Here is a 57,671-nt window from a genome sequence, read left to right on the forward strand (position 1 = left end):
ATGAACACATCGGAACAGGATCGCTGGTCGCGCGTGAAGAACCGGCTGCGCACGAACGTTGGCGAAGACGTCTATACGAGCTGGTTTGCGCGCATGGATCTGGAAGGCGTGCAGGAGGAGAGCGTGCGGCTGTCGGTTCCGACCCGCTTCCTGAAGAGCTGGATCCAGGCTCATTACGCCGAGCGCGTGCTGTCATGCTGGCAGGCCGAGATGCCCGAAGTGCATCGCATTGATCTCACCGTCCGCTCCGCGGTGCGCCCGGTGGTGGCGCCGAAGGAAGCGCCTGCGCCGGTCGAAACGCGCCGCGCGCCTGCGCCGGAGTTGCGCTCGACCGCGACCGCGCCGGTCTCGGCCAATCATGATGCGCTCGGCGGCTCGCCGCTCGATCCGCGCCTGACCTTTGCAAGCTTCGTCGTCGGCCGCTCCAACACGCTGGCGCATGCCGCCGCGCGTCAGGTCGCCGAAGGTCGCCGCGGCGACCCCGTGATGTTCAACCCGCTCTACATCCATGCCGGCGTTGGGCTGGGCAAGACGCATCTGTTGCAGGCCGTGACCTGGGCCGGCAATTCCGGCAACGAGCGCAAGGTGCTGTATCTCACCGCGGAAAAATTCATGTACGGCTTCGTCGCTGCGCTGAAGACGCAGACGGCGCTGGCCTTCAAGGAAGCGCTGCGCGGCATCGACGTGCTCGTCATCGACGACCTCCAGTTCCTGCAGGGCAAGTCGACGCAGGCCGAGTTCTGTCACACGCTGAATGCGCTGATCGATGCCGGCCGCCAGGTCGTGATCGCGGCCGATCGTCCGCCGTCCGATCTCGAAAGCCTCGACGACCGCGTCCGTTCGCGGCTCGCCGGTGGTCTCGTGGTCGAGATGGGCTCGCTCGGCGAGGACCTGCGCCACGGCATTCTCAAGTCGCGCGTCGCGGCGGCCCGCGCCCATCATGCGACCTTCGACGTGCCGGAGGAGGTGCTGCACTATCTGGCGCGCACCATCACTCATAACGGCCGCGACCTCGAAGGCGCGATCAACCGCCTCCTGGCGCACTCCAAGCTCAACAACCAGCCGGTGACGCTGGAGATGGCCGAGCGAGAGGTGCGCGACCTGGTCCGGCCGCAGGAGCCGAAGCGGATCAAGATCGAGGACATCCAGCGCGTGGTGGCGCGGCAGTATAATGTCAGCCGCTCCGACCTCCTGTCCTCGCGCCGCACCGCCAATGTGGTGCGCCCGCGCCAGGTGGCGATGTACCTCGCCAAGACGCTGACCCTGCGTTCGCTCCCCGAGATCGGCCGCCGCTTCGGCGGACGCGACCACACCACGGTGCTGCACGCCGTGCGCAAGATCGAGGCCCTGGTCTCCAAGGACACCGCGCTGTCGGAGGAAGTGGAGTCGCTGAAGCGCCAGCTTCAGGAATAAACGCCTATTTCGTGCACCCTCTGCAGAGATCGTCATGCCCGGGCTTGTCCCGGGCATCCACGTTCTTTGCGCTGCGTGGCAAGCCGTGGATGGCCGGGACAAGCCCGGCCATGACGTTGTGGAGACTGTCGGTCCCCTTCCAGCCCACGGCACGCGGGGCGAGGAGCGGACCTGCGCCTCGGCGGCCGCCTTTATTTCTGCCCGTAAATCGTGGGGGAACTGCCCCCGATCCCTTGAATCCGGGGGCCATCCGCGCCACCTTGCGCGACCCCGACGGCTTTGGTCATATCGGCTGGATGATCCGGCTTTCGGGGTCTTCGGTGCCGAGGCGCGCGTCCCGCTGCCCGGCTTTTTCCAACGCTGGTGTTTCCTTGGGGATCGGGCGAGTAGTGCAATGAAGGTTACGGTCGAACGCGCGCAACTCCTGAAATCGCTGGGCCATGTCCACCGCGTGGTCGAACGCCGCAACACGATCCCGATCCTCGGCAACGTGCTGGTCCGGGCCGAGAACGCGAAATTGTCGCTGAAGGCGACCGACCTCGACCTCGAGGTGACGGAAACGCTGGCTGCGGAAACCGCGACCGCCGGTTCCACCACGGTGCCGGCGCACATGTTCTACGACATCGTGCGCAAGCTGCCGGACGGCTCGCAGATCGTGCTGGAGGCCGACGGCGACCGCGCCGTGCTGGCGATCCGCGCCGGCCGCTCGCGCTTCACGCTGCAGACCCTGCCGGAGAACGATTTCCCGGATCTCGCCGCAGGCGACATGTCGCATTCGTTCAACCTCGCCGCCAAGGACGTCAAGCGGCTGATCGACCGCACCCAGTTCGCGATCTCGACCGAGGAGACGCGCTACTACCTCAACGGCATCTACCTGCATGCCGCAGGCACGGCGAAGGCCGCGACCTTGCGCGGCGTTGCCACCGACGGCCACCGCCTCGCCCAGCTCGACCTGGTGCAGCCCAAGGGCGCCGAGGGCATGCCCGGCGTGATCGTACCGCGCAAGACGGTCGGCGAGGTGCAGCGCCTGATCGAAGACACTGAAGCCGAGATGACGATAGAGCTGTCGCAGGCCAAGATCCGGTTCACGATCGGCAACGTCGTGCTGACCTCGAAGCTGATCGACGGCACCTTCCCCGACTACGGCCGCGTCATCCCGCAAGGCAACGACAAGGAGCTCGTCGTCGACAAGAAGGATTTTGAGAACGCGGTCGATCGCGTCTCCACCATTTCCAGCGAGCGCGGCCGCGCGGTCAAGCTGTCGCTGTCTGCGGGCAAGCTGGTGCTGTCGGTGACCAATCCGGATTCCGGCAGCGCGACCGAAGAGCTCGAGGTCGAATACGCCTCCGATGCCCTCGATATCGGCTTCAACTCCCGCTATCTGCTCGACATCGCCGCCCAGATCGAAGGCGACGTCGCAACGCTGAGGCTCGCCGACCCCGGCTCGCCGACCCTGGTGCAAGACCGCGACGACAAGAGCGCGCTGTACGTGCTGATGCCGATGCGGGTGTGAGACTTTCTCTCACCTCTCGTCATGGCCGGGCTTGACCCGGCCATCCATCCTCGCCAGCAAGCCCGGTGGAACGCTCTACATCGGCGTCACCAATAATCTGGTCAGACGCGTCTACGAACACCGCGAAGGCCTGGCAGACGGCTTCACCAAGCGTTACGGGGTGAAGACGCTGGTCTATTTTGAAGCACACGACACGATCGCCGCTGCCCTGCAGCGCGAAAAGAACATGAAGCACTGGTCGCGCGAGTGGAAGATTGATCTGATCGTCAAGAGCAATCCAGACTGGCAAGACCTATATGATGAAATTGTCCGCTAGCGCGGACGATGGATTGCCGGGTCAAGCCCGGCAATGACAACGGAAAAATGACCCCCTCCCGCATTCATCGCCTGACGCTGACGCATTTTCGCAATTATCGGGCGGCGGGGCTCGAGACGGCGGCTGACATGGTGGCGCTGGTCGGGCCGAACGGGGCGGGCAAGACCAATTGCATCGAGGCGATCTCGTTCCTGTCGCCGGGGCGGGGCCTGCGGCGCGCGACGCTGGAAGATGTCGCCGACAACCAGGGCGACGGCTCCTGGGCGGTCTCCGCGCAGGTCGAGGGCGCCCTGGGCCTGGCGACGCTCGGCACCGGCATCGAGCCGCCGCGCACTGATGCCGCGGTGAGCCGGCGCTGCCGCATCGACCGCGAGCCGGTGGGTTCAGCCGCCGCCTTCGGCGACCATATCCGCATGGTGTGGCTGACGCCGGCGATGGACGGGCTGTTCATGGGCGCGGCCTCCGAGCGGCGGCGCTTCTTCGACCGCCTGGTGCTCGCCATCGACAACGAGCATTCCAGCCGCATCAACGCGCTCGAACGCTCGCTGCGTTCGCGCAACCGCCTGCTCGAGACGCGCAATTACGACGACCATTGGTGTGACGCGATCGAGCGCGAGACCGCCGAGCTTGCGGTGGCGGTTGCCGCCACGCGCGGCCAGACCGCGGCGCGGCTGACCGGCATGCTCAACGCACGCGCGCAGGCCTCCGCATTTCCGTCGGCGCAGATCGCGCTCGACGGCTGGATGGAAAACGCGCTGCTCGAGGAGACCGCGACGTCGGTCGAGGACCGCTACCGCCAGATCCTGCGCGACAACCGGCCGCGCGACGCCATCGCCGGCCGCACCACCGACGGCCCGCATCTGACCGATCTCCAGGTGGTCTATGCGCCCAAGAGCATGCCGGCGCGCGATGCATCCACCGGCGAGCAGAAGGCGCTGCTGATCGGCCTCGTGCTGGCGCATGCGAGCCTGGTCGCCGAGATGACCGGCATCGTGCCGCTGCTGCTGCTCGACGAGGTCGTCGCCCATCTCGATCCGAACCGCCGTGCGGCGCTGTTCGACGAACTGCGCAAGCTCGGCGCGCAGGTCTGGCTGACCGGCGCCGACCCGGCCGCCTTTGCCGAGATCGGCGCGGGCGGCGAGGTCTTTGACGTCGAGAGCGGACGAGTCTCGGCCCGGCGCTAGGCGCTGGCGTTGAACCCGGCCGTTTTCCGCAGCGACTAGCTCTGTGAGGCCGCGCCGACGGTGTCGCAGCCGCTGCAAATCGCGCGATCACAGCAAGCGCGATATCTCTGGAGAGCAAGATGCGGACGGTAAGGCTCGGGACGAAAATCCCGGCACGATGGCGGGCGTTTGTGTGCGGCCTCGCTTTCCTCGCAAGCTGCGTGCTCGCGGCCAGCGCCAGCGCGTGGGTGCCGCATCTGCCGCAGCTGTTCTCCGCCGCGCTCACGCCGGACCCCGATGCCGCCCTGCCGGCGCCGACCCGCTACAGCTATCGCGAGATCCTCACCACCACGATGCTCGATGTCGACGCCCCGTTGCGCACCAAGCTGATCGCCCGCATCCCCGCCGATCTCGGCGACGTGCTCGCCTTCTACCGCACCGAGCTCGGCAAGCGCGGCTGGCAGGAGCAGCACGATGGCGCGGTGGTCACCGCCGATCGCGTGCACCTCGCCTTCGTCTCCCCGCTGGGGCCGGCGATGCTGGAGCTTGATCGCACGGACAGCGGCACCTCGGTCCATCTGGTGCAGCGGAACCGGGATGCCGCGACGAAGGCGCGCGTCATGCCCGAGTCCGGCCGTGCGGCGCTGATGTTCACCAATCTCGGCAACAGGGACGTCGTGTTCGTTCTCGACAACCGGGCCATCACCCTCCCCGCCCGCGCCGGCAAGGAACGCCCTCAGGCCCCGCTGTTCAATCTGCCGCCCGGCAAATACCCATACGCGCTGAAGATCGAGGGCCGCTCCGACCGCGACACGACGATCGATCTGGTGGCCGGTGATGCCTGGGACGTCACGGTCGGGCCCGATGGCGAGCTGTGGTCGCCGCTCCAGCTGTATTGAGCCCGCCGCCTGTGCCTGCAACGGCTGGGTTGAACCCGAGCGGTTCGCACGGCGACTTAGTGGTCCAGAGGCTGCGCTGACCGTGTCGCAGCCTCCGCATCGCGCGAAGCTCAAGACGTCCCTGGAGAATGGCTATGACGAGGTTAAGGCGCGGGACGAAGATCCCGGCACGATGGCGGCTGCTGCTGTGCGGCCTTACTCTGCTTGCCAGCTGCTCGCAGGAGCCGCTGACCGCAGCAGATCCTCACGCCGACATGCCCGTGCCGACGCGAGCCAGTCACACAAGCTTCAGCACTACCCACGCGTCCGGCATCGAAGTCCCGCTCCGGCTCGAGCTCAAGGCCCAGGTGCCCGCGGAGCTCAGCGACGTCCTCGCCTTCTACCGCGCAGAGCTCGGAAAGCGCGGCTGGCAGGAAAAGCCTGATGGCGCGATGGTCGCCGCCGATCGCGCCCTGCTCGTCTTCGCCTCCCCGAAAGGGCCGGGCGTGCTGACGCTCGACCGCGCCAAGGGTGAGACCATTGTCGACCTGGTGCAGCGGAATACGGAGACCGCGGCCAAGGCCAATTTCCTGCCGACCGCAGGACAAGCTCGGCTGATATTCGGCTATCTAAGGCCAGACGTCGCTTCGCTCGTGATCAACAATCAAACCATTGAGATCGCTGGCGGCGAAAATCATCCACAAACGCTGGATCTGCCGCCCGGCACGTACCCCTACGAGCTGCGCGCGTGGGGCCTTCTGCTGCGCGCCGATACCGTCACCCTGGCCGCAGGCGAGGCCTGGGACCTCAGCGACGACAAGAAGCCGTCCCAGATCTACTGAACCCGTAGCCATTTTTTCCGGGGGCGCGACGACGCCGCGGAACAGGCCTCCGCGCCCCCCGCAAAATCCACGCCTTTACGGGTCCCAAACGGGGTCTCGAATCGGGCTTTTTGCAGCGCCCAGAATCGGCCCTCGCCGGCCTTGAAAATCGGCCAAAAACACCCATCTTCCCAAAGGGTTGCCGGAAGATACTTTGCGCTAGGCGCAGGCCCTCTTTCATGGCACAAATAACCACCACATCAGCGCCTTTTCCGCAGCTGATTCGGGCGACATCTCGAAGGCCTCTCATGACAGAACCTGCTCGGCAGACGCCTGCCGAAAACGAGCCCTCCAACGCGAGCGATTACGGGGCGGAATCGATCCGTGTGCTCAAGGGTCTCGATGCCGTCCGCAAGCGCCCCGGCATGTATATCGGCGACACCGACGACGGCTCGGGCCTGCACCACATGGTCTACGAGGTCGTCGACAACGCGATCGACGAAGCGCTCGCGGGCCATGCCACGCGCGTCGACGTCGTCCTCAACGCCGACAATTCCGTCACCGTGCGCGACGACGGCCGCGGCATTCCCGTCGACATCCACAAGGGCGAAGGCATCTCGGCGGCCGAGGTCATCATGACCCAGCTGCACGCCGGCGGAAAATTCGACCAGAACTCGTACAAGGTTTCCGGCGGTCTGCACGGCGTCGGCGTCTCCGTCGTCAACGCGCTGTCGAGCAAGCTGGGCCTGCGCATCTGGCGCGACGACAAGGAGCATTACATCGAGTTCGCCCATGGCGATGCGGTCGCACCGCTGAAGGTGGTCGGCGACGCGCCGGGCCGGCGCGGCACCGAGGTGACGTTCCTCGCCTCGACCGATACGTTCAAGAACGTCGAATATGATTTCGCCACCCTCGAGCATCGCCTGCGCGAGCTCGCCTTCCTCAATTCCGGCGTCAACATCATCCTCTCCGACATGCGCCACGCGGTCGAGAAGCGCGAGGAGATGCACTATTCCGGGGGCGTCGAGGAGTTCGTCAAATATCTCGACCGCAACAAGAAGGCGCTGGTGCCGGCGCCGATCATGGTGCGCTCCGAAGCCAACGGCATCGGCGTCGAGGCCGCATTGTGGTGGAACGACAGCTACCACGAGAACGTGCTGTGCTTCACCAACAACATCCCGCAGCGTGACGGCGGCACCCATCTTGCCGGCTTCCGCGGCGCGCTGACGCGCCAGGTCAACGGCTATGCCGAGGCCAATGCGAAGAAGGAAAAGATCGCACTGACCGGCGACGATTGCCGCGAAGGCCTCACGGCCGTCTTGTCGGTGAAGGTGCCGGATCCGAAATTCTCGTCGCAGACCAAGGACAAGCTGGTGTCCTCGGAAGTGCGCCCCGTGGTCGAGAACGTGCTCAACGAGGCGCTCCAGGCCTGGTTCGAGGAGCACCCGTCCGAGGCCAAGATGATCGTCGGCAAGGTGATCCAGGCCGCGGCCGCGCGCGAGGCTGCGCGAAAGGCGCGCGAGCTGACGCGCAAGAGCCCGCTCTCGGTCTCCTCGCTGCCCGGCAAGCTCGCCGACTGCCAGGAAAAGGATCCGGCGAAGTCAGAACTCTTCATCGTCGAGGGCGACTCGGCAGGCGGCAGCGCCAAGCAGGGCCGCAACCGCGAATTCCAGGCGGTGCTGCCGCTGCGCGGCAAGATCCTCAACGTCGAACGCGTCCGCCCCGACAAGATGCTGTCGAGCGAGCAGATCGGCACGCTGATCACAGCGCTCGGCACCGGCATCAGCGACGAGTTCTCGGTCGAGAAGCTGCGCTATCACAAGATCATCGTGATGACGGACGCCGACGTCGACGGCGCCCACATCCGCACGCTGCTGCTCACCTTCTTCTACCGGCAGATGCGCGACATCATCGATGGCGGCTATCTCTATATCGCCCAGCCGCCGCTCTATAAGGTCTCCAGAGGCAAGTCCGAGCAGTATCTGAAGGACGAGCGGGCGCTGGAAGACTATCTGATCGACGCCGGTCTCGATGATTGCGTCTACATCCCCGGCACCGGCGGCGACCGTTCGGGGCGCGATTTGCGCGCGCTGGTCGATGACGCCCGCGTGGTCCGCAGCATCCTGCGCAACCTGCACAGCCGCTACAACCGCAAGGTCGTCGAGCAGGCCGCCATCACGGGCGTGCTGAACAAGTCGGTCTACGGCAACCCCGAGAACGCCGCGGCCGCCGCGCAGTACATCGCGACCCGGCTGGACAGCCAGGCCGAGGAGGTCGAGCGCGGTTGGGTCGGGCAGTTCGTCGAGGGCCAGGGCTTCCTGTTCGAGCGCACCGTGCGCGGCGTCAAGGAAGCGGCCGTCATCGACGACGCGCTGCTCGGCTCGGCCGAGGCACGCAAACTCGACGAGTACACGACCAAGCTGCAGGACGTCTACGCCCGCTCCGGCAAGCTGCGGCGCAAGGACAGCGAGCACGTGGTGCACGGCCCGGTCGACCTGTTCGAAGCGGTCACCGAGGCAGGCCGCAAGGGCATCACGCTGCAGCGCTACAAAGGTCTCGGCGAGATGAACCCGGAGCAGCTCTGGGAGACGACGCTCGACACCGAGGTGCGCTCGCTGCTGCAGGTGAAGGTCAAGGAGGTCGACGAGGCCGACGACATCTTCACCAAGCTGATGGGCGACGTGGTCGAACCACGTCGCGATTTTATTCAGGAACACTCGCTGAGCGCGACGATCGATATCTAGCGCGCCGCGACATTCACGAAAGGTCGTCATGCCCGGGCTTGTCCCGGGCATCCACGCTCTTCCTGCTCTGGGCAAAGGCGTGGATGGCCGGGTCAAGCCCGGCCATGACGCCGCGGACACCCCCCTGAACCTCACCACCTGCCATCGCGACGAAGGGGCATGAGCCCGTCAGGCCAATTCCGGCCGGGAAGCGTCGTGCCATGACCGCCTCTGCACCCACCAGTTCCGCCGCACCGTCCCGCCGGCTCGGTATCATCGGCAGCATTGTCGGCGTGCTGGCGCTGATGGCGGCGGTGTTGCCGCATTGGGTGGTGCCGATGGTGTTTCCGCCGCCGCCGGCCGACCAGGTCATCGTCGACACCGGTCATCGCATCAAGGACCGGCTGATCGCGCGCGTGAAGGGCGTGCAGTATCAGGCGCCTAGAATCGAAAAATCCGCCGGACGAAGCTGGAGCGAAACCGCCTCCGTCACCGCAATCTCGCTCGGCCTGCTCGCCATCCTGCTCGCGGTGCTCGCGCTGATCTTCCGCGAGGAACGGCTCCTTGCCGGCGTCGCCGGCATCCTCGGCACCGGCGCCATCGCGATCGAGATCTCCTTCGTCATGATCGGCGCGCTGATCCTGATCGCCATCCTCTATGTGGTCGGGAATATCATCGGGCTGTTTTGAGGCGCGCCCGCCACAATTGCTCCCGCGCTCAATTCTCTGTAGTTTCCGCCCGAAACAGCCCGCCCACCCAACAGGACAGAACCAAGTGGCGCCCATCCAATACATCGTCGAGGGCGGTCACCGGCTCTCGGGCTCGATCGAGCCGTCCGGCAACAAGAACTCGGCGCTGCCGATCATCGCGGCCGCCCTGCTCACCGAGCATCCGGTGACGCTTGAGAACGTGCCGCGGATCCGCGACACCGAGACGCTGGTCGAGCTGGTCCGCTCGGTCGGCGCGGCGGCGGAGTGGACCGAGCGCAACACGCTTCACATCCACGCCAAGAGCATCCGCGCCGCCGATCTCGATCCTGAACTCTGCGTCCGCATCCGCGCCTCGATCCTGCTCGCCGGTCCCCTGCTGGCGCGCTGCGGCGAATTGATGCTGCCGCCGCCCGGCGGCGACGTCATCGGCCGGCGCCGGCTGGACACCCATGTGCTGGCGCTGGAGCAGCTCGGGGCCAAAGTCACCGCGACCGACCGGCTGGAATTCCGCGCGCCGAAGCTGACCGGTGCGGACGTGTTCCTGGACGAGCCCAGCGTCACCGCGACTGAGAACGCGCTGATCGCGGCGGTCGCCGCCGACGGCATCACTTACTTGCGCAATGCGGCGTCCGAGCCGCACGTGCAGGACCTCGCCAACTTCCTGGTCGCGCTCGGCGCCGAGATCGAGGGCATCGGCACCAACACCATGACCATCCATGGTCCGGCGACGCTGGGCGGGGCGACCTACCGGATCCAGCCGGATCATATCGAGGTCGGCTCGCTGATCGGGCTTGCCGCCGTGACGCGCTCGCCCTTGCGCATCACCCGCGCCGGCGTCGAGCATTTGCGCTCGATCCGCATGGGCTTCGAGCGGCTCGGCATCGTCTGCCGCGTCGAGGGCGACGATCTCATCGTGCCCTCCAACCAGACATTGAAGATCCAGGACGATTTCGGCGGCCACGTGCCAAAGCTGGAGGACCAGCCCTGGCCGGCCTTCCCGGCCGATCTGATGTCGATCGCGATCGTCACCGCCACGCAATGCGAGGGCGTGATCCTGATGTTCGAGAAGATGTTCGAATCCAGGATGTTCTTCGTCGACAAGCTGATCGGGATGGGCGCGCGTATCGTGCTCTGCGATCCGCATCGCGCGATCATCGCAGGCCCGAGCCGCCTCCACGGCGCGACGCTGAGTTCGCCCGACATCCGCGCCGGCATGGCGATGCTGCTTGCCGCGGTCTGCGCCGAGGGCACCTCCACCATCAACAACGCCGACCAGATCGAGCGCGGTTACGAGCGCATCGAGGAGCGCCTCAACGCGCTCGGCGCCAAGATCAAGCGCGTGCCGGAGCGGAAGGGCTGAGGCTTTTCTTCCTTTGTGGGAGAACTCTCCGCGACGACAGTATCGTAGGGTGGGCAAAGCGACTTGTCCGCCGCAGCTCGAAGAGCGAAGGCGGAAGCGTGCCCACGGTTTCTCTCGAAATCATTGATAGGTCGTGGGCACGGCGCAAAATGCGCCTTTGCCCACCCTACGATACCGAGGCGGCTTTCTTCCTTCTCCCCTCGTGGGAGAAGGTGGCGCGAAGCGCCGGATGAGGGGTTCTCTCCGCTCGCAGGATTGCTCGTGAGGATAGATACCCCTCACCCGTCTCGCCGCTCTGCGGCGAGCCACCCTCTCCCACAAGGGGAGAGGGAGGAAGGCGGGCCATGTTTTCGACGCCTGGTCGTGCTATTGACCCGCCCGCCATGCTCGACACCGTCCAACATCACTCGCAGCCGCAGGCCGGCGCGCAGAACCATCTCGCGCAGGAATTCGTCGAGACGCTGCGGCTGGCCGTGCCGATGATGCTGACGCAGCTCGGGCAGATCGCGATGATCACGACCGATCTCGCGCTGATCGGGCGGCTCGGCGAGGAGGCCGTTGCAGCGGCCGCGCTGGCGCACACCGTCTATTTCGTCAGCTTCACCTTCGGGCTCGGCTTGATGTCCGCGGTATCGCCGCTGGCGGCGCAAGCGTTTGGCGCCGGCGACGTCCGGCGCATCCGCCGCTCCTTGCGCGTCGGGTTGTGGGCCGCGCTGCTGATCTCGCTGCCGATGATGGCCTCGCCGCTCTATGGCGAGCAGATCCTGCTGGCGCTCGGCCAGGCGCCGCAATCGGCCGCGCTGGCGCAGCGCTATCTCAACGGTCTTGCCTGGGGCATCGCGCCGGCGCTCGGCTTCATCGCGCTGCGCAGCATGATGAGCGCGGTGAACCGGCCGCAGGCGCCGCTGTGGATCACCCTTGCGGCCATCCCCGTCAATGCCGCGCTGGTCTATTGCCTGATCCACGGCCTGTTCGGCCTGCCGGAGCTCGGCCTGTTCGGCGCCGGGCTTGCGACCACGCTGGTCAATCTCGGCACCTTCATCGCCGCGCTCGCCATCGCCGGCCTGCGCAAGCCGTTCGCGGATTATCGTCCGCTCGCCCATCTCTGGCGGATCGACTGGCCGCTGATGCGCCAGTTGATCGCGATCGGCGCGCCGATCTCGTTCTCGCTGCTGCTGGAATATGGCCTGTTCTCGTCGGCGGCATTGCTGATGGGATTGATCTCGACCGCCGCGATCGCCGCGCACCAGATCGCGCTCCAGGTCACCGCCGTGCTGTTCATGGTGCCGCTCGGCATCGGCATGGCCGCGACGGTGCGGGTCGGCCATGCCTTCGGCCGCAACGAGCCGCTTGCGGTCAAGCGCGCGGGTCTCGTCGCAGCCGTGCTCGGGATCGTCCTGGTCTCCGCCCTGACGGTCGCCATCATCATCGGCCGATATCAGGTGGGACGGCTGTTCTTCGGCAACAGCGAGGCCAGCGCGCCGACCATCGAGCTGACGGCGACGCTGCTGGTGGTCGGCGCGACCTTCTTCATCGCCGACGGTCTTCAGACCATCATGGGTGGCGCGCTGCGCGGCATCAATGACACCAGGATGACATTGGTGTTCGCGGCGATCGGCTATTGGTGCGTGGCGTTTCCCGTCGGCTGGGTGCTGGCTTTCAACGCCGGCCTCGGCGCGATCGGTGTCTGGGTCGGGTTCTCGATCGGAACGTTCGTCTATGCCGGACTCTTGATCTTGCGATTCCGGATGCTGACGCGCAGACTGGTGGGATGACAGGTCCCGTTCGCGAAGTCGCCCCCAATGTCGACGCCGGCGCGGTGCTATCAGGCGCGCAGTTCATCGATGCCTTTCGTGTCGAGGTCGGCGCAACGCAATTGAGCGCCCGCGAGGCCTGCACCCGAATGGTGCTGCATGGGCCGCGCTGGATCGATGCGCTGACGCGCTTGCGCAACATCCTGGTGAAACCCCTCGGACTGAAGACGTCGGGTGAGGGCGCTCCGGCTCCGCACGGGATGATCGGCCTGTTTCCAGTGCTGAGCGAAACGCCGGAGCGGCTGATCGCCGGGTTTGACGACTACCATCTCGATTTCCGCGTCGTTGTTGACGTCGCCGGCGACGCGGCGGGCCGGCGGGTGACATTGACCACGTTGGTGCGGACCAACAATCTGCTCGGGCGAACCTACCTCACGCTGATCGTACCGTTCCACAAGCTCGTGGCCCGCAGCATGATGGGAGACATCGTGGAGCCGGCCCGATGACGCTGTCCGTCGACCTCTTCTACTCCTACCGCAGTCCCTTCAGCTATCTGGCGCTGCCGAAGACGCTGAGGCTCGTCGAACAATACGATCTCGCGGTCAATTTGCGGCCGGTCTATCCGCTCGCGGTGCGCGTGCCCGGCTTCTTCAAGAAGGCCAGCCCGAACTTCATTCGCTATGTGGTGCTCGACAGCACGCGCGTGGCGCAGCACGAGGGCATTCCGTTCCGCTTTCCCCGGCCAGATCCGATCGTGCAAGACAAGGTGACGTTCGATGTTGCGACCGAGCAGCCCTACATCCACCGGCTGACCCGGCTGGGCGCGATGGCGCAGCTCGAGGGCCGCTCGCTCGCCTTCACCGACGCGATCGCGCGCGTGCTGTGGGACGGCTCGGTGGCGGGCTGGAACGAAGGCGACCACCTCGCGCGCGCCGCCGAAAAGGCCGGCTTCGACCTCGCCGCGATGGACGCAGCGATCACCGCTGATCCGGATCGCTACGAGCAGGTGATCGCGGAGAACGAAAAGGACCATGCGGCATCAGGCCATTGGGGCGTGCCGACCTTCGTCTTCGCGAACGAGCCGTTCTTCGGCCAGGACCGCATCGATCTGCTGCTCTGGCGTATGCAAAGCAAGGGCCTGGCGAAGCGCCAGCCGTGACGACGTGAACCGGTTTCCCTGAGATCGCGACTGAGACATGGTGCCCCGATGCCGGCGGCGCGTTCGGAGGTCGCATGTATCTGGCAAAATTCTTCCACCGCCCGCCGGGCGATGATGATCGCGAATTGATGCTGGTCCCGGGCCGCGATCCCATGGTGGTCGGCGTTCACATGAACTGGAAGGGCGACCCTGACGCGGACCAGTTTCTGCGCAAGGAATTTTCCGGCATCGCCGACGCGGCCGCCGCGTTCCGCCGCCATGTCGCCGAGCTCGTCGCTTCCGGCTATGTCGAGACAGACCATACCAACTACACGCTGCGCGACCTCGGGCCCGGCCCGCAAGCCAAGCCGGACTGGCAGAAGGGCCTTGACGAGCTGATGATCCTCGCGCTCAGCGCACCGATGCCCGAGCAGGCGAGGCAGCTCGACGCGCTCAGGGGCACGCCGGCCGAGCATGAGCCGCTGTATCTCTGGCATGCCGCGCGACGCAGCTATTCTGCCGGAGACGACCCGGCGCAGGCGGTGCGTCTTGCCGAACAGGCGCGCGACACGCTTGTTGCGCGGCGCGCTGCCAAGCAGCCGCATTATGCGTGGTCGATGTACGAGGGCGATCTCGAAGGGCGTATCCTGGAATTGCTGAGCGATGCCTATCTGGAGGCCGACAATCCCGACGCCTCGCTGCAGACGATCGAGCATCTCTGCAAGGTCTCCCCGAGTCAGGACCGGATCGTCAAGCGCGCCGAGCTGCTCTGCGCGCATTTCCCCGAGCGGCGGGAAGAAGCCTTCGACGATGCCTATCAATGGTCCCGGTTCGGCGGCTTCGACGACATCATGGCGCTGCCCGACTATGCCGAATATGTCGCACGGCGAAAGGCGAGCAAATCCGCCAAAGGCTGGCGCTGGAAGCGCGGCAAGCCGGCGAGCGAAGCCGACATCCACGCGGCGGAGCAGGCGCTCGGCGTCCGGCTGCCCGACGACTATCGCAAGTTCCTGCTGACCCGCGGCGAGACCGAGCTGCTGGTCCGCTTGCCCGAATCCTCCTCCGAGCTCCGTTTCTATGCACCTCGCGAGCTCACCACACAGCAACGCCATGTATTCGACTTCATCGCCCATTCCGAAGACGAGCTCGAGGACGCCTGCACCTATTTCCGCAAGGAGTATGGCGTTTCATTGAGGCACCTCATTCCCATCGCCGAACCGTCGCAGCTCAGCCGCTGCCTGCTGCTTCATGTCGAGCCCGGCGAGCGCTATGGCTGGTGTTTTCAATGGGACCATGACGGCGCCTGGGAGCTGGAGCAGAAGCAGCCGGGGTTTGACGTCGCGCTGAAGAGATTGACCGACGGTATCAAGCGGCGCGAGGCAGAGCAGCTGGCGTTCTTCGATCTTTAGAGAGATGAGACATGAGCAATCGCGTCAACGGAAGCGCGTTCCCTCCCCCTTGTGGGTAGGGCAATCGCATATGGATTTCACGAGGATTGTCTGCGGGCTTGCTCCGCCTCTCCCGCTTGCGGGAGAGGCGGACGCGCTCGCAGAGCGCGGCGGGTGAGGGCTCTCTCCTCTTGGGGATTATCCCGTTGCTGAGACACCCTCTCCCCACCCCTCTCCCGCAAGCGGGAGAGGGAGCCCAGTGCCCATGCCGCCGCATCGTGCAAGCCATATGCGATTGCCCTGCCCTAGTGGGGGAAGGGAACGGAGAGAGCGCCGTTGCCGGCCGAGCTCGTTTCGGCCTCTAGCTCGATTCACTCAGCCACACGCGCCGACTTGTCACTTGCTGCCTCCGACCATTCGCCGACGACGCGGTCGAGGTCGCAGAGGTTCTGGTGCATCTGCTCCAAGGAGAAGCCGAGCGCGAAGAAGCGTTCGGCGGTGTCGCCGGGCTGGCCGCGGATCAGGCCGTCATGACGGACGGACGCGACCGCCTCGGCGTAATGCTGGAGCGCGACGTGGACGGGATGGATCGGCGGCGCGCCGGCACCCTCGCGCAAGGCCGCGGCGGCCGAGCGCAGGAAGCGCGCGATCACGGTCGAGACCTCCGTCAGGGGCGCAGCGAGCCGCATCTGCACCTCGACCGGCAGCGGCACCACCGTGGCGCGGCCGATCATCACGACGTCGTGGCGCAGCCGCAGCACGGTGCGCAGCAGCGGGCCGGTGTCAGGCCCGCTCGACAGCCGCGCGGCGCGCTCGCGCTCGGCCTCGGCGCCGATCGCATTCATGCCCACCATGGCCGTGCCGATGCCGTCCTGGATCCGGTGCAGCGCGTCGTTGTCGCGGCCGCGCGTCAGGCCGGCGAGCAATTCGGTGAAGGCATCGGCGATCAGCTCGAGCAATTGCGCCGCCGCGGCGCGAATCTGCCGCACCGCGCGCGAAGGCAGAACGAGGAACGACACCAGCAGTCCCGTGATGGCGCCGACGCCGACCTCGCTGACCCGGTCGATCGCCGAAGCAAGTGGATCGGCATGATGCATGGTCGGAACCAGCAGCACGATCACCGCGGTGACCGTGGCCGCATTCAGGCTCGGATTGATCGCGGCGATGAAGGCAAGCGGCGCAACTGCGAGCACCAGGAGCGCCAGCAGCCCTGTTTCGCTCGAATAGTGCAGTAGAATCGCGATGGCGCCGCCATAAATGGCGCCGCCGATCGTGCCCATCACATAGTCGCGCGTCGCCTTCAGCGAACGCCCGACGCTCATCTGGGTCACGATCAGCGAGGTCAGCACCGCCCAGAGCGGCAGCAAGAGATGCAGAGCGGTGGCGATGACATAGGCCGCCACGGCCGCCACCGTGACCCGGATCGCCAGCCCCAATTGCGTGCGCCGCGCCCTGATCCGGTCGAACGCCTTCCTCGCGAATGTCATCGTCAGAAGCCCCGGTCCAATCCCTCGTAAAGCCAAAGCATAGCTGATGCCCGCGGCCGCAAGCCCGCTTGAAAGGCCAAATCAGCCCGCCTAACTTGCGCGCCAAAACGAGGAAACACGATGGCCCACGAAACCGCAACGCTCGCCGCCTATGTCGTCAATCTGAAGTACCAGGATATTCCGGCGGAGGTGCTGGATCGCGCCAAGGTGCTGACGCTGGACTTCCTCGGCAGCGCCATCCGGGCCCGCAGCGAGGCGGAATCGACTCCCTCGATCCTGAAGATGCTGGAGGCGCTCGCGCTCGACACCAAGGGCGAGTCCACCGTGTTCGGCGACACCAAGACCTGGACGCCGGCAGTCGCGGCGCTCCTGAACGGCGCGCTCGGCCATTCCCTCGATTTCGACGACACCCATGCCGATTCCTCGCTGCATCCGAGCGCGCCGGTGGTTCCGGCCGCCTTCGCCGTCGGCGAGATGGTCGGCGCGTCCGGGCGCGACGTGCTCACCGCGATCGTGGCAGGCTATGAAGTCTGCTGCCGGCTCGGCAACGCGCTCGACCCGACCTCGCATTATGCGCGCGGCTTCCACCCGACCGCGACCGCCGGCACCTATGGCGCGGCCGCGGCGGCCGGAAAGCTGTTTGGCCTCTCCGAGAAGCAGATCGTCTCCGCCTTCGGCGTCTCCGGCAGCCAGGCCGCGGGCTCGCTGCAATTTCTGGTCAACGGCGCCTGGAACAAGCGCTATCAGGTCGGCGCCGCCGCGATGAACGGCGTGATCGCAGCAACGCTGGCGCGCAACGATTTCGTCGGATCGACCGAATCGGTCGAGGGCAAGCACGGCCTGCTTGCCGGCTACACCGACGATGCGCATCCGGACAAGGCGGTCGCCGAGCTCGGCAAGACCTACGAGACCATGAAGATCGGCGTAAAACCTTATCCGAGCTGCCGCTACACCCATGCTGCGATCGACGCGCTGATCGCGATGCGGCGCGAGCACAATCTGACGCCCGACCAGGTCAAGCGTGTCGAGATCGGCCTGCACCGCAACGGCATCACGCTCACCGGCGATGCCGCGACCAAGCGCCACCCGCGCTCGATCGTCGGTGGCCAGTTCTCGATGTTCTTCACCGGCGCGCTCGCGCTCGATCAGGGCTCGTTCGGCTGGGACGACTATAACCGCCTTGGCGATGCCGCCATCGACGCACTCGCCGACAAGTTCGACGTGGTGCAGGACGACCGCCTCGAGGTCGGCCGCACCCATCCGTTCGGCGCCCGTGTCAGCATCACGACGGATGATGGCGTGCACGAGCGGCTCTATGCCGATCCGTCCGGTGAGCCGAATTCGTTCCCGGATGCGCAGGCGATGCAGCAGAAGTTTTTGACATTGGCGCGCCCGGTACTGAACGCGCGGGCGGAAAAGTTCGCCGATGCGATCATGACGCTGGAGCGGTTCGACCGCGTGACCAAGGCGACGGAGCTCGGGAGGTAGCAGCGGCGCTTCTTCCCCTCTCCCCTTGTGGGAGAGGGTGGCTCGCCGCGCTAGCGGCGAGCCGGGTGAGGGGTCTCTCTCCGCGCCCTCAAATGAAAGTTGGACTCGCGGAGAGATACCCCTCATCCGGCGCTTCGCGCCACCTTCTCCCACAAGGGGAGAAGGAAGAAAGAGGCGGCGCGTCGCGCTCCGCTCCTCTCAATTCACCCCCGCCATCTTCCCCTTCTCGCGCGTCGCCGCTACCACATCGCGCACGAGGTCGAACACGCCATCCACATCCGGCGGCCAGTTCGGCGAGCGGCCCATCCGCACGATCACCAGCTGCTCCGACGGGATCACGATGGTGTACTGCCCGATCGTGCCCTTGGCGAAGAACGCATCGCGCGGCCAGCCGTGTGTGATGCGGAAGTCGGCGCCAAAGCTGTCACCTCGGTTGGTCCAGAAGCCGGCGCCGATGCCGACCCATCCGCCCGGCGTCGCCGTGGCCGAATAGTTCACCCAACCCTCGGGCAGGATGCGCTTGCCGCCGGCGACGCCGTCATTGAGATAGAGCTGGCCGAAGCGCGCCCAGTCGCGCGCCGACGCCATCATCTCGCCGGAGCCCTCGATCGTGCCCGAAGCGTCGAGCTGGAGCGTGACGTGGCGCATGCCGAGCGGCGCGAACAACTCGCGGCGCGCGAAGGCAAGCGCATCGGCGGGCTTGCCGCCGGCGGCGTTGCGGATCAACTGCGCGAGGATGAGGTAATTGCCATCGTGATAGTTCCACGCCGTCCCCGGCGCGGTGGCGAGCGGCACGCGCTCGGCGAAACCAGCCATATCGTCCTCGGCGTATTTCATGGTGTTGACCGGCTCGAGCACGGAGCCAAGCTTGGCCTCCAGCGAGCTTCCGAGCGCAATGCCGGCGGTGTGGCGCAGCAAGTGGTCGACGGTGATGGCATGACGGGGATCATCCGGATTCTGCCAGGCGGCAATTGGCGCGGGACCGTCGAGCTTCAGCTTGCCCTCGCGCACGAGGATGCCCGTCAGCGCCGAGGTCACCGACTTCGTCATGGAGAAGCCGAGCAACTGGGTCGCCGGCCCGACACCGTCGGCGTAGCGCTCGGCGATGATGCGGCCGGCCTTCATGACGACGATCGCGCGGGTGCGGCGATAAGGCGGCTCCGCGGGTTCAGCGAAGGCGCGGTCGAGCGCGGCCGCCAGGCCCTCGCTTTGCGGAGCGACGATATCAGGACCGGCGACCTCGGACAGCAACGCGGGCTGCTTGTCGTCGGGCGGCAATGCGACATCGGCGATCCCCTGCCCATGCTCGAGCGTGCAGCCGAGCCCCTCGCGATAGACGGCGTGGCTGCGGCCGATGCCGAACAGCGTCACCGTGACGTCCTTGCGGGCGCGATCGATCTGCAAATTCATCGCCCAGGTCAGCAGATCCGCGCCCAGCATCGCGTCGGTGGTTTCAGTGAGGTCGCGCTGGGGATCGAGGCCGGAGACGAACGTCTCCGAGCAGAGCGTGTGGGCAATGAAGCCGGTGGCAACCTTGGGCACGTCACGGGCCCGCGCCGCGCCGAAGGCGAGGCCGGCACAGGCAATGGCGGTGGTGAGGAGGAGGATGTTGCGGCGGCGGGTCACGGGCTTTCTCCGGTTCGAGGCGAGTGCCGGGAGGAAGCCGGAGGCGGGCGACGCGCGCTCGCCGGATTTGGAAAATGACCTAGTTGAAGACTGATCGAGGGCTGGTCGATTTCGAAATTCTACAGGTATTTCAATTGACTAAAAAAGCTCGATCGCTGAGTGCGCTGTACTCCCTCGCCCCGTTCTTACGGGGAGAGGGTTAGGGTGAGGGGCCTCTCTCCGCGGATTCCATTGCCGTGAGACCTGTACCCCCTCACCCGGATCGCAAGGGCAATCCGACCTCTCCCCGCAAGCGGGGAGAGGTGAAAAAAGATCACGCCGCATCGGCCTTGAGGCGGCGGTATTCCGTCGGCGTCACACCCGTCACCGCCTTGAAGGCACGGTTGAACGGACCCAGCGACTGGAAACCGGCGTCCATCGCGATGGTGATGACGGGAACCTCGGCCTGGGAGGGATCGGCAAGCGCAGCCTTGGCTTCCTCGATGCGGTGGTTATTCAGGAACACATTGAAGTTGCGGTAGCCGAGGCGCTGGTTGATCAGCCGGCGCAGCCGGTATTCGGGAATCGAAAGTTTCGTCGCCAGCGCGCCGATCGTGATGTTGTCGTGGCGATAGATCCGCTCATCCGCCATCAGCCGCATCAGCGCGTCGATGAGCTTTTGATCGGCGCCGGAATCGGCGGCTGCGATGAGCGGCTCAGCTGCGCCAGTCGACGCCGTGCTCGGCGCGGGAAACAAGTCGGCGGCGTTGACCCGCATCATCGTATAGCAGATCGCGGCGACGATGCCGGTCAGCACGGCGGCGTTCACGACATTGGCGACGGCAGCCGTATCGCGGCCCCAGACCGATATGCCCAACAGTGCATTGACACCGCCATAAAGAACGGCCGCGCCGACCATGAAGACCCGAACGTGACGCCGGCGCTCGACCAGATCGGCCGACCAGGACGTGATGGTTTGGACGAGCGCCAGCGCGATGAAGCAGAGCGCGAGCAGATTGACGGCAATAATGGCCGGCCGGCCGTGGACCGCCGGCGCGATCCACAGGCAGCTGATAAAACTGTAGGCCGAGACCGCCGCCCAGATCAGGGCGTGCCACCAACGCGGCACGAACGCATCGTCGAGCAGAGCGCGCGTGAACAACCACACCACCACGGCATCGCCGGTCGACAGCGCGATTAGCGGCGCATGCCACAGCGAAACCGGCGCGGTCGAACCGATCTCGTTGGTGACGGCATGCGCGATCGTTCCCAGCGCCAGTGCGATGGTGAGGCGTCCGGCCGCGACATGGCGGAAGTCGCGCCAGAGCGAAGCCGCCAGCACCAGCAGCAGCGCCACCGTCGCGGCGCGTAAGGAAAGCTCAAGGGTGGAAAGCGACATCAAGCTGGTCCGGTCGGGCAGCGGAATCCCTGAAGCTTTCTAGTCGAGATCGCGCCTCGGTTCAATTTCGCGAAGCCGTCCATGACGCGCGCGTCGTGATCCAGGCGTCGGCGGGCTTGCCGAACAGATCGATCTCGCGGTCCTTCCGCGCACCCAGCCTGCGCGCCACGGCTTGCGACGGCGCATTCACGCTTTCGATACAGTGCATGATCTCGTCGATCTCAAAGCTGTCGAAAGACCAGTCGATCGACGCGCGCGCCGCCTCCACCGCATAGCCCTTGCCGCGAAACTCTTTTGCGATGCCCCAGCCGACCTCGAAGGCCGGCCAGCCCGGCGGGCACCACGGCCCGACGCGACCGACATAATGGCCGGTCGACTTTTCCTCGACCACGAACATGCCGAAGCCGTAGAGCGCCCAGTGACCTGATATCACCGCCGCATTGCGCCAGCCGGCGATTGCGGTGGTCACGGGCTTGCCGTCGGCGGCGATGAAGCGAGCCGTTCCGGGATCGCTCAGCATCGTGGCGTTGGGCGCGATGTCGCTTGCGCGCCATGGCCGCAGGATAAGGCGTTCCGTCTCGATTTGAGGGCCCGAGACCTCAAGCAGCCTGGCGCCAGGCTTGAGCGGCGGAATCATCTGTCTCCTCCCGTTCCCATCATTGTTCTGCTACGATCATACCAGCAAAGAACAGGAGTCCACCATGAGCTGGCAACCCTCGAACGATCCCGTGCTCGGCGATCCCATGTCCTGCGACGCGCTCGATCTCGTCATCGTGCCGCGCACCCGCGATCTCGGCGATGGATTCGAGGTGCGGCGCGCGCTGCCGCACGGCAAGCGGCAGATGGTCGGGCCCTTCATCTTCTTCGATCATTTCGGCCCGGTGCAGTTCGTCTCCGGCAAGGGCATGGACGTGCGGCCGCATCCGCATATCGGGCTCGCCACCGTCACCTATCTGTTCGACGGCGCCATCATGCATCGCGACAGCGAGGGCAACGTCCAGGAAATTTCGCCGGGCGCGATGAATTTGATGACGGCCGGGCGCGGCATCGCACATTCCGAGCGTACGCCGGATGCGCAGCGCGCCTCCGGCCAGAAGATGCTGGGCCTGCAAAGCTGGATCGCGCTGCCGGCCGGATCGGAGGAGATCGATCCCTCGTTCCAGCACTACGCAGCGGGCGATCTGCCGATGATCTCCGAGCGCGATTTCACCGCGCGCGTGATCGCGGGCTCCGCCTTCGGCATCACCTCCCCTGTTACGATGGTGTCGCCCTGGTTCTATACCGAGGTCACGGCGGTGGCGGGCGCAACCGTGCCGCTCGACCCCGATCATGAGGAGCGCGCGATCTATATCGTCGACGGCGAGGTCGAGATCGCCAACGAGCGCTATGAGGGGCCGCGGCTGCTGATCTTCCGCCCCGGCGACCGCATCACCGTGAAGGCGCTGAAGGCGACGCGGATGATGTTTCTCGGCGGCGATGCATTGGAGGGCCCGCGCCACATCTGGTGGAATTTCGTCTCCTCCAGCAAGGAGCGGATCGAGCAGGCCAAGCAGGACTGGAAAACCGGCCGCTTCGCCGCGGTTCCGCAGGAACATGAGTTCATTCCGCTGCCGGAATAGGCTAATCCGGTTTCCGGCCGCGCCATCAGACGCGGCCGGATGTCCTGTGCGAAAGCTTTGCCGATGACCACCATGCTCTCCAGCAACCTGCCGCTCCCCAAGATCGGACGCGGCAAGGTGCGCGATATCTACGCCGTCGACGACGACCGCCTGCTGCTCGTCACCACGGACCGCATCAGTGCCTTCGACGTCGTGATGGGCGAGACCATCCCGATGAAGGGCGCGGTGCTGACGCAAGTGAGCGCGTTCTGGTTTGGCAAGCTCGAAGGCGTGGTGCCGCACCACATGATCAGTGCCGACACCGACGAGATCATCGCGGCCGTGCCGGCCTTGAAGCCGCATCGCGCCGAGATCCTCGGCCGCGCCATGCTGTCGCGCCGCACCACCGTGTTTCCGATCGAATGCGTGATCCGCGGCTATCTCTCCGGCTCGGCCTGGAAGGAATATGCGGCCAGCGGCACCCTTGCGGGCGAGAAGCTGAAGGCCGGTCTCGTCGAGAGCGAGAAGCTGGAGCCGTCGATCTTCAGCCCGGCGACCAAGGCCGAGAGCGGCCATGACGAGAACATCACCATCGCGAAGATGCGCGAAGTGGTCGGCGACGAGGTCGCCTACACGCTCGAGAGCATGACGCGCGCGATCTACACGCTCGGCGAGGAGCTGGCGCGCGAGCAGGGCATCATCATCGCGGATACCAAGTTCGAGTTCGGCCGCGACAAGGACGGCCGTATCATCCTGATCGACGAGGTGATGACGCCGGATTCCTCGCGGTTCTGGGCGGTTGATGCCTACAAGCCCGGCCAGCCGCAGGCGAGCTTCGACAAGCAGCCCTTGCGCGACTATCTCGACGTCGAGCGCCGCGCCGGCCGCTGGAACGGCGATGCTCCGCCACCGCCGCTGCCGGCCAGCGTCGTGGATGCGACCAGCAAGCGGTATCTGGAAGCGTACCGGCGGGTGACAGGGAAAGAGCTGAAGATTTAGCGCGGCTGGTGCCGCGCGCTCTGCCGTCAGAGCGCGGAGGAAGCAGGCTCGCGCCACACTCTCGCTGTCATCGCCCGGCTTGACCGGGCGATCCAGTATTCCAGAGACGGCGATGAGATACGGAGAGGCCGCGGCGTACTGGATTCCCCGCTTCCGCGGGGAATGACGGCGGTGGGCGTGGAGCCGCTTCCTGTCATAGCGCGCGGCTGCCGCCCAAAGCTTCGGTTTTTCCGTCCACCATATGATTGACCGTTCACACGTCGTGAACGCAATCCCTCACCAAACCGCTGCGAAACTGTCGGATACTTCATAGTTCCAAGAATCCTGTTGCGCTAAGCCCGTACTCGTCTACGTCTCAAAACGGAATTCCTTCAGGGGCGAGCGGCAGGGCGTGACCGATCCAGCAATTACCTTCACTCCGGCTCCGCGGCTCGAGCCGGCTCTCAAGCGTGCGCTGAATGATATATTGGGTGGAAGTGCCGCCAGCGTCCTGACGGTCACCTTCGGGCTGTCCTATTCGCTGCTGATCTTCGCCGGCCCGCTCTCGCCCTATCTGGCTTACGGAATCGCGGCGACCTTCATCAGCTCCGCCGTGCTCGCCGCCATCGTCGCGCTCGGCAGCTCCCTGCCCTTCGCGATTGCCGCCCCCGACAGCTCGACCGCCGCGGTGACCGGCATTCTGGCGGCCTCGCTGGTCGAACGGGTGGCGGCGGCCGATCCGGCAGCGCCGCTGCTGTCGCCGGTCCTGATCACGCTCGGCCTGTCGACGGTGCTGACCGGCGTCGTTCTGTGCGGACTGGGCCTGACGCGGATGGGCCGCGCCATCCGCTACGTGCCATATCCGGTGGTCGGCGGCTTCCTCGGCGCCACCGGACTGCTCATCGTGATGGGCGCGATCCGGGTCATCACCGATCATCCCGTGCAGCTCGCGACCTTGACGCGCCTCGCCAACGGCATCGCGCTGTCGGAGCTTGGCGCCGCCTGCGCCATGGCGCTGGTGCTGTACCTGACCTGGCATCGCTCGCGCAGCCCGTTCGGGCTGCCGATCATCCTGGTCGGCGGCGTGCTCACCGCGCATCTGGCGTTCTGGCTCACGGGCGTCTCGCTCAATGAGGCCCGCGCGCTGGGCTGGACCTTCCAGCCGCCGCCGCAGGCGGCCTTCATGGTGCCCTGGCACGTCGACGGCCTGATCCACTATCCCTGGTTCGCCGTGCCGGACCTGCTCGGCAATCTCGTCGCCGTGATTTTCGTCACCGCGTCCAGCACGTTGTTCAACACGACGGGAATCGAGGTGGCCGTGCATCGCGAGGCCAATCTCGAGCGCGAGCTCAACGTCACCGGCACCGCCAACATGCTGACCGGCGTGCTCGGCGGCTATGCCGGCTGCATCTCGGTCAGCCGCTCGGTGCTCAACTTCTCGAGCGGCGGCCGCGGGCGCCTGTCCGGCCTCACCGTCGCGGCGATGTCGCTGCTGATGCTCGCGATCGCACCGGAGCTGCTCGGCTACATCCCTAAATTCGTGCTCGGCGGCCTGCTGCTCTATCTCGGCGCCGACCAGCTGCACAAATGGATCATCGAATCGCGCAAGCGGCTTTCGAAGCTGGAATATCTCTCGCTGATCGCCATCATCGCAATCATCGTGGTCTGGGGTTTCGTCCCGGGCATCCTGATCGGCATCATCATCGGCTGCGCGACTTTCGCGTTCAGCGCCGCAAGGGTCGAATCGATCAAGTACAGTTTCGACGGCTCGGAATATCGCTCCTCGCTCGATCGCTCGCGCGACGACCAGGAGGTGCTGCAGGCCCATGGCGGCAAGATCCAGGGCCTCAACCTGCAGAGCTATTTGTTCTTCGGCTCCGCCAACCGGCTGTACCAGCACGTCAAGCGGCTGCTCCAGGAGCGCCCGGAGTGCCGCTATCTGCTGTTCGACTTCAAGCTCGTCACCGGCGTCGACTCCTCGGCCGCCTACAGCTTTGCCCAGATCAAGCGCAGCGCGGCCGAGCTCGGCGTCGAGCTGATCCTGGTGCATCTGTCGGCCGCGGCCGAGAAGGTGCTGCGCTCCAGCGATTTCATCGGCGAGGGCGTCACCATCATTCCCGAGCTCGATCACGCGCTGGAATGGTGCGAGAACGAGATCATCTCGCAGCATCAGGGGCTGGCGCAAGAAGAAGCCAGCCTGCGCGACTGGTTCGCCGGAATTTTGGAGAGCGAGGACGATGCCGACGCGCTGATCCACCGCTGCCAGCGCATCGAGGTCAGCGCGGGCGAAGTCATCGTGCAGGCCGGCGATCCCGCCGATTCCATGCATTTCATCCTCGACGGCCGCGTCGGCATCATGGTGCCTGCCGAGGACGACCGCACCACGCGCGTGCGCAGCTTGGGGCGCTACACCACCATCGGCGAGATGGGCCTCGTATCGCACGCCCCGCGCAGCGCGACAATCCAGGCCGAGGTCGACAGCGTGCTCTACGTGCTGAACACGCACCAGTTCGACGCCATCAAGGAAGAAGACCCCGCACTCAGCCACAAGCTGCTGACCTATTTCGTGTCGGTGATGGCGGAGCGGCTGACGTTCGCGAACAGGACGATTGCGGTGCTGCGGAGGTGACAGGCCCGTAGCGCTGATGGAGCGAAGCGCAATCCGGAATCGCGCCGCACGCGACGGAGCCTGAATTTCGCTCCGCTCCATCCAGGCTACGAGCTATTGGTCCCGCGGATTTACGAAACCGTGGAGCTGCCGGATGCGGTCACCATCCAGCACCGCCATGTCGACGCCGGTGGCCGCGGGCGCTGCGGCTCCCGGCGCGGCCAGCGTCCAACCGAACAAGACCTGGTCGTGATGCGCGTTGACATGGCCCGCGAGGGTAAAGCGCAGATCCGGGACTCTCGCCTGCAAGGCTTCCACCAGGCGTTCGATCGCATCCTTTCCAGTGACCGAGTCATTCGGATCGACATAGACGCACGCGTCGCTGAAGACCTTGTCGATCAGCAGCCGGCGTTTCCCGGCGTCCCGCTCGTTCCAAACGGCAATGTAGTCCTGGACCAGATTTGTCATCTGCTGGCTCATGTTGTCTCCTTCCTTGTACCGTGCCTGCGGCCTACGAGAGGGTGTCGCGAACCATCGTGTCCAGGCTGCTCGCGGTGACCCCCAGCAGCTTCTCCGTATCGCCAGCGTCGAGCAGGAGCGGCTTTTCGAACAGATAGGACATCTCGATTCCTTCGCTGAAACCGATGCTTTCCAGATCGGTTGCGGTGAGCCGATGCACATTTGGAGCTTCGATGTTCAACGCGACGGCAAATTTTTGCACCAACTCGCGCACGGACGCGGACTGCGACGGCACATGAAAGGCGCGGCCCCATTCGCCCGTGAAACGCGACGCTGCGACCAGTGTCCTCGCCGTGTCCTTGGTAAAAGACCAGGCGTGCGCCGCGTCGGGATCGCCGAGGAAAGAGACCGGCTCGTTCTTGAGCAGCGACGGCAGCGCCAGCAGCGAGAAATACGCGACCGCCCCTTTGCCCAGATAGTCGCTTGCGCGGATCTCGATGGCAGGAACGTTCGATCGCAGTGCACGCTGCCACATGATGTGCCGGGTCGTGCCCTTTCGGCTGGTCGGGTCCGGCTCCAGGTCCGGCGTGAGAGGGCTGGCGGCTCCCGCACCATAGCCATAGACATTTCCGACCACGAGCAGCCTGGCACCGACCTGCTCGGCCGCCTTGACCGTTCCATCCATGATCGGAAAGAAGTCCGTCGGCCATCGATGGTAGGCTGCCATGGCGCACATGAAGATCGCATCGGCGCCCTTGCTGAGGGCGGCGAGCTGCGCGGCATCGGTGGCATCCGACGAAACCGTACGCACATCTCCGGCACTGAGCGATCCGGCATTCCTGCTGGTCAGGATGACGCTGTGTCCTTCTTCCGCCAGAAGACGAGCGGTTTCGCGTCCGACCGGACCTGCTCCGACAATCACGTAGTGACTCATCTGGTATCCTCATTTGTCACGAAACGACAGATGAGCCGTTTGACGCCGGCGCCGTTGAAAATCGCGCACGATGCGCCAAATATCGGTCACGTTCCGCCAAGACTTTTGTCGCCCGAAGACTTTGGAGCCGGCCCGTGCGATCAAGATCGAATTCGGCCCCCACATCGACCGGCAGCACCGCCGCAGCCACGCGAACCGAGCCTGATTCCGTCGCGCTCGAACCGATCGGCGATCACCGGATCATCATCCACTTGAGCCCTGCGACGCGCTCAATCTGTCTTGAGACCGGAGACCCGTTTCTGCGCCAGGCCGGCGATATCGACGTGATTCCGTCCGGCGCCTTCGGCAGCTTCGTGGCAGAAACGCCCTACAAATCGCTTCAGATCCGGCTCGCGCCGCGCATGCCGGACCATGCGGCGTCCAGAAGCCGGCAATTGGAATCCGCCCGGCTCACGCATCATCATATGCTGCGGAATGATCGCATCATTCTGCTCGGACAGGCGCTCGAAAGCGACGTGAAAGCGGGCTCGCCAAGCGGTCCCCTGTTTGCCGAAAACGTCGGCATGGCCCTGGCGGTCGAATTGCTCAGCCTTGCCAATGATCCGCCGGGCGAGATCATTCGCCTCTCGAACGCGCAACTCCGGAGAGTCCTCGCCTATATCGACGCAAATCTCGATCGGCCGCTCACGATCGACATCCTCAGCCGCGAGGCCGGCGTCAGCAGCTCGCATCTGCGCACCTGGTTCAAGGCAGCCATGGCCGTCACCATCCATCGCTACATCCTGAGACGGAGGGTGGAGCACGCGCGCCAGCTCCTCCTTCGAGGCGATCGCAAGCTAAGCGACGTCGCCGCCGAAGCGGGCTTTGCCCATCAGTCGCATCTGGCCAAATGGATGCGACACGAGCTTGGATACAGTCCGAGTCAACTGCGTCGAAGCAGGAATTGACCGAGCGGGGGCCCTTAGACCCCCGCCATCATCACGTATTTGATCTCGACATATTCTTCCATGCCGTGACGCGAGCCTTCGCGGCCAAGACCGCTTTCCTTGACGCCGCCAAAGGGCGCGACTTCCGTGGTGATCAGACCGGTGTTGACGCCGACCATGCCCGATTCCAGCGCCTCGGCGACGCGCCAGACGCGGCCGAGATCGCGGGAGTAGAAGTAGGAGGCGAGACCGAACGGCGAGGCGTTGCACATCGCGATGACGTCCGCCTCGTCCTTGAAGCGGATCACCGGCGCGAGCGGGCCGAAGGTTTCCTCCTGCGACACCAGCGAATCCGGCTTGACGTCGGCGAGCACGGTCGGCTCGAAGAACGAGCGGCCGAGCTCGCTGCGCTTGCCGCCGGTGACGATTTTGGCACCGCGCTTCACCGCATCGGCGATGTGGCGTTCGACCTTGTCGATCGCCTTCATGTTGATCAGGGGCCCTTGCGTGACGCCGCTCTCGGTGCCGTCGCCGATCTTCATCGCCGCGACCTTCTTCGAGAGCTTTTGCACGAACTCGTCGTAGATCCTGTCCTGGGCGTAGATCCGATTGGCGCAGACGCAGGTCTGGCCCATATTGCGGTATTTCGAGACGATGGCGCCTTCGACCGCCGCATCGATGTCGGCGTCGTCGAACACGATGAACGGCGCATTGCCGCCGAGCTCGAGGCCAAGCCGCTTCACGCCGACGGAGGCCTGCTGGTAGAGGATCTTGCCGACCGCGGTCGAGCCGGTGAAGCCGACGAAACGCACCGCCGGATGCTCGCACAGCACCTTGCCGATCGGCGGCGCGTCACCGGTGATGATGTTGAGCACGCCCTTGGGGATGCCGGCCTTCTCGGCGAGCACGGCCAGCGCCAGCGCCGACAGCGGCGTCTCATTGGCGGGCTTGAGCACCACGGTGCAGCCCGCGGCCAGCGCCGGCGACACTTTTCGCGTGATCATGGAGTTCGGGAAATTCCACGGCGTGATGGCGCCGCAGACGCCGATCGGCTGCTTGATTGCGAGCAGCCGCGCATCGGAGCGCTGCGTCGGGATGGTCTCGCCATAGACGCGGCGGGCCTCCTCGGCGAAGAACTCGATATAGGCGGCGCCGATATCGACCTCGCCGAGCGCTTCCGACAGCGGCTTGCCCTGCTCGGATGTGAGGATCAGCGCGAGGTCCTCGCGGTTGGCGATGATCAGCTCGAACCATTTGCGCAGGATATTGGAGCGCTGTTTTGCGGTGTGCTTGGCCCAGGCCGGAAACGCGCGCTCAGCGGCCTCGACCGCCTTGGTCGTCTCGTCCGCACCGAGCTGCGGGACCTTGGCGATCTCGACGCCAGTCGCAGGATTGTTGACGGCGAAGACCCGCGTGCCGACCCAGGCGCCGTCGATGTAGCAGGCCTCCTTGAGCAGCGAGGGGTCCTTCAACCGGTCGCGCAGGGTGGCGGCAGATTGCTGGGCGCGTGCGGCGGCGGTCGGGGTCATGGCGTTGCTCCTCGGGACATCGATTGGCGGGAATATAGGGGCGGGCGCTGCGCAATGCACCGCCCGGCAACGCACATCTGATGGGAGCTAAGCTAGGGGCGGCCTTACGCCGCGCCGCTCATATAGGTCTCGCGCCGGCCGATCATGCGCTCGGCGGCGGCCTTGGCATCGGCCTTCGAGGAAGTCGCGCACGTCCGGTATTCGAGATCGGGAACGTCGGAGGTGTCGCGGCGGCCGAACCACGATTTCGAGCCGACCGGCAGCAGCGCCAGCGACTGCGCGAGATTGTCAACCGCGCCGAACGAATAGAGCGCGCCGGTGCCGGCGATCCGGACCTCGTAAATGCCGGGCGAGATCGGCGCCTCCAGATTGTCTCCCCGTCCGTGACGGGGATAGCGCTTCCATTCGCTCCAGGTCGAAATCATCTGAGGTCCCCCTCGCGGCCGGATGGCGGCCGCAAATTTGCATCAAGTTCTAACGTCAGGCGCCGATCGGGCCATGTGCTGAACGCCGCAACGCAAAAAATGTTTCAAGTGCTTCAAACACCGAAAACATTATCGCTTGAGCCCATCCAAGGTCACGGTGAGTTGCGGCTATCCACCGCGGATTGTGACGGAGTGTTGCAGCTCAGCCCGTCTTGTCGTCCTGCGGCGACAGCACACCGTCAAGTCACGACATCGCGACCGGCGCACAAGTTGAGATACTTGCCGCACGCGACCTCAGGGAGGACAATCGATCGCTTCCAACAATAATCAAACCGGAGGAAACGCGTATGCATAACCAAGCTGAGATCGACGAGGTCCTGCGTAAGACAAGCGACGCCAAGGAAATCCCGGGCGTCGTCGCCATCGCCGCCAGCGGCAGCGACGTGCTGTATCACGGCGCGTTCGGCAAACGCGATTTGTCGAAGCCCGATGCGATGACCGAGGACAGCGTGTTCTGGATCGCCTCGATGACGAAGGCGGTGACATCGGCGGGCGCGATGCAACTGGTCGAGCAAGGCAAGCTCGCGCTCGACGCGCCGATCGGCGAGGTGTTGCCAGACCTCGCCAAGCCGCAGGTGCTCGAAGGCTTCGACGACGCGGGCAAGCCGAAGCTGCGGCCGGCGAAGGGGCCGATCACGCTGCGCCAGCTCATGACCCACACCGCCGGCTTCTGCTACGACATGTGGAACGCCGAGTTTGCCACCTACATGGAGAAAACCGGCACGCCCGGGATCATCACCTGCCAAAACGCCGCGCTGAAGACGCCTGTCATGACCGACCCTGGCACGCGCTGGGAATACGGCACCAATATCGACTTCGTCGGCAAGGCGGTGGAGGCGGTCAGCGGCAAGAAGTTGGATGCGTATCTACGCGACAATATGTTCGCCCCGCTCGGCATGAGCGACACCGGCTTCAAGATCACCGACGACATGCGCAAGCGTCTCGTCGGCATGCATGCGCGCGGGGAGGACGGCCAGCTCGCCTCGATGCCGTTCGAGCTCGAGCAGAGCCCGGAATTCCACATGGGCGGCGGCGGCCTCTATTCGACCGCGGCCGACTACATCAAGTTCACCCAAATGATCCTCAACAAGGGCCGCGGCAACGGCAACCAGGTGCTGAAGGCCGAGACGATCGCCATGATGGGGCAGAACCAAATGGGCGATCTCAACATGACCAAGATGACGACCGCAGCGCCGCCTTACACCAACGACGTCGATCTCTATCCGGAGCAGGTGAAGAAATGGGGCCTCAGCTTCATGATCAACACCGCCAGGACAGCTGAAGGCCGCAGCGCCGGCAGCCTCGCCTGGGCGGGCCTCGCCAACACCTATTACTGGATCGACCCTGCACGCGACATCACCGGCGTGATCCTGATGCAGCTCTTGCCGTTCGCGGATGGAAAATGCCTGGAGGCGTTCGCGGGCTTCGAGCGCGGCGTGTATGCCGGGCTCGATGCGGGCAGCGGAAAGAAGGCGGCGTGAGGGGCGCAGCTCTCACCACGCGTCATGGCCGGGCTCGTCCCGGCCATCCACGTCTCTCCTCGCGGTACGAAGAACGTGGATGCCCGGGACAACCCCGGGCATGACGACTGAGTGTGAGGCGCGCGACTGCACCCACAGCGTCATTGCGAACGCAGCGAAGCAATCCAGAATCCCTCCGCGGGGACAGCCTGGATTGCTTCGTCGCTACGCTCCTCGCAATGACGGGGAGGGAGCGGAGGCCTAGACCGTCAGCCCGCGCTGCTGGGCGAGCTGCTTCAGCGACACCTGCGGGCGGGCACCGATGTGCTGGATCACTTCGGCGGCCGCGAGCGCGCCGAGCTCGCCGCACTGCTTGTGGGACAGATCGCGCGCGAGGCCGTAGAGGAAGCCCGCGGCGAAGAGATCGCCGGCGCCGGTGGTGTCCACCAGCTGCTTGATCGGCGAGGCGGGAGCTGCGACCGCGTCCGTCGGCGTCACCACCACGCAGCCCTTCTCGCTGCGGGTGACGACGCCAAGCTTGACGTCGTTGCGCAGCTGCTTCAGCGCGGTGTCGAAATCCGAGGTCATGTAGAGCGAGTGCAGCTCGGACTCGTTGGCGAACACGATGTCGACCGTGCCGCCCCGCATCAATCCCAGGAACTCGTCGCGATAGCGGTCGACGCAGAAGGAATCCGAGAGTGTCAGCGCCACCTTGCGCTTGGCCTCATGGGCGATGCCGGCCGCCTTGACGAAAGCGTCCTTGGCGTTCTTGGGGTCCCAGAGATAACCCTCGAGATAGACGATGCCGGCCGCGGCGATCTCGGCCGGGTCGATGTCGGCGGGCGAGAGGTCCTGCGCCGCGCCGAGATAGGTGTTCATGGTGCGCTCGCCGTCACCGGTCACCAAAATGTAGGAGCAGCCGGTGGCGGGACCATCCTTCGCGGCGGGCGTGTTGAAGGCGACGCCGGCGGCGCGGATGTCGTGGACATAGAGCTTGCCGATCTGGTCGTCCTTGACCTTGCCGACATAGGCGGCGCGGGCGCCGAGGCTGCCGATGCCGACGATGGTGTTGGCGGCAGATCCTCCCGAGACTTCGGTGGCCGGGCCCATGTCTGCGTAGATCGCGGCAGCACGCGCCTCGTCGATCAGGGACATGCTGCCCTTGGTCATCGCATGCTTGGCCAGAAAGGCCTCATCGGTCCGGACCAGCACGTCGAACAGCGCGTTGCCGATGCCGAGAACGTCATATTTCACGTCAGCCATTCACCTTGATCCTGTTTGGCGGATTGCGATTACCGGCAAAATCCGCTTCCTGTCGGCCTGAAATCCGGCTCGCGGCCTATCACGACCGGGCCTGCACGGGCAAGCAACGGTATTATAACAGCCGATGATCCGCTCCTTCCTGACCGTTTCGACGGGAACACTGGCCTCGCGGCTTCTGGGCTTTGCCCGCGATTCCCTGATCGCGGCGCTGCTCGGCACCGGCGCGGTGGCGGATGCGTTCCTGGCCGCGTTCCAGCTCGTCAACGTGGTGCGGCGGCTCCTCAGCGAAGGCGCGCTGAATGCGGCCCTGATCCCGGCCTGGCTGCGCGTTCGTGAGCGCGACGGCGAGGCGGCCGCCTCCGCCTTCGCAGGCCACGTGCTCGGCACGGTCAGCGTGGCCCTGATCGCGCTCTCGGTCGTCATTGCGCTGGTGATGCCGCTGATCATCACGATCATCGCGCCGGGATTCCTCGGCAGCGGGACGCTCGATCTCGCGGTCCAGAACGCGCGGCTGATGCTGCCTTATCTCGCCTTCGCCGGCCCCGTCACGGTGCTGATGGGACTCTTGAACGCGCAGGGACGCTTTGCGCTGACGGCGTTCTCGCCGCTGCTGTTCAACATCGCGCTGATCGCCGCGATCGTAGCACTGCTGGTCTGGCATGCCGACGCAGCTTTCGCCGCGTGGATGCTGGCGGCCACGGTCGGCGTCGCAGGCCTGCTGCAATTGCTGATGCTGCTGTCGCAGCGAAGTGCAAAACTCGCGACACCGCTGCGCGTCAGCTTCGGCCAGGAGATGCGCGGCTTTTTCGCCAAGGCCATTCCCGGCATGATCGCAAGCTCGGGGCCGCAATGGCTGATGGTCGCGGGTGCCATCATCGCCTCCGCGACACCTTCTGCGGTCTCCTGGCTCTATTTCGCCAACCGCCTGATCGAGCTGCCGCTCGGCATCGTCGGCGTCGCCATGGGCACCGTGCTGGTGCCGGAGCTGACGCGCGCGGTGGGCAGCGGCGACCGCGACGCCGTGGCGCACGCGGAATCGCGCGCGCTGGAGCTTGCCACGGGACTCGCACTGCCCGCCACGCTCGGCCTGATCGTGCTGGCCGCGCCGATCGTGCGGCTGCTGTTCGAGCATGGCGCCTTCAGCGCCGAGGACAGCGTCGCCACCGCGCATGCGCTGATGTGGCTGGCGCTGGGCCTGCCGGCCCATGTGCTGATCAAGGCGCTGTCGCCGGCCTTTTATGCCCGCAGCGACACGATGACGCCGCTGCTCGCAACGGCCAAAGGCTTCGTCGTGGCGGTCGCCCTCGCCGTTCTGCTCGGCCATTTCTTCGGCGCGAGCGGGATCGCCGCGAGCATCGCTGCCGGCGCCTGGAGCAGCGCGCTTTCGCTGCTCCGGAAAGGCACCGGCGAATTCGGCTTCTCGGTCGATGCGGCCGCGCGAAAACGGCTGCCGCGGATCGTGCTCGCCGCGGCCACCATGGGCGCCCTGCTCTGGCTGACCGCGGATCTCATCCCGGCCGAGGCGCACGGCCTGATCCGATTCATCGTGCTGGGCGTGCAGATCGGCGCCGGGATCGCTGTCTACGGCCTGCTGCTGCAAATCCTCGGCGCCGCGTCCTGGCGCGAGGCGGCCAGTGCCTTGAAGCGACCCGCCCCGCAGGACCAGCGCGCCTGAGGCAAGCGAATTACCCTTGACGGGGCAGCGCCGCTGTTGGAAACGACGGCCGAATACCTATGGGAAGGCTTACCATGCCATTCGTTGAACGGGTCTTTTCGGGCGTCCAGCCGACCGGCAATCTGCATCTCGGCAATTATCTCGGCGCGATCGTCAACTTCGTGAAGATGCAGGAAACTCACAACTGCATCTATTGCGTCGTCGACATGCACGCGATCACGCAAGGCGTGGACGTCTGGGGCGGCCCGGCCGAGCTCGCGCGCAACACCCGCGAGGTGACCGCGGCGTTCATCGCCAGCGGCATCGATCCGAAGAAACACATCGTATTCAACCAGAGCCAGGTCTCGGGCCATGCCGAGCTCGCCTGGATCTTCAACTGCGTCGCCCGCATGGGCTGGCTCGGCCGCATGACCCAGTTCAAGGAGAAGGCGGGCAAGGACCGCGAGAATGCCTCGGTGGGTCTGTTCGATTATCCCGTGCTGATGGCCGCCGACATCCTGCTCTACCGCGCCACCCACGTTCCGGTCGGCGAGGACCAGAAGCAGCACCTCGAGCTCTCGCGCGACATCGCGCAGAAGTTCAACAACGATTTCGGCGATTCCATTCGTGCCCAGGGCGCCAATGACGGCCTGTTCTTCCCGCTGCCGGAACCCTTGATCACGGGACCGGCGACGCGCGTGATGAGCTTGCGCGACGGCACCAAGAAGATGTCGAAGTCGGATGCCTCCGACAATTCGCGCATCAACCTGACCGACGACGCCGACACCATCGCGCAGAAGATTCGCAAGGCCAAGACCGATCCGGAGCCGCTGCCGACCGAGGAGAAGGGCCTGGAAGCGCGTCCCGAGGCCGACAATCTCGTCGGCATCTTCGCCGCGCTCTCCGGCCGCCCCAAGGCCGACGTGCTCAGGGATTTCGGCGGCGGCCAGTTCTCCAGCTTCAAGAACGCGCTGGCGGAGCTGTGCGTGACCAAGCTCGCGCCGATCGCCGGCGAGATGAAGCGCCTCGTCGCCGACCCCGGCCATATCGACACCATCCTCAACGACGGTTCCGATCGCGCCCGCGCCATCGCCGAAGAGACCATGAACCAGTCGAAGGACATCGTCGGCTTCATCCGCCGGCGCGGATGATGGCTTAGCGAAACCCGGCCTGCGCCACCGCGCCGGCCGCTTCTCCCCTCCCCAATTTTGCGGGAGTGTGGCAGCATGCCGGTCGTGCACATTCCGGGACATGCATGACCACCAAGCGACTTTGCTTCGGGCCGGGTCACAAGCCCAAATGCCTCGTCATCGTCGATGACACCGCCGAATGGGATCGCGCGGTCTACTATGCCAGCCGCTGGGCGATCCGCGCCGGTGGCGGCGTGGTGATGCTGCGCATCATCGAGCCTGAGCAGCAAACGCAGGAATGGCTGGGAGTCGCCGAGATCATGCGCGCGGAGGCGCATGAGGCGGCGGAAGCCGCGCTCGACCGCGCCGCCGGCCGAGCCAACGGCATTGCCGCGATCACGCCGGAGCGGGTGATCCGCGAAGGCGCGGCGCTGGAACAGCTGCTCGCTGTCATCGACGAGGACCCTGACATCGCCATGCTGGTGCTCGCCGCCAGTCCCGGCGCCGAAGGCCCCGGACCGCTGGTCGCGCTGCTCGCGCATGAGCTCGGCACGTTCCCGGTGCCGGTGACGATCATTTCGGGCGCGCTGAGCGACCAAAGCGTGGATTCGCTGTCGTAGCTTGTTCTTCACCTCGCCCCGCTTGCGGGGAGAGGTCGCATCCCATCGAAGATGGGATGCGGGTGAGGGGGAGCCTCCGCGAGTCCAACTTTCACCGTCCCCGCGGAGACTCCCCCTCACCCCAACCCTCTCCCCGCAGGCGGGGAGAGGGAAACGGAGACACCTAACCTGCTGATATAACAGCAAAACATCCGTCCCGCCCCTTGATCGTGCGTTCGCCGTCGCCATCTGCTACTGGATGGAGTACGCGCCGGCCTTGAACCGGCGACGTCTGGAGAAAACCATGTTCATTCAAACCGAAGCCACCCCCAATCCCGCGACGCTGAAATTCATTCCCGGCCGCGTCGTCGTCGACGGCAGCCCGATGGAATTTTCGAGCCGCGAATCGGCCGCGCGCTCGCCGCTCGCCGAAAAGCTGTTCGAGGTGCCCGGCGTCACCGGCGTGTTCTACGGATCGGACTTCATCACCGTCACCAAGGCGAGCGGTGAATGGCAGCAGCTCAAGCCCGCGATCCTCGGTGCCATCATGGAGCACTACATGTCCGGCGCGCCGCTGCTCGCCGACGGCACCGTAACCAGCGATGTCGACCTCGACGACGAGGACGAGTTCTTCGACGAGGCCGATGCCGAGACCGTCGACATGATCAAGGACCTGATCGAGACCCGCGTGCGGCCGGCGGTCGCCAATGACGGCGGCGACATCACCTTCCGCGGCTTCAAGGACGGTATCGTCTATCTCAACATGAAGGGCGCCTGCTCCGGCTGCCCGTCATCGACCGCGACGCTCCAGCACGGCATTCAGAACCTGCTCAAGCACTTCGTGCCCGACGTGGTCGAAGTCCGGCCGATGTAAACAGGTGCCGTAGGGTGGGCAAAGCGAAGCGTGCCCGCCTTCTCTGCCATAAGATAAAGGTGGTGGGCACGGCGCAAGAGCGCCTTTGCCCACCCTACGAAATGCTACGAAATGCGGCGCTGTCAGGGGGGCTACGAATAGTGATTGACGAATGGCGGATGAGCGCCGGGTTCGCTAGACTGTTCGCTATTCGCCACTCGCCATTCACTTTTCCATGTTGATCCTCGCCATCGATACTGCGCTCGACGCTTGCTCCGCGGCCGTGCTCGACACCGAAACGGCCGAGCTGCGCGCGCAGGAATCGCTGCCGATGAAGCGCGGTCACGCGGAAGCGCTGATGCCGCTGATCGCGCGGGTGATGCAATCGGCTGACCTTGCCTTCACCGCACTCGACCGCATCGCGGTCACCACCGGACCCGGCAGCTTCACCGGCCTGCGCGTCGGCATCTCGGCCGCACGCGGGCTTGCGCTCGCCGCCGGCAAGCCGGCGGTCGGAGTGACGACGCTGTCGGCCTATGCCGCGGCCATCGTCAGCCGGAACGAGACGGTGCCCGTGATCTCGGCGATCGATGCGCGGCATGACCACGTCTATTTCCAGATCGTCGCCGGCGACGGCAGCCAACTGGTGCGGCCGGTCGTCGCTCCCATCGACGAGGCCATCGCGGCCTCACAGTTTGGCGCTCCGCGTCTGGTCGGCAATGCCGCAAGCATCCTCGCCGAGCGCTGGACTATAGACGCAGCGCAGCCCGTTGCGGTGGACGCGCAGCCCGCGCCCGACATCGGCTGGGTCGCCTGGCTTGGCGCTGCGGCCGATCCCGAGACGAATCCGGCGCGGCCGTTCTACCTGAAAGCGCCCGATGCAAAGCCGGCCGCATTGCCGCCGCTCGCACGAGCCGCAACCTCATGATGAGTTGGTTGTCGGAATGGTGGCGCGGCGGCACGGCCGCCGTCGAGCCCGCCTCCGCGCGCGACGCCGCACGGCTCGCACAGCTGCACGGCGCGTCGTTTGCGCGCGGCTGGGGCGAAGGCGAATTCGAAAGCATGATGATCGAGCGCAACACGCTGGTGCATCGCTTGCGCCTCGGCCGCAAGACGATCGGCTTTGCGGTGTCGCGGATCGGCGCCGACGAGGCGGAAATCCTCTCGATTGCAGTCGACCGGGCCCATCGCGGCCGCGGCCTCTCCCGGACGCTGCTGATGACCCATCTCGGCCACCTCGCCGGGCGCGGGGTGCGCACAATATTTCTTGAAGTCGAGGAAAATAACCAGCCGGCGCGGCGGCTCTACGATGGGGCCGGATTCATGGTGGTGGGCCGCCGCGAACGCTACTATAAGCAGCCCAACGGGGAACAATTGAACGCCCTTCTGATGCGACGTGACTTGTCGTAACATCGATGGCAGAAAGCGCCCCCCCAGGCAGACACATCATGACCGCACTGAAACCTTCTTCCGCATCCAAGGCGTCCGGCATCGAGGCGCGCTGTGCCGCCACCGGCATGCGCATGACCGAGCAGCGCCGTGTCATCGCCCGCGTGCTCGCGGAGGCGGCCGATCATCCCGATGTCGAGGAATTGTACCGGCGCTGTGTCGCCGTCGACGACAAGATCTCGATCTCGACCGTGTATCGCACCGTGAAACTGTTCGAGGATGCCGGCATCATCGAACGCCACGATTTCCGCGAGGGCCGCGCTCGCTACGAGACGATGCGCGACAGCCATCACGACCACCTCATCAATCTGCGCGACGGCAAGGTGATCGAGTTCACCTCCGAAGAGATCGAGAAGCTGCAGGCGGAGATCGCCCGCAAGCTCGGCTATCGCCTGGTCGACCACCGGCTCGAGCTCTATTGCGTCCCGCTCGACGACGACAAGCCGACGTCTTAAGTGCTTTTTCGAATTCCACGCATCGGCGCTCCTTCACCTCTCCCCGTTGGGGAGAGGTCGTTTTGCGCAGCAAATCGGGTGAGGGGACTCAAGTCTCACGAGAGACCGCAACCCCTCACCCGTCGCTTCGCGCCGACCTCTCCCTATGGGAGAGGTGGCACCGCCCGCCTTGCGGCAGAGTGCAATAGCCAAGTCACACACTGAATGCCCATCGATCTCATCATCTTCGATTGCGACGGCGTGCTCGTGGACAGCGAGGCGATCTCCTGTCGCGCGCATGCCGATGTGCTCACCCGCCACGGCTATCCGATCACGTCGGAACAGGTGTCCGAACGCTTCCTCGGCCGCTCGACAAAACAGGCCAATCTCGAGATCGAAGCCGAGCTCGGCCGTAAATTGCCCGAAGCCTATCACGGCGATCTGCAGGACGAGCTGTTTCGCGCCTTCGAAGCCGACCTCGAAGCGATCCGCGGCATCCACGACGTGCTCGACGTCCTGACGCAACGTGTCTGCGTTGCCTCGAGCGGTTCGCATCCGCGCATGCAAGTGAGCTTGGGGAGGACGGGGCTCTATCAGCGCCTCGCGCCGAACATCTTCTCGTCCTCGCAAGTGACGAACGGCAAGCCCGCACCGGACCTGTTCCTGTTCGCGGCCAAGGAAATGGGCGTGCCGCCGGAACGCTGCGTCGTCATCGAGGACAGTCTGGCTGGCATTACCGGCGCACGGGCGGCCGGAATGAAAGTATTCGGCTTTTACGGGGGCAGTCATTGCGGCGCCGGCCATGCCGAGACCCTGCGCCGGGCCGGCGCCGACCTGACCTTTGCCGACATGCACCAATTGCCGGAGCTGGTCCGGCGGGTCGAGGCGGACGCCCTGACGGGCTGATTTCGCCACTGGGTGTCATTCCGGGGCACGCGCCCAGCGCGTGAACCCGGAATCCAGAGGTTTTGGCCCGAGATTCCGGGTTCGATGCCACGCATCGCCCCGGAATGACGGCCGAAAATGGCTCCATTCGCTGGATTTTCGGCCCTCTAGCCTATATCTGAGGGCCGTCCTCCACATCCATTCCGGGTTCCATGACGCCGCCGCGCAAGCTGCACATCAAATCATATGGCTGCCAGATGAACGTCTACGATGCCCAGCGCATGGTGGACACGCTGGCGCCGGAAGGATTCGTCGAGACTGATAGCGCCGAGGAGGCCGACCTCGTCATCCTCAACACCTGCCACATCCGCGAGAAGGCCTCCGAAAAGGTCTATTCCGAGCTCGGGCGCTTACGCGTCGCCAAGGACGAGGCCGCGCGCTCCGGTCGCGCAATGCAGATCGCGGTTGCGGGTTGCGTGGCGCAGGCCGAGGGCGAGGAGATCGTGCGCCGTGCGCCTGTCGTCGACGTCGTGGTCGGGCCACAGAGCTATCATCAACTGCCGAATCTCTTGAAGCGCGCCGGCAGCGAAGGCCGCGCCATCGAGACCGAGTTTCCGGCCGCGGACAAGTTCGGCTTCCTGGCACAGCCGAAGCCCGATGCGATCCGCGCACGCGGCATTTCCGCCTTCGTCACGGTGCAGGAAGGCTGCGACAAGTTTTGTACGTTCTGCGTCGTGCCGTACACGCGAGGCTCGGAAGTTTCGCGACCGGTGACAAAAATCATCGACGACGTGAAGCGGCTCGCCGACAACGGGGTGCGCGAGCTCACGCTGATCGGCCAGAACGTCAACGCCTATCATGGCGAGGGCCCGGACGGAAAAACCTGGCCGCTCGGCCGGCTGCTCGAGCATTTGGCGACGATTCCCGGCATCGCGCGGCTGCGCTATTCGACCAGCCATCCCCGCGACGTCGATGACAGTTTGATTGCGGCCCACCGCGATCTCGATGCCTTGATGCCGTTCGTGCACCTGCCGGTACAATCGGGCTCGGACCGGATTCTCGCCGCCATGAACCGGAAACATACCGCCGATGATTATCTCGATGTCATCGACCGTTTCCGTACCGCACGCCAAGACATTGCTTTTTCATCAGATTTTATCGTCGGCTTCCCCGGCGAAAGCGAGCAAGATTTTCTCGCCACTCTCGCGCTTGTCACGCAAATCGGCTACGCTGCAGCATATTCGTTCAAATACTCCGCCCGGCCGGGAACGCCGGCCGCGGATATGCAGGAGACGGTGTCCCCCGCCGAGATGGACCAGCGATTGGAGCGGCTCCAGGAACTGATCGACAGCCAGCAAGCGGCCTTCAACAAGGCTGCGATTGGCTCAACGGTCGACGTGCTGTTCGAACGTCCGGCGCGCAAGGACGGCCAAATCGTCGGCCGCACCGCATTCCTCCAGCCCGCCCATGTGATGGCCTCGCCCGACATCATCGGACAGATCCTGCCTGTCAGGATCGACAGGCTCGAGCGCTACAGTTTCCTCGGCGAGCTCGCCATACCGCGCAGCGCGCGCGAGCCCGCTTTATCGCAAGCCACTGGAGCCTGAACCCTTGCCCAAAAGTGCATCGGATTCGTCTTCTATCGCTCCCAGCCGCAAATTTGACCGCGACATGCAAGTTCCGCCCGAGACCCAGGTCGTCATCGACTTCGACGACAACCGCGCCGCATCCGCGCTGGTCGGCCCCTATGGCCAGCACCTCGCGCAGATCGAGCGACGGCTCGGCGTCGTCGTCGATTCCAAGGGCAACCACATCACCATCGGCGGCACGCGCGACGGCTGCGATGCCGCGCGCCGGGTGCTGGAGACGCTCTACGCACAAGCCGTGAAGGGACAGGACCTCGACCAGGGCGAGGTCGAGGGCGCGATCCGCGCCGTGATCGCGCAGGGGTCGCTGTTCGAGTTCGACGCCAAATCGTCCAAGGCGACCTTCGACAGCATCAACCTGCGCAAGCGCCCGGTGCGCGCGCGCACCCCTGCGCAGGATTCCTACATCCGCGCGCTGAAGCGCCACGAGTTGGTGTTCGGCATCGGCCCCGCCGGCACCGGCAAAACTTGGCTCGCGGTGGCGCACGCCGCACAGCTGTTCGAGCGCAAGGAAGTCGACAAGATCATCCTGTCGCGGCCGGCGGTGGAAGCCGGCGAGCGGCTCGGCTTTCTGCCCGGCGATCTCCGCGAGAAGGTCGATCCGTATCTGCGCCCGATCTACGACGCGCTCTACGACCTCATGGACGCGCGCATCGTCGAGCGCGCGCTGCAGACCGGCGAGATCGAGATCGCGCCGCTCGCCTTCATGCGCGGCCGCACGCTGACCAATGCCGCCATCATCCTGGACGAGGCGCAGAACACCACATCGATGCAGATGAAGATGTTCCTGACCCGTCTCGGCGAGAACAGCCGCATGATCGTGACCGGCGATCCCTCGCAGATCGACCTGCCGAACGGCCAGACTTCCGGCCTGGCAGAAGCAACGCGCCTGTTGAGCGGCGTCGAAGGCATCGCCCAAGTTCATTTCAAGGCCGAGGACGTGATCCGCCACGAGCTCGTGGCGCGCATCGTCGCCGCCTACGAAGGTTTGCCGCAGCGGCCGGCCGGGCAATCCTGACGAGATAGCAACCGGACCAAGCGGGCGCGGACACAGCGCCTTTCGTCCCAGACAACACAATGGCCCATCCCAACCTTCCCATGACCGAGGTTCTCGTCGTTGCCGATTGCTGGCAGCGCGAACCCGATTCCGAAGCCGTGATCCAGCGCGCGGTAGCCGCCGCCGCCGAGAGCGTCGATGAAGACGTCGCCGACGCGGAAGTGGCTGTGATGCTGACCGATGACGCCGGCATCCGCACCCTCAACAGCAACTGGCGCGGCATCGACAAGCCGACCAACGTGCTGTCGTTCCCCGCGCTCCAGCCGGAGGGCGAGTGGAAGGAAGGCGATGCGCCGCGCATGCTCGGCGACATCGCGATCGCCTACGAGACCATGCGGCGCGAGGCGGACGAGGAACACAAGCCGTTCGACCATCATTTAAGCCATCTCGCTGTGCACGGTTTCCTGCATTTGATCGGCTACGACCACGAGAACGACGACGACGCCGAGGAAATGGAAGCGCTGGAGACGCAGATCCTGGCGCACCTCGGCATCCCCGATCCCTATGCCGAGCGCCCGGGGACGCATTGAGATGCCGGATTCAGAGCCTATTCACGACAATCCGCGCAACACGGCCAATCTGCCGGCCGTGGTGACGCCCGGCGAGGTGATGCGCCCGACCGCGGAAGGCTGGCTGCTGCGCGCCATCCGCACGCTGTTCGGCTGGAAGGCCGGATCGGTGCGCGACGACCTCCAGGTCGTGCTCGATGCGACCACGCCCGACGACACCGGCTTCTCGGCGGTCGAGCGCACCATGCTGCGCAACATCCTCGGCCTGCACGAGCGCCGCATCGCCGACGTCATGGTGCATCGCGCCGACATCGTCGCGGTGAAGCGCGACATCCCGCTCGGCGAGCTGATGGACCGCTTCGAGAGCGCCGGCCATTCGCGCCTCGTGGTCTACAACGAGACGCTCGACGATCCCGTCGGCATCGTCCACATCCGCGACCTGCTCGCGTTCATGACCGCGCGTGCGCGCGTGTCGGAAGCCGCCAAGACCAAGCGCAAGAAGCCGCTGCCGGCCGGGCTCGACCTGCGCGCGGTCGACCTCGCATTGCCGCTGGAGGATGCGCGTATCATCCGCAAGCTGCTCTACGTGCCGCCGTCGATGCGGGCGATCGACCTGCTCGCGCAGATGCAGGCGACGCGCATCCATCTGGCGCTGGTCGTCGATGAATATGGCGGCAGCGACGGGCTGGTTTCGCTGGAAGACATCGTCGAGCAGATCGTCGGCGAGATCGACGACGAGCACGACAGCGACGAGCCACCCTCGATCGTGCGCCTGCCCGACAACGCCTTCATCGCCGATGCCCGCGCCAGCCTCGACGACGTCCGCACCGTGATCGGTGAAGACTTCGTCACCGGCGAGGCCGGCGAGGAGGTGGAGACGCTGGGCGGCTATCTCGTCAGCTTCGTCGGACGCCTGCCGGTGCGCGGCGAGGTGATCTCGGGCCCCGGCCATTACGAGGTCGAGGTGCTCGATGCCGATCCGCGCCGCGTCAAGCGGCTGCGCATCTCGACACGCAAGGAACGGCCCGCCCCGCGCACCCAGCGCGAGAGCCGCCGCCGCGAGGCCACGCCGGACGGCAGTCAGCCGCCGGCCAGTGACACACCCACCCCGCCGCCGAGCGAGGGGACCGGCCAGCAGTGAGCGCGCTCCAGCGACTTCGGCAGATCGCGCTTGCCATCATCCTCACCTGGGGCTGGAAGCGCGCGCTCATCGCCATGGCGGCCGGCGCATTGTCGGTGCTGGCGCTGGCGCCGTTCAATATCTTCCCGGTACTGTTCATTACTTTTCCAGTGCTGGTCTGGCTGATCGACGGCGCCGGCGCGGGACGCTATGGCGGCGTGCCCGCCGCGGCGCTGACCGGCTACTGGTTCGGGCTCGGCTATTTCGTTCCCGGCCTCTACTGGATCGGCTACGCCTTCTTCGTCGACGCCGATGTGTTCGCCTGGCTGACGCCGTTCGCGGTGCTGGGCCTGCCGGCCTATCTCTCCATCTTCACGGCGATGGGCTTTGCGCTCGCGCGCCTGCTCTGGACCAAGAACGCCACGCGCGTGCTCGCGCTCGCGGCAAGCCTCACCATCAGCGAATGGCTGCGCGGTCACGCGCTGACCGGCTTCCCATGGAACACGTTCGGCTATGCGCTGTCCGAGCCGCTGCCGCTGGCGCAGACGGCGTCGCTGATCGGGCTGTGGGGCATGACGTTCCTGACGGTTGCGATCTTCGCGAGCCCCGCGACGCTGATCGACCGCACGCCCGATCGCCGCCTGCAATGGCGCGTGCCGGCGGCGGCGATTGCGCTCCTGATCGTCATGGCCATCTTCGGCGCGGTCCGGCTGTCGCTGCATCCGACCACGATGGTCGCGGGCACCAAGCTGCGGCTGATGCAGCCGGACCTGCAGCAGGACGCGAAATTCAACTATGCCGCCAAGGCGGAGGTGATGAAGAAATACCTCGCGCTGTCGGACCGCGCCTCGGGGCCGCAATCGACCGGCGTACGCGATGCCACCATCCTGATCTGGCCGGAATCCGCCTTTCCGTTCTTCCTGACCCGCGAAGCCGACGCGATGGCGCAGATCACCGAGCTGCTGCCGAAGGGCACGGTGCTGATCACGGGTTCGGTGCGCGCGCCCGATTTGCCGCGCGGGGTGCCGGTCACGCGCGCCTACAATTCGATCTATGTGATCGATCACGACGGCAGCGTGCTCTCGGTCTACGACAAGCTGCATCTCGTGCCGTTCGGCGAATTCCTGCCCTATCAGGACCTGATGGAGAAGCTCGGCTTCGAGCAACTCACGCGCGTGCGCGGCGGCTTCATTCCCGGAACTATGCGACATGCACTTTCGGTACCGGGCGCGCCGAGCGCACTGCCGCTGATCTGCTACGAAGCCATCTTTCCCGGCGAGGTTGCCGGACGCAACGAGCGTCCGGGCTGGATCGTGAACCTCACCAATGACGGCTGGTTCGGCATCTCGACCGGTCCCTATCAACATCTGGAGCAGGCGCGGATGCGCGCGATCGAGCTCGGACTGCCGCTGGTGCGCTCCGCCAATACCGGCGTCTCGGCGGTGATCGATCCGGTCGGGCGAACGATTGCCAGCCTCGGTCTCGGAATCGAAGGCATTTTGGATGCAAGCCTGCCCGCCGCGATCCCGCCGACCGTCTATGCGCGCGTCGGCGATGTGCCCGCAGCGATGCTCGTCGCGTTGGCGGTATTTCTGGCGCTCCGCCGCCGTGTTGCCCGTGTTGCCAAGCGGCACCCCTGATCGCACCGTCGCCGCCTGCCCCGGCGGAATCCTTTGACAACCGTAGTCCCACGGTTGACAGACTGCACGCGGGTTCCCCATTCTGCACTGGCTGCGAAAGACAGCTGTGCATTGCTAAATTTCTCCGCAATGTGACCCAATAACAGGGTTTGATTTTGACGATGCTGGCACCTGAGGCAACTTCTCGATTGCGCTGAAGGTGGTGTTTGGAGGCTGAGGAAATGTCGAAAGCGCCCAACCCTGTTGACAAATATGTCGGCAGTCGCGTGCGTATGCGCCGCATCATGTTGGGCATGAGCCAGGAAAAGCTCGGTGAAGCTTTGGGCCTGACTTTCCAGCAGATTCAGAAGTACGAGAAGGGCACCAACCGCGTCGGCGCGAGCCGCATCCAGCAGATCGCGGAGATCCTCCAGGTGCCGGTGTCGTTCCTGTTCGAGGGCGGCCCGAGCGGCGTGCCGGGGCCGGACGGCTTCAGCGAAGGCGCTTCGCCCTCTTACGTCTCCGACTTCCTCGCGACCTCCGAAGGTCTCGCGCTGACCAAGGCGTTCACCCGAATCACCGATTCGAAGATGCGCCGCTCGATCGTCGATCTCGTCGAGCAGATCGCCGCGCGCGAAGGCCCCGACAAGCGCTGAGGCGCCGACTCGATCCGATTTGAGACTGCGCGAAATCTGGCCTATGTCGTCATTTGCGGCCGCGTTTTGCTGCGCGCCCTTTCCGATGATGCAGTTCGAAGGCACAGATGCGTTCATGACCAGCGCCAATTGGTTCGATACCAAAACTATTCTCGATGGCATCCGCCGCTGGGTGGAGATCGAGACGCCGACGGATTCGCCTGAACAGGTCAACCGGCTGATGTCGTTGGTCGCGGATCAGCATCGCGATCTGTCCGTCACGCTCGAACGCGTCGCCGGCATCGACGGCTGCGGCGATCATCTCATCGCGCGTTCGGCGTGGGGGCAGGATCAGCCGGGCATCCTGGTCCTCAGTCATCTCGATACCGTTCACCCCATGGGCTTCATCGAGCGTCTGCCGTTCAAGGTCGAAGGCGACAGCGCATTCGGCCCCGGCATCTACGACATGAAGGGCGGCGCCTACATCGCCCATCACGCGTTTCGCGCGCTTTGCGCCGATGGCAATCGCTCACCGCTCGGCATCACGCATGTCTTCACCTCCGACGAGGAGATCGGCAGCCCGACCTCGCGTGCGCTGATTGAGAAGGAGGGACGCAAGGCCAAATACGTGCTGGTGACCGAGCCGGCGCGCGAAGGCGGCAAGATCGTCACCGGGCGCAAGGGCGTCGGACGCTTCCGCGTGCTCATCAAGGGCGTGCCTGCGCATGCCGGTACGCGGCCCCAGGACGGCCGCAGTGCCGTCCGCGAGCTCGCCAACGTGATTCTCGCGCTCGAAGGCATGAACGATCTGACGCGCGGCGTCACCGTGAATGTCGGCGTGGCGCGCGGCGGAACGCGCCCCAACGTGACGCCGGAAGAAGCTTATGCCGAGGTCGATCTGCGCGTGCCGAGCTTTGCCGACGCGGACGAATTCGTCGGCAAGATCCTCGGACTGACCTCGAAGACCGAAGGCGTCACCGTCACGGTCACGGGCGAGCTCAATCGTCCGCCCTACGAGAAGAGCAATGCCGGTGCCTCGCTGTACGAGCATGCCAAGACGCTCGCCGCCGAAATCGGCTTCGAGCTGATCGACACGCACACCGGCGGCGGCTCGGACGGCAATTTCACCGCCGCGCACACCGCAACGCTCGACGGCCTCGGCGTCGACGGCAAGGGCGCGCACACTCATTATGAGCAGCTCTATGTCTCCTCGCTCGCGCCGCGCGCGCGGCTGCTCCATCGGCTGTACCAGACGCTGCGATGAGTGAACGCAAGTCAGATCCCGATCGCGACGACAGCGAGCGCGCCTTCTTCGGGCGCCGCAAGGGCCACAAGCTGCGGCAGCACCAAGCCGAGCTGATCGATCAGCTGCTGCCGCACCTCGCGCTCGACATTGATGGTGAAGCGCCGGCGGATGCCGCGGAGATCTTCGATCCCGCGGCAGACGATGTGCGGCTCGAGATCGGCTTCGGCGGCGGCGAGCATCTCGCGGCCGAAGCGCAGCACTTCGCGACGACCGGCTTCATCGGCTGCGAGCCCTATGTCAACGGCATGGCCAAGATCCTCGCGCAGATCGAGGCTGCCAATATTTCCAACATCCGCCTGTTCGCCGGAGATGCCGCCGAGCTCCTGGCCTGGCTGCCGCGGGCTTCGCTGTCGCGGATCGACCTGATCCATCCCGATCCCTGGCCGAAGCGGCGGCACTGGAAGCGGCGCTTCGTCCAGGACAGAACGATCGCCGCGATGGCGCGCGTGCTGAAGCCTGGCGGCGAATTCCGCTTCGTCTGCGACATCGATGATTACTGCGCCTGGACGCTGTCGCATCTGGCGCGCTCTTCCGATTTCGTCTGGCTTGCCGAACGCGCCGACGATTTCCGCGAGCCATGGGCCGGCTACACCATGACGCGCTACGGCCGGAAGGCCGCGCGCGAGGGGCGCAAGGCGGCGTACTTGCGGTTCAGGCGAGTTTAGATCGTCTGCCGGTTGCGCCAGAAATTGACGACGCGCTCGGCCGTCGCCGGCATCAGGCGGGTGAAGTTGGTGCGCGCCGCCTCGATGTCGGCATCGGCCGGCGTGCGGTGCGGGCCGTACCAGAGCAGGACCAGGGCGCGCACCGTGGGCCAGCCGAGGTTCAGCATGCGACCCAGCACCAGGATCGGATCGTAGCGGTCGCCCCTGATCAGGCGGTCGAGGATCGAGAGCCGGACACCGGACATCGCCGAGAGCGATGCGATCGATTCCTCGTATTTGTTCGCCTTGGCGAAGCCGAGCAGTGCGCTCTCGCCGAGATGACCCTCGCGGTGCAGCGCGAGCACGGTGCGCTGCGCGCCGGAAAAATCGCGGCGCGGCCCCGGCGGCAGCGCCGCCTCCTCGATCGCGGCCATGGCGCGCTTGATCTCGACTTGACGCGCGGGATTGACCACGGTGGACAGACGGCGGCGGATGACGTCGAGCGTGCCGTCGAGGAGCTCCTTCAGCTGCTCGCCCGAGAGGTCGCTGCGCTGGCCGATCTTGAGCGTGAGCACGCCGTCCTGGGCCGCGCGCCTGACCAGCTCGGAATAGCTGCCGGGCGAGAACACCGCGCCGGCATTGCCCGCGGCGCGACGCACCACGTCGCGATCGCCGCGCTCGATCAGCACGTCGGTGATGACGGAAGACAAAGCCGGGCGCTCCGTCATCGCCAGCAGATGGCCTTGGCCCTTCAGCCGCGCGATCTCGACCAGAGCGGCGTCGTCGAGCACGGGCGAGCGGCGCAGCACAGGGCCCGCCACCATGATCTCGTTTTCGCGCGCGAGCTGGTTGACCAGATGCGGCGGCGCATTGTTCAGGCGCGAGAAGCGCTCGGCGAGATCGACCCGCGAGGCGAGCTCGGCATGGGGGACGAGATCGATCAGGAGATTGTCGAAGAGATCGATCAGCTCGGGACGGAGCCTTTCGGGATCCTGGAAGAACAGGTCGGAGATGGCGCGCGCGATCTCGCCACGACGCCTGGGGTCGCCGCGTTTGACGATATCGTCCAGTCCAGGAATGAGCGACGTGGCAACGGTCATGAAAACGCAAACTCGTACAGGGCACGCCGCGGGTGCGCCCTTGGTCCAAGCCGCCCCACAATCAGGGAATCTAGGCCTGCTTCATGAAAGAAGCGTTGCCTTAAGGGGGCCGCGAACCGGGCGCAAAAAGCCTCCTCGCCGCTGCGATGGGCCTTGTCCGGGGCAGCGGAAAGGGCTATATCAGCGCTAATTCATCTTCTCATACGATCCGCGTAGTGAGAGTGGGCCCGAAAGGACCCGCTCTTTTTTATTACCTGAGCGCGGCTTGGCGGAAGATGCGGCCCGGCGCGCTGTCGGGAAAGTTCCAAAGCGGGCTTTGTTAACCAAGCCTTAACCCAAGCGTTAACCAACGAGCGCCTGATCCCTGCGATGACCGAACCGACCACTGGTTCCACCGATGCCGAGTTGCTGGCCGAGCCGAGGCTCGTGGTCGAGCCTGGCGTGGCGGCACGGGTGTCTGCGGTCGCAACGCCTGTGCTCGAAGGCATGGGCTACCGCCTAGTGCGGATCCGCATCTCCGGCGAGGCCGGCTGCACCGTGCAGATCATGGCCGAGCGGCCGGACGGATCGATGCAGCTCGAGGATTGCGAGGCGATCTCGCGGGCGCTGTCGCCCGTGCTCGACGTCGCCGATCCCATCGACCGCGCCTACCGGCTGGAAATCTCATCGCCGGGCATCGACCGTCCGCTGGTGCGCCGTTCCGACTTCGAGCGCTTTTCCGGGCATCTCGTCAAGATCGAGATGGCTGTCGCCCATGAGGGGCGGAAGCGGTTCCGCGGCGCGCTCGGCGCCGTCGAAGGCGACCGCGTGCATCTGCATCGCGACGACGTCAAGGCCGGCGACAATCCCGATGTCCTCCTGACGATGGAAGACATCGGTGAGGCACGGCTGGTGCTGACCGACGAGCTGATCGCGGAATCGATGCGCCGCGGCAAGGCCGAGGAGCGGCAAATGCGCCGGGATCTCGGCCTGGAACCGCCGCAAGCACCGCACGCCAAGATCAGCGAGAAGACCACCAAGAATACCAGGCCGAAGAAGAAGCCGGCCCCGACCAATACCAAGAAGCATCGCCTGGCCGCCGAACGCGCGCGGCGTGGCGAGATCGAGCCTGACGAAGGAGACTAGCCATGGCAGTCAGCGCCAATCGACTTGAACTGCTCCAGATCGCCGACGCGGTTGCGCGCGAGAAATCGATCGACCGCGGCATCGTCATCGCAGCGATGGAGGACGCCATCGCCAAGGCGGCGCGCGCCCGTTACGGCAGCGAGACCGACGTTCATGCCGAGATCGACCCGAAGAAGGGCGAGCTGCGGCTGTCGCGCCACATGCTGGTGGTCGACAAGGTCGAAAACCATTCCAACCAGATCTCGCTGGTCGACGCGCAGCGCGCCAATCCCGGCGCCCAGGTCGGCGACACCATCGCCGACACCCTGCCGCCGCTGGAATATGGCCGCATCGCCGCGCAGTCGGCCAAGCAGGTGATCGTGCAGAAGGTGCGCGAGGCCGAGCGCGATCGGCAGTATCAGGAATTCAAGGACCGCATCGGCGACATCGTCAACGGCGTCGTCAAGCGCGTCGAATATGGCAGCGTGATCGTCGACCTCGGCCGCGGTGAAGCCATCATCCGCCGCGACGAGATGCTGCCGCGCGAAGTGTTCCGCAACGGCGACCGCGTCCGCGCCTACATCTTCGACGTCCGCCGCGAGACGCGCGGCCCGCAGATCTTCCTGTCGCGCACCCATCCGCAGTTCATGGCAAAGCTGTTCGCGCAGGAAGTGCCTGAGATCTATGACGGCATCGTCGAGATCAAGGCCGTGGCCCGCGATCCGGGCTCGCGCGCGAAAATCGGCGTGATTTCCCGCGATTCCTCGGTCGATCCGGTCGGCGCCTGCGTCGGTATGCGCGGCTCGCGCGTGCAGGCCGTGGTGAACGAACTGCAGGGCGAGAAGATCGACATCATCCCGTGGTCGCCCGACATCGCGACCTTCGTGGTCAACGCGCTGGCGCCCGCCGAAGTCTCCAAGGTCGTCATCGACGAGGACCGCGAGCGCATCGAGGTCGTGGTGCCCGACACCAACAACCAGCTCTCGCTGGCGATCGGCCGTCGCGGCCAGAACGTGCGTTTGGCCTCGCAGCTCACCGGCTGGGACATCGATATCCTGACCGAGCAGGAGGAATCGGAGCGCCGCCAGGCCGACTTCGAGAACTCCACCCGCGTCTTCATGGAATCGCTCAACGTCGACGAAGTGGTCGGCCAGCTGCTGGCGTCCGAAGGCTTCACCTCGGTCGAGGAACTCGCGATGGTGGACCTCAAGGAACTCGCCAGCATCGAAGGCTTCGACGAGGAGACCGCGCAGGAGCTCCAGAGCCGTGCCCGCGAATATCTCGAGCAGCAGGAAGCCGAGATCGAGGCGAGGCGCAAGGAGCTGGGCGTCGAGGACGCCGTCAAGGACGTGCCCGGTGTGACCTCGAAGATGCTGGTGAAGTTCGGCGAGAACGACATCAAGACGGTCGACGACCTCGCCGGCTGCGCCACCGACGATCTGGTCGGCTGGACCGAGCGCAAGGAAGGCGGCGAGCAGACCAAGCATCCGGGTGCGCTCGACGGGATCGACATCTCCCGTGACGATGCCGAAGCGATGATCATGCAGGCCCGCGTCAAGGCCGGCTGGATCACCGAGGCCGATCTCGCCAAGCCTGCTGAAGAGGCCGAGGCGACCGAAGATCAGCCGGCTTAAGGACGAAGGAGAATGTCGCCCGGATGCTCGCAGACACTGCTCACGAACTTGACCATGGACCGCGGACCGAAAGGTCCGCGACCATGCGCATGTGCGCGGTCAATCGCGAGGTCCGGCCGATCGACGAGCTGATCCGCTTCGTCGTATCCCCTGACGGGCAGATAGTTCCCGATCTCAAGCGCAAGCTGCCCGGGCGGGGCATGTGGATCACCGCCTCGCGCGAGGCGGTTGCGGAAGCCGTCCGGCGTCACCAATTTAGCAAAGCCTTCAAGCGCGAGCTGCGCACCCCTCAGACGCTTCCAGCCGATATCGAGGCGCTCCTGGTTCGGAGCGTGACGGAAGCCCTTGGGATCGCCGCCAAGGCGGGCCAGGTCGTGGCCGGCTTCGGCAAGGTCGAAAGCGCGCTTCGGGAAGGCACGGTCGAGGCCCTGATCCACGCCAGCGACGGGGCCGCGGACGGAATCCGCAAATTGGACACGCTGGCGCGTCAAAATGCCGGAAATCGCGGCGCCAAGCCGCCGATTCCCGTCGTCACCGCACTGAAATCGGTAGAATTGGATTTGGCACTAACCCGGTCAAATGTGATACATGCTGCCCTGCTCGCGGGCCCGGCGAGCAAGTCATTCCTGTCGCGTAGCCAGATGCTGGTCCGATACCGGATGGCGGACGCTGACAAGACTGCCGAAAAGCCCGGCCAGGATTTCTGAAAGACAACGACGACCCGATAGGACGGTGCGGGAACGCACACCATTAACAAGATCAGGATTAGGACTGCTGAATGGTTGATACCAAGACCCCTGGCGACAAGAAGCTGAGCGTTCCGAGCAAGACGCTATCGCTCAAGCCGCGCGTCGAAACGGGCACTGTGCGCCAGAGCTTCAGCCATGGCCGCAGCAAGCAGGTCGTGGTCGAGAAGCGCGGCAAGCGCCGCATCGACGGCACCCCTGAGCCGCAGACTGCCGAGGCGCCGAAGCCCGCGCCGGCTGCGCCCGCACCCGCACCAGTACGCCCGGCGCCGCCGCGCAACGCCGGCTCCGGCGTAGTGCTGCGCACGCTGACCGAGGACGAACGTTCGGCCCGCGCCAGCGCGCTGGCCGACGCCAAGCTGCGCGAAGTCGAGGAACGCCGCCAGGCCGAAGAAGAGGCCCAGCGCCGTGCCGTCCGCGAAGCTGCCGAACGCGCCGAGCGCGAGGCTGCCGAATCCCGCCGCAAGGCCGAGGAAGAGCGTCACCGTCACGAGGACGAGGCCAAGCGCAAGGCCGAGACCGAAGCCAAGAAGCGTTTTGGCGAAGGCGAGCAGCCGGCCGCTGCCCGCCCCGCAGCTGCTGCGGCCCCGGCCGCTCCGGCGCCGCGTTCCGGCGTGCCCGCAGCGCGGCCCGGCGCTCCCGCCACCACGGCACGCCCGGGAACCACGACTGCACGTCCCGGAACAACCACGCCGCGTCCGGCCGGCGGCGGCCCGCTCGGCCGCGCCCCCGCGGTCGCAGCCGGTCCCGACGAGGATGACGGTCCGCGCCAGATCCGTCGCGGTCCCGGTGGTGCTGCACGTCCTGCGGCAGCGCCCAAGACCACGCACAAGCCCGGCCCGCAGAAGGAGCGCGGCCGCCTGACCGTCGTCACGGCGCTCAATGCCGACGAGGTGCGCGAGCGTTCGATCGCATCGTTCCGCCGCCGCACCCAGCGCCTGAAGGGTCACGCCTCGAACGAGCCGAAGGAAAAGCTCATCCGCGAGGTGACGATCCCGGAAGCGATCACGATCCAGGAACTCGCCAACCGCATGTCGGAGCGCGCGGTCGACGTCATCCGCATGCTGATGAAGCAGGGCGCGATGCACAAGATCACCGACGTGATCGACGCCGACACCGCGCAGCTGATCGCCGAGGAGCTCGGCCACACCGTCAAGCGCGTTGCCGCCTCCGACGTCGAGGAAGGCCTGTTCGACCAGGTCGACGATTCCACCGACACCGAGACGCGTTCGCCCGTCGTGACGGTGATGGGCCACGTCGACCACGGCAAGACCTCGCTGCTCGACGCGCTCCGTCATGCCAACGTGGTCTCCGGCGAAGCCGGCGGCATCACCCAGCATATCGGCGCCTATCAGGTGTCCTCGCCCGAAACCGGCAAGAAGATCACCTTCATCGACACGCCCGGCCACGCCGCGTTCACCGCGATGCGCGCCCGCGGCGCCAAGGTCACCGACATCGTCGTGCTGGTGGTTGCGGCCGACGACGGCGTGATGCCGCAGACGGTGGAAGCCATCAACCACGCCAAGGCGGCAGGCGTGCCGATCATCGTTGCCATCAACAAGATCGACAAGCCCGACGCCAAGCCCGAGCGCGTGCGCACCGAGCTGCTCCAGCACGAGGTGCAGGTGGAATCCTTCGGCGGCGACGTCGTCGACGTCGAGGTGTCCGCCAAGAACAAGACCAATCTCGACAAGCTGCTCGAGATGATCGCGCTCCAGGCCGAAATTCTCGACCTCAAGACCAATTCGGAGCGTCCGGCCGAAGGCACGGTAATCGAAGCCAAGCTCGATCGCGGCCGCGGTCCGGTCGCAACCGTGCTGGTCCAGCGCGGCACGCTCCGTGTCGGCGACATCATCGTCGCCGGCGCCGAGATGGGCCGCGTCCGCGCGCTGATCTCGGATCAGGGCGAGACCGTGCAGGAAGCCGGCCCCTCGGTGCCGGTCGAAGTGCTCGGCTTCAACGGTCCGCCGGAAGCCGGCGACCGTCTCGCCGTGGTCGAGAACGAAGCCCGCGCCCGCCAGGTCACCAGCTACCGCGCGCACCAGAAGCGCGAGAACGCGGCAGCCTCGATCTCCGGCATGCGCGGCTCGCTCGAGCAGATGATGTCGCAATTGAAGACGGCGGGCCGCAAGGAGTTCCCGCTGATCGTCAAGGCCGACGTGCAGGGCTCGCTGGAAGCGATCCTCGGCTCGCTGGAGAAGCTCGGCACCGACGAAGTCGCAGCCCGCATCCTGCATGCCGGCGTCGGCGGTATCTCGGAATCCGACGTGACGCTCGCCGAAGGCTTCAACGCCGCGATCATCGGTTTCTCGGTTCGTGCCAACAAGGAGGCCGCTGCGGCCGCCAAGCGCAACGGCATCGAGATCCGCTACTACAACATCATCTACGACCTCGTGGACGACGTGAAGAAGGCGATGAGCGGTCTGCTCGCGCCGACGTTGCGCGAAACCATGCTGGGCAATGCCGAGATCCTGGAGATCTTCAACATCTCCAAGGTCGGCAAGGTTGCCGGCTGCCGCGTCACCGACGGCACCGTGGAACGCGGCGCCAATGTGCGCCTGATCCGCGACAACGTCGTCGTGCACGAAGGCAAGCTGTCGACGCTGAAGCGCTTCAAGGACGAAGTGAAGGAGGTCCAGTCCGGTCAGGAATGCGGCATGGCCTTCGAGAACTATCACGACATGCGTGCCGGTGACGTCATCGAGTGTTATCGCGTGGAGACGATCCAGCGCTCCCTGTAAGTCCAAATCTTACCGAAGCGCCCGGATCTTTTTGAGCTGAAATTGCGGGAGTGCGATGGCCGGATTTTTTCCGGCCATCCGCGCCTCATTCGTTTCAACAGGACAAATGACAATGCTCGTGTCCCAAACACGGGCACGACGAGGTGATTTTCGACGATGCCGCGCCACCACCAGAAGAAGAGTTCCGCGCCCGGCGGCTCGCAGCGTCAGCTGCGCGTCGGCGAGCAGGTTCGCCATGCGATGGCCGAGATTCTGGCGCAAGGCAATGTGCATGATGCGGACCTCGAAGGTCACATCATCACCGTGCCGGAGGTACGGATGTCGCCAGACCTGAAGCTCGCGACAGTCTATGTGATGCCGCTCGGTGGCCGCGACACCGAGATCGTGATCGCTGCGCTCGAGCGCAACAAGAAATTCCTGCGCGGCGAAGTCGCGCGGCGCGTTAACCTGAAATTTGCACCTGACATTCGTTTCCGCGTCGACGAGCGCTTCGACGAAGCGGAACGGATCGAGAAGCTTTTGCGAACACCTGCGGTGCAGAAGGACCTTGAACAGGATCTGGATTCGGATCGGGAAGAAGAGCAATGACGATGGACCCCGTACACGGCACGATCGGCGGCAACGATGCCGATCAGCGCGACGTGACGAAAAATAATTTTGCGGATCTCGGCGGCAATTCCCAGCCGCATCAGGAGCCGCGCCGCGTCAACAACGACCCGCGCGCCAGGCAGCAGAAGGGCAACCAGCCGCGCCGCGACCGCCGCGACGTCCACGGCTGGGTGGTGCTCGACAAGCCGATCGGCATGACCTCGACGCAGGCCGTCGCGGTGCTCAAGCGCCTGTTCAACGCCAAGCGCGCCGGACACGCCGGCACGCTCGACCCGCTCGCTTCGGGCGGCCTGCCCATTGCTCTTGGAGAGGCCACCAAGACCGTTCCCTTCGTCATGGACGGCCGCAAGCGCTATCAGTTCACGGTGTGCTGGGGCGAGGAGCGCGATACCGACGACATCGAGGGCCGCGTCACCGCGACCTCCGACCAGCGCCCGACACGGGAGGCCATCCTGGCGCTGCTGCCCCGCTTCACCGGGGTGATCGAGCAGATCCCGCCGCGCTATTCCGCGATCAAGGTCCAGGGCGAGCGGGCCTATGACCTCGCCCGCGACGGCGAGGTCGTGGAACTGGCGCCCCGCCCGGTCGAAATTCACCATTTAGCTCTTGTAGATCAACCAGATAACGACCGGGCCGTGTTCGAGGCCGAATGCGGCAAGGGCACCTATGTCCGGGCGTTGGCCCGCGATATGGGCCGGATTCTCGGCACTTTCGGCCATATCTGCGCGCTGCGGCGGACCCTGGTCGGCCCATTTGACGAAAACGACATGATTCCGCTGGATCAGTTGGAGGCTTTGTGCG

At 65.6% G+C, this 57,671-nt stretch carries 51 protein-coding genes (1 of these 51 running past the window's edge); 41 read left to right on the top strand and 10 right to left on the bottom strand.

Annotation, left to right across the window (positions count from 1 at the left end; all coding sequences use genetic code 11):
* From dnaA to QA642_RS00065, 13 genes are all read left to right on the top strand, one after another.
* Positions 1–1,413, top strand: a complete 1,413-nt coding sequence (gene dnaA / locus QA642_RS00005; RefSeq protein ID WP_283082819.1) for a chromosomal replication initiator protein DnaA — start codon at positions 1–3, stop codon at positions 1,411–1,413.
* 394 nt (positions 1,414–1,807) lie between these two features.
* Positions 1,808–2,926, top strand: a complete 1,119-nt coding sequence (dnaN, locus tag QA642_RS00010) for a DNA polymerase III subunit beta (protein ID WP_283082820.1) — start codon at positions 1,808–1,810, stop codon at positions 2,924–2,926.
* A 31-nt stretch (positions 2,927–2,957) separates the two neighbouring features.
* Positions 2,958–3,242 (top strand): GIY-YIG nuclease family protein, encoded by a 285-nt coding sequence (locus QA642_RS00015; protein ID WP_283082821.1) that lies wholly within the window; start codon positions 2,958–2,960, stop codon positions 3,240–3,242.
* Between the two features lie 47 nt (positions 3,243–3,289).
* Entirely contained in the window at positions 3,290–4,426 is a 1,137-nt protein-coding gene (gene recF / locus QA642_RS00020) for a DNA replication/repair protein RecF (protein WP_283082822.1), read from the top strand.
* Positions 4,427–4,545: 119 nt separating this feature from the next.
* Positions 4,546–5,304: a hypothetical protein gene (locus QA642_RS00025; RefSeq protein ID WP_283082823.1), complete on the top strand. Its 759-nt coding sequence runs from the start codon at positions 4,546–4,548 to the stop codon at positions 5,302–5,304.
* A 134-nt stretch (positions 5,305–5,438) separates the two neighbouring features.
* Complete coding sequence (locus tag QA642_RS00030; RefSeq protein ID WP_283082824.1) at positions 5,439–6,125, top strand: hypothetical protein; 687 nt, start codon at positions 5,439–5,441, stop codon at positions 6,123–6,125.
* 287 nt (positions 6,126–6,412) lie between these two features.
* Entirely contained in the window at positions 6,413–8,848 is a 2,436-nt protein-coding gene (gene gyrB / locus QA642_RS00035) for a DNA topoisomerase (ATP-hydrolyzing) subunit B (RefSeq protein WP_283082825.1), read from the top strand.
* Between the two features lie 200 nt (positions 8,849–9,048).
* Positions 9,049–9,516, top strand: a complete 468-nt coding sequence (locus QA642_RS00040) for a hypothetical protein (RefSeq protein WP_283082826.1) — start codon at positions 9,049–9,051, stop codon at positions 9,514–9,516.
* 85 nt (positions 9,517–9,601) lie between these two features.
* Positions 9,602–10,897, top strand: coding sequence for a UDP-N-acetylglucosamine 1-carboxyvinyltransferase (murA, locus tag QA642_RS00045; protein ID WP_283082827.1), 1,296 nt, complete (start codon positions 9,602–9,604; stop codon positions 10,895–10,897).
* 383 nt (positions 10,898–11,280) lie between these two features.
* Positions 11,281–12,672, top strand: a complete 1,392-nt coding sequence (locus QA642_RS00050; protein WP_283087119.1) for an MATE family efflux transporter — start codon at positions 11,281–11,283, stop codon at positions 12,670–12,672.
* On the top strand, positions 12,669–13,157 hold the full coding sequence (locus tag QA642_RS00055) for a DUF2867 domain-containing protein (protein WP_283082828.1): 489 nt from the start codon (positions 12,669–12,671) through the stop codon (positions 13,155–13,157). The genes QA642_RS00050 and QA642_RS00055 overlap by 4 nt, the downstream gene beginning before the upstream one ends.
* A complete protein-coding gene (locus QA642_RS00060; protein WP_283082829.1) occupies positions 13,154–13,810 on the top strand; it encodes a 2-hydroxychromene-2-carboxylate isomerase in 657 nt (218 codons plus the stop codon). Before QA642_RS00055 ends, QA642_RS00060 begins: the two co-directional genes overlap by 4 nt.
* A gap of 74 nt (positions 13,811–13,884) precedes the next feature.
* Positions 13,885–15,198 (top strand): SMI1/KNR4 family protein, encoded by a 1,314-nt coding sequence (locus QA642_RS00065; RefSeq protein WP_283082830.1) that lies wholly within the window; start codon positions 13,885–13,887, stop codon positions 15,196–15,198.
* A gap of 350 nt (positions 15,199–15,548) precedes the next feature.
* Here the strand turns inward: QA642_RS00065 and QA642_RS00070 are convergent, their stop codons facing one another.
* The gene (locus QA642_RS00070) at positions 15,549–16,664 is read right to left on the bottom strand and encodes an FUSC family protein (RefSeq protein ID WP_283082831.1); all 1,116 of its coding nucleotides are present in this window, start codon (positions 16,662–16,664) and stop codon (positions 15,549–15,551) included.
* A 120-nt stretch (positions 16,665–16,784) separates the two neighbouring features.
* Between QA642_RS00070 and QA642_RS00075 the strand changes: the two genes are divergently transcribed.
* A complete protein-coding gene (locus QA642_RS00075) occupies positions 16,785–18,152 on the top strand; it encodes an MmgE/PrpD family protein (RefSeq protein WP_283082832.1) in 1,368 nt (455 codons plus the stop codon).
* A 198-nt stretch (positions 18,153–18,350) separates the two neighbouring features.
* On the opposite strand, the gene QA642_RS00080 is transcribed toward QA642_RS00075, so the two are convergent.
* The 3 genes from QA642_RS00080 to QA642_RS00090 form a co-directional block, all read right to left on the bottom strand.
* Positions 18,351–19,778: a serine hydrolase gene (locus QA642_RS00080; RefSeq protein ID WP_283082833.1), complete on the bottom strand. Its 1,428-nt coding sequence runs from the start codon at positions 19,776–19,778 to the stop codon at positions 18,351–18,353.
* Between the two features lie 313 nt (positions 19,779–20,091).
* Positions 20,092–21,156, bottom strand: coding sequence for a helix-turn-helix domain-containing protein (locus tag QA642_RS00085; RefSeq protein ID WP_283082834.1), 1,065 nt, complete (start codon positions 21,154–21,156; stop codon positions 20,092–20,094).
* A 61-nt stretch (positions 21,157–21,217) separates the two neighbouring features.
* Entirely contained in the window at positions 21,218–21,793 is a 576-nt protein-coding gene (locus tag QA642_RS00090) for a GNAT family N-acetyltransferase (protein WP_283082835.1), read from the bottom strand.
* Positions 21,794–21,857: 64 nt separating this feature from the next.
* Between QA642_RS00090 and QA642_RS00095 the strand changes: the two genes are divergently transcribed.
* The 3 genes from QA642_RS00095 (at position 21,858) to QA642_RS00105 (ending at position 26,361) form a co-directional block, all read left to right on the top strand.
* Positions 21,858–22,775, top strand: a complete 918-nt coding sequence (locus QA642_RS00095) for a pirin family protein (protein WP_283082836.1) — start codon at positions 21,858–21,860, stop codon at positions 22,773–22,775.
* 63 nt (positions 22,776–22,838) lie between these two features.
* Positions 22,839–23,753 (top strand): phosphoribosylaminoimidazolesuccinocarboxamide synthase, encoded by a 915-nt coding sequence (locus QA642_RS00100; RefSeq protein WP_283082837.1) that lies wholly within the window; start codon positions 22,839–22,841, stop codon positions 23,751–23,753.
* A 391-nt stretch (positions 23,754–24,144) separates the two neighbouring features.
* A complete protein-coding gene (locus QA642_RS00105) occupies positions 24,145–26,361 on the top strand; it encodes a SulP family inorganic anion transporter (protein ID WP_283082838.1) in 2,217 nt (738 codons plus the stop codon).
* 93 nt (positions 26,362–26,454) lie between these two features.
* Here the strand turns inward: QA642_RS00105 and QA642_RS00110 are convergent, their stop codons facing one another.
* Positions 26,455–26,820 (bottom strand): nuclear transport factor 2 family protein, encoded by a 366-nt coding sequence (locus QA642_RS00110; protein WP_283082839.1) that lies wholly within the window; start codon positions 26,818–26,820, stop codon positions 26,455–26,457.
* A 31-nt stretch (positions 26,821–26,851) separates the two neighbouring features.
* Positions 26,852–27,733, bottom strand: a complete 882-nt coding sequence (locus QA642_RS00115) for an NAD(P)H-binding protein (protein WP_283082840.1) — start codon at positions 27,731–27,733, stop codon at positions 26,852–26,854.
* Positions 27,734–27,867: 134 nt separating this feature from the next.
* Here QA642_RS00115 and QA642_RS00120 point away from each other — a divergent pair, with 134 nt between their 5' ends.
* Positions 27,868–28,680 carry an AraC family transcriptional regulator gene (locus tag QA642_RS00120; protein ID WP_283082841.1) on the top strand — a complete coding sequence of 271 codons (813 nt, stop codon included), beginning with the start codon at positions 27,868–27,870 and terminating at the stop codon, positions 28,678–28,680.
* A gap of 14 nt (positions 28,681–28,694) precedes the next feature.
* Here QA642_RS00120 and QA642_RS00125 read toward each other — a convergent pair whose 3' ends face one another.
* Both QA642_RS00125 and QA642_RS00130 read right to left on the bottom strand, forming a co-directional pair.
* Complete coding sequence (locus tag QA642_RS00125; RefSeq protein WP_283082842.1) at positions 28,695–30,188, bottom strand: NAD-dependent succinate-semialdehyde dehydrogenase; 1,494 nt, start codon at positions 30,186–30,188, stop codon at positions 28,695–28,697.
* Positions 30,189–30,292: 104 nt separating this feature from the next.
* Entirely contained in the window at positions 30,293–30,613 is a 321-nt protein-coding gene (locus QA642_RS00130) for a hypothetical protein (RefSeq protein ID WP_235542283.1), read from the bottom strand.
* Between the two features lie 347 nt (positions 30,614–30,960).
* Between QA642_RS00130 and QA642_RS00135 the strand changes: the two genes are divergently transcribed.
* Positions 30,961–32,154: a serine hydrolase domain-containing protein gene (locus QA642_RS00135; protein ID WP_283082843.1), complete on the top strand. Its 1,194-nt coding sequence runs from the start codon at positions 30,961–30,963 to the stop codon at positions 32,152–32,154.
* 240 nt (positions 32,155–32,394) lie between these two features.
* On the opposite strand, the gene QA642_RS00140 is transcribed toward QA642_RS00135, so the two are convergent.
* Positions 32,395–33,396 carry an adenosine kinase gene (locus QA642_RS00140; RefSeq protein ID WP_283082844.1) on the bottom strand — a complete coding sequence of 334 codons (1,002 nt, stop codon included), beginning with the start codon at positions 33,394–33,396 and terminating at the stop codon, positions 32,395–32,397.
* Between the two features lie 124 nt (positions 33,397–33,520).
* Here QA642_RS00140 and murJ point away from each other — a divergent pair, with 124 nt between their 5' ends.
* The 16 genes from murJ (at position 33,521) to trmB (ending at position 48,957) form a co-directional block, all read left to right on the top strand.
* Complete coding sequence (murJ, locus tag QA642_RS00145) at positions 33,521–35,071, top strand: murein biosynthesis integral membrane protein MurJ (RefSeq protein ID WP_283082845.1); 1,551 nt, start codon at positions 33,521–33,523, stop codon at positions 35,069–35,071.
* A gap of 74 nt (positions 35,072–35,145) precedes the next feature.
* Positions 35,146–36,201, top strand: a complete 1,056-nt coding sequence (trpS, locus tag QA642_RS00150) for a tryptophan--tRNA ligase (RefSeq protein ID WP_283082846.1) — start codon at positions 35,146–35,148, stop codon at positions 36,199–36,201.
* A gap of 104 nt (positions 36,202–36,305) precedes the next feature.
* Positions 36,306–36,800, top strand: a complete 495-nt coding sequence (locus QA642_RS00155) for a universal stress protein (RefSeq protein WP_283082847.1) — start codon at positions 36,306–36,308, stop codon at positions 36,798–36,800.
* Between the two features lie 283 nt (positions 36,801–37,083).
* Positions 37,084–37,653: a NifU family protein gene (locus QA642_RS00160; protein ID WP_283082848.1), complete on the top strand. Its 570-nt coding sequence runs from the start codon at positions 37,084–37,086 to the stop codon at positions 37,651–37,653.
* 214 nt (positions 37,654–37,867) lie between these two features.
* Positions 37,868–38,560 carry a tRNA (adenosine(37)-N6)-threonylcarbamoyltransferase complex dimerization subunit type 1 TsaB gene (gene tsaB, locus QA642_RS00165; protein ID WP_283082849.1) on the top strand — a complete coding sequence of 231 codons (693 nt, stop codon included), beginning with the start codon at positions 37,868–37,870 and terminating at the stop codon, positions 38,558–38,560.
* Positions 38,557–39,042, top strand: coding sequence for a ribosomal protein S18-alanine N-acetyltransferase (rimI, locus tag QA642_RS00170; RefSeq protein ID WP_283082850.1), 486 nt, complete (start codon positions 38,557–38,559; stop codon positions 39,040–39,042). The genes tsaB and rimI overlap by 4 nt, the downstream gene beginning before the upstream one ends.
* Before the next feature lie 38 nt (positions 39,043–39,080).
* Positions 39,081–39,536, top strand: coding sequence for a Fur family transcriptional regulator (locus QA642_RS00175; RefSeq protein ID WP_283082851.1), 456 nt, complete (start codon positions 39,081–39,083; stop codon positions 39,534–39,536).
* Positions 39,537–39,740: 204 nt separating this feature from the next.
* Positions 39,741–40,421: an HAD family hydrolase gene (locus QA642_RS00180; protein ID WP_283082852.1), complete on the top strand. Its 681-nt coding sequence runs from the start codon at positions 39,741–39,743 to the stop codon at positions 40,419–40,421.
* 191 nt (positions 40,422–40,612) lie between these two features.
* Positions 40,613–42,007 (top strand): tRNA (N6-isopentenyl adenosine(37)-C2)-methylthiotransferase MiaB, encoded by a 1,395-nt coding sequence (gene miaB, locus QA642_RS00185; RefSeq protein WP_283082853.1) that lies wholly within the window; start codon positions 40,613–40,615, stop codon positions 42,005–42,007.
* Between the two features lie 64 nt (positions 42,008–42,071).
* Positions 42,072–43,064, top strand: a complete 993-nt coding sequence (locus QA642_RS00190; RefSeq protein ID WP_283082854.1) for a PhoH family protein — start codon at positions 42,072–42,074, stop codon at positions 43,062–43,064.
* A gap of 59 nt (positions 43,065–43,123) precedes the next feature.
* Complete coding sequence (gene ybeY, locus QA642_RS00195; RefSeq protein WP_283082855.1) at positions 43,124–43,633, top strand: rRNA maturation RNase YbeY; 510 nt, start codon at positions 43,124–43,126, stop codon at positions 43,631–43,633.
* A gap of 1 nt (position 43,634) precedes the next feature.
* The gene (locus tag QA642_RS00200) at positions 43,635–44,753 is read left to right on the top strand and encodes a hemolysin family protein (protein ID WP_283082856.1); all 1,119 of its coding nucleotides are present in this window, start codon (positions 43,635–43,637) and stop codon (positions 44,751–44,753) included.
* Positions 44,750–46,372 carry an apolipoprotein N-acyltransferase gene (gene lnt, locus QA642_RS00205; protein WP_283082857.1) on the top strand — a complete coding sequence of 541 codons (1,623 nt, stop codon included), beginning with the start codon at positions 44,750–44,752 and terminating at the stop codon, positions 46,370–46,372. Before QA642_RS00200 ends, lnt begins: the two co-directional genes overlap by 4 nt.
* A gap of 221 nt (positions 46,373–46,593) precedes the next feature.
* Positions 46,594–47,007: a helix-turn-helix transcriptional regulator gene (locus QA642_RS00210; protein ID WP_018319423.1), complete on the top strand. Its 414-nt coding sequence runs from the start codon at positions 46,594–46,596 to the stop codon at positions 47,005–47,007.
* A gap of 85 nt (positions 47,008–47,092) precedes the next feature.
* Positions 47,093–48,250 (top strand): M20 family metallopeptidase, encoded by a 1,158-nt coding sequence (locus QA642_RS00215; protein WP_283087120.1) that lies wholly within the window; start codon positions 47,093–47,095, stop codon positions 48,248–48,250.
* Complete coding sequence (trmB, locus tag QA642_RS00220) at positions 48,247–48,957, top strand: tRNA (guanosine(46)-N7)-methyltransferase TrmB (protein ID WP_283082858.1); 711 nt, start codon at positions 48,247–48,249, stop codon at positions 48,955–48,957. Before QA642_RS00215 ends, trmB begins: the two co-directional genes overlap by 4 nt.
* On the opposite strand, the gene QA642_RS00225 is transcribed toward trmB, so the two are convergent.
* On the bottom strand, positions 48,954–50,036 hold the full coding sequence (locus QA642_RS00225; protein WP_283082859.1) for a DUF2336 domain-containing protein: 1,083 nt from the start codon (positions 50,034–50,036) through the stop codon (positions 48,954–48,956). The genes trmB and QA642_RS00225 overlap by 4 nt on opposite strands.
* Before the next feature lie 369 nt (positions 50,037–50,405).
* Between QA642_RS00225 and rimP the strand changes: the two genes are divergently transcribed.
* The 6 genes from rimP to truB all read left to right on the top strand — a co-directional run.
* Positions 50,406–51,161: a ribosome maturation factor RimP gene (gene rimP / locus QA642_RS00230; RefSeq protein ID WP_283082860.1), complete on the top strand. Its 756-nt coding sequence runs from the start codon at positions 50,406–50,408 to the stop codon at positions 51,159–51,161.
* A gap of 2 nt (positions 51,162–51,163) precedes the next feature.
* Positions 51,164–52,774 (top strand): transcription termination factor NusA, encoded by a 1,611-nt coding sequence (gene nusA / locus QA642_RS00235; protein ID WP_283082861.1) that lies wholly within the window; start codon positions 51,164–51,166, stop codon positions 52,772–52,774.
* Positions 52,775–52,797: 23 nt separating this feature from the next.
* A complete protein-coding gene (locus QA642_RS00240) occupies positions 52,798–53,481 on the top strand; it encodes an RNA-binding protein (protein WP_283082862.1) in 684 nt (227 codons plus the stop codon).
* Positions 53,482–53,552: 71 nt separating this feature from the next.
* Positions 53,553–56,261 (top strand): translation initiation factor IF-2, encoded by a 2,709-nt coding sequence (gene infB, locus QA642_RS00245; protein WP_283082863.1) that lies wholly within the window; start codon positions 53,553–53,555, stop codon positions 56,259–56,261.
* Between the two features lie 156 nt (positions 56,262–56,417).
* Complete coding sequence (gene rbfA, locus QA642_RS00250) at positions 56,418–56,849, top strand: 30S ribosome-binding factor RbfA (RefSeq protein WP_283082864.1); 432 nt, start codon at positions 56,418–56,420, stop codon at positions 56,847–56,849.
* Positions 56,846–57,671 carry the 5' portion of a tRNA pseudouridine(55) synthase TruB gene (gene truB / locus QA642_RS00255; RefSeq protein ID WP_283082865.1) on the top strand. Its footprint extends 293 nt past the window's final position, so the window shows 826 of its 1,119 coding nt (coding positions 1–826); it begins with the start codon at positions 56,846–56,848; the stop codon falls past the right edge of the window. Before rbfA ends, truB begins: the two co-directional genes overlap by 4 nt.

The sequence above is a fragment of the Bradyrhizobium sp. CB2312 genome, assembly GCF_029714425.1.
Classification (GTDB): domain Bacteria; phylum Pseudomonadota; class Alphaproteobacteria; order Rhizobiales; family Xanthobacteraceae; genus Bradyrhizobium.

What these genes read in the sequence shown, in the direction of transcription:
- dnaA (WP_283082819.1), top strand. Translation starts at nt 1, where the DNA reads ATGAACACATCGGAACAGGATCGCTGGTCGCGCGTGAAGAACCGGCTG.
- dnaN (WP_283082820.1), top strand. Translation starts at nt 1,808, where the DNA reads ATGAAGGTTACGGTCGAACGCGCGCAACTCCTGAAATCGCTGGGCCAT.
- recF (WP_283082822.1), top strand. Translation starts at nt 3,290, where the DNA reads ATGACCCCCTCCCGCATTCATCGCCTGACGCTGACGCATTTTCGCAAT.
- QA642_RS00025 (WP_283082823.1), top strand. Translation starts at nt 4,546, where the DNA reads ATGCGGACGGTAAGGCTCGGGACGAAAATCCCGGCACGATGGCGGGCG.
- QA642_RS00030 (WP_283082824.1), top strand. Translation starts at nt 5,439, where the DNA reads ATGACGAGGTTAAGGCGCGGGACGAAGATCCCGGCACGATGGCGGCTG.
- gyrB (WP_283082825.1), top strand. Translation starts at nt 6,413, where the DNA reads ATGACAGAACCTGCTCGGCAGACGCCTGCCGAAAACGAGCCCTCCAAC.
- QA642_RS00040 (WP_283082826.1), top strand. Translation starts at nt 9,049, where the DNA reads ATGACCGCCTCTGCACCCACCAGTTCCGCCGCACCGTCCCGCCGGCTC.
- QA642_RS00050 (WP_283087119.1), top strand. Translation starts at nt 11,281, where the DNA reads ATGCTCGACACCGTCCAACATCACTCGCAGCCGCAGGCCGGCGCGCAG.
- QA642_RS00055 (WP_283082828.1), top strand. Translation starts at nt 12,669, where the DNA reads ATGACAGGTCCCGTTCGCGAAGTCGCCCCCAATGTCGACGCCGGCGCG.
- QA642_RS00060 (WP_283082829.1), top strand. Translation starts at nt 13,154, where the DNA reads ATGACGCTGTCCGTCGACCTCTTCTACTCCTACCGCAGTCCCTTCAGC.
- QA642_RS00065 (WP_283082830.1), top strand. Translation starts at nt 13,885, where the DNA reads ATGTATCTGGCAAAATTCTTCCACCGCCCGCCGGGCGATGATGATCGC.
- QA642_RS00070 (WP_283082831.1), bottom strand. Translation starts at nt 16,664, where the DNA reads ATGACATTCGCGAGGAAGGCGTTCGACCGGATCAGGGCGCGGCGCACG.
- QA642_RS00075 (WP_283082832.1), top strand. Translation starts at nt 16,785, where the DNA reads ATGGCCCACGAAACCGCAACGCTCGCCGCCTATGTCGTCAATCTGAAG.
- QA642_RS00085 (WP_283082834.1), bottom strand. Translation starts at nt 21,156, where the DNA reads ATGTCGCTTTCCACCCTTGAGCTTTCCTTACGCGCCGCGACGGTGGCG.
- QA642_RS00090 (WP_283082835.1), bottom strand. Translation starts at nt 21,793, where the DNA reads ATGATTCCGCCGCTCAAGCCTGGCGCCAGGCTGCTTGAGGTCTCGGGC.
- QA642_RS00095 (WP_283082836.1), top strand. Translation starts at nt 21,858, where the DNA reads ATGAGCTGGCAACCCTCGAACGATCCCGTGCTCGGCGATCCCATGTCC.
- QA642_RS00100 (WP_283082837.1), top strand. Translation starts at nt 22,839, where the DNA reads ATGACCACCATGCTCTCCAGCAACCTGCCGCTCCCCAAGATCGGACGC.
- QA642_RS00110 (WP_283082839.1), bottom strand. Translation starts at nt 26,820, where the DNA reads ATGAGCCAGCAGATGACAAATCTGGTCCAGGACTACATTGCCGTTTGG.
- QA642_RS00115 (WP_283082840.1), bottom strand. Translation starts at nt 27,733, where the DNA reads ATGAGTCACTACGTGATTGTCGGAGCAGGTCCGGTCGGACGCGAAACC.
- QA642_RS00125 (WP_283082842.1), bottom strand. Translation starts at nt 30,188, where the DNA reads ATGACCCCGACCGCCGCCGCACGCGCCCAGCAATCTGCCGCCACCCTG.
- QA642_RS00130 (WP_235542283.1), bottom strand. Translation starts at nt 30,613, where the DNA reads ATGATTTCGACCTGGAGCGAATGGAAGCGCTATCCCCGTCACGGACGG.
- QA642_RS00135 (WP_283082843.1), top strand. Translation starts at nt 30,961, where the DNA reads ATGCATAACCAAGCTGAGATCGACGAGGTCCTGCGTAAGACAAGCGAC.
- QA642_RS00140 (WP_283082844.1), bottom strand. Translation starts at nt 33,396, where the DNA reads ATGGCTGACGTGAAATATGACGTTCTCGGCATCGGCAACGCGCTGTTC.
- murJ (WP_283082845.1), top strand. Translation starts at nt 33,521, where the DNA reads ATGATCCGCTCCTTCCTGACCGTTTCGACGGGAACACTGGCCTCGCGG.
- trpS (WP_283082846.1), top strand. Translation starts at nt 35,146, where the DNA reads ATGCCATTCGTTGAACGGGTCTTTTCGGGCGTCCAGCCGACCGGCAAT.
- QA642_RS00155 (WP_283082847.1), top strand. Translation starts at nt 36,306, where the DNA reads ATGACCACCAAGCGACTTTGCTTCGGGCCGGGTCACAAGCCCAAATGC.
- QA642_RS00160 (WP_283082848.1), top strand. Translation starts at nt 37,084, where the DNA reads ATGTTCATTCAAACCGAAGCCACCCCCAATCCCGCGACGCTGAAATTC.
- tsaB (WP_283082849.1), top strand. Translation starts at nt 37,868, where the DNA reads ATGTTGATCCTCGCCATCGATACTGCGCTCGACGCTTGCTCCGCGGCC.
- rimI (WP_283082850.1), top strand. Translation starts at nt 38,557, where the DNA reads ATGATGAGTTGGTTGTCGGAATGGTGGCGCGGCGGCACGGCCGCCGTC.
- QA642_RS00175 (WP_283082851.1), top strand. Translation starts at nt 39,081, where the DNA reads ATGACCGCACTGAAACCTTCTTCCGCATCCAAGGCGTCCGGCATCGAG.
- QA642_RS00180 (WP_283082852.1), top strand. Translation starts at nt 39,741, where the DNA reads ATGCCCATCGATCTCATCATCTTCGATTGCGACGGCGTGCTCGTGGAC.
- miaB (WP_283082853.1), top strand. Translation starts at nt 40,613, where the DNA reads ATGACGCCGCCGCGCAAGCTGCACATCAAATCATATGGCTGCCAGATG.
- QA642_RS00190 (WP_283082854.1), top strand. Translation starts at nt 42,072, where the DNA reads ATGCAAGTTCCGCCCGAGACCCAGGTCGTCATCGACTTCGACGACAAC.
- ybeY (WP_283082855.1), top strand. Translation starts at nt 43,124, where the DNA reads ATGGCCCATCCCAACCTTCCCATGACCGAGGTTCTCGTCGTTGCCGAT.
- QA642_RS00200 (WP_283082856.1), top strand. Translation starts at nt 43,635, where the DNA reads ATGCCGGATTCAGAGCCTATTCACGACAATCCGCGCAACACGGCCAAT.
- QA642_RS00210 (WP_018319423.1), top strand. Translation starts at nt 46,594, where the DNA reads ATGTCGAAAGCGCCCAACCCTGTTGACAAATATGTCGGCAGTCGCGTG.
- QA642_RS00215 (WP_283087120.1), top strand. Translation starts at nt 47,093, where the DNA reads ATGATGCAGTTCGAAGGCACAGATGCGTTCATGACCAGCGCCAATTGG.
- trmB (WP_283082858.1), top strand. Translation starts at nt 48,247, where the DNA reads ATGAGTGAACGCAAGTCAGATCCCGATCGCGACGACAGCGAGCGCGCC.
- QA642_RS00225 (WP_283082859.1), bottom strand. Translation starts at nt 50,036, where the DNA reads ATGACCGTTGCCACGTCGCTCATTCCTGGACTGGACGATATCGTCAAA.
- rimP (WP_283082860.1), top strand. Translation starts at nt 50,406, where the DNA reads ATGACCGAACCGACCACTGGTTCCACCGATGCCGAGTTGCTGGCCGAG.
- nusA (WP_283082861.1), top strand. Translation starts at nt 51,164, where the DNA reads ATGGCAGTCAGCGCCAATCGACTTGAACTGCTCCAGATCGCCGACGCG.
- QA642_RS00240 (WP_283082862.1), top strand. Translation starts at nt 52,798, where the DNA reads ATGCTCGCAGACACTGCTCACGAACTTGACCATGGACCGCGGACCGAA.
- infB (WP_283082863.1), top strand. Translation starts at nt 53,553, where the DNA reads ATGGTTGATACCAAGACCCCTGGCGACAAGAAGCTGAGCGTTCCGAGC.
- rbfA (WP_283082864.1), top strand. Translation starts at nt 56,418, where the DNA reads ATGCCGCGCCACCACCAGAAGAAGAGTTCCGCGCCCGGCGGCTCGCAG.